Source organism: Lysinibacillus sp. GW823-FHT06C08, from assembly GCF_058795135.1.
In genome coordinates, this window is record NZ_JBXAHN010000003.1 from 230,686 (window position 1) to 288,356 (window position 57,671).

Genomic DNA, 57,671 nt, shown 5'->3' on the forward strand with positions numbered 1-57,671 from the left:
ACCACTTACTCGTTCTATTAGAATTTCAGCTAACGTAAAACCATCGTTACAGTAAACCGAAAATGCTCCCGGATCAGCCTTTAAGTTTTGAGTGGCTAAATGCTCTAGCAAAGAATCATATGCATATGAATCGTTATCGTCATATAAAAAGGTATTTAGCGACGAAGTTCCTAGCAGGCCAGAGGAATGATTCAGGAGCATACGAGGTGTAATTTGTTTGTAACGGTCGTCTTTCATCTTAAAATCAGGTATATAGTTCACTACGGGCAAATCCAACTCTACCTTACCTTCGTCGACAAGCTTCATAACAGCCGCTGTGAGCATCATTTTGCTCGTAGAACCTATACCGTACATTGTATTAGCAGTAAACGGTCTATTGCCATTTAAATCGTTTTTGCCAGCATGCCCTGAAATGACAATTTCTCCATCATCGATGAGTGCGTATTGCAAACTTGTAGCGCCGTACGTTTCAGTTAGGAGCTTAGCTTTTTCTATGCCTACTTCTTTGGTCGCCTCAAATGTAAGACTACCACTGTTATTGACGGCAGTTGTGGCCATTGTAGACGTGGGGGCTAGTATAGTTAGCATGAGGATTACAAGGATTGATGTTTTAGTGCCCATCCTCATTTTAATTGCCTTTCTCATTATCATTTAAATCTTCTCCTTTCATTAGCTGTTAATGGGACCTCTTAACGGGTCCTAAGGAAAGCTTATACAACGGAGATGTACTGCCAGTGACGATAGTATGAACAGAGTATGAACAAGTGAAAAAATGTTACAGTCGACAATGTGAATTTCGGAAGAGGTGCTTTTATATCAGCTTAGATGCAAAGTGGAGGAGGTTTTTTCAATACATTTAATTTATTCGTTTAAAATACGACCTGTTTTTACGATACCTTTTTATTTTGTATGATGTTACTCCAATGAAGCAATGATAGTCATTTGAACTATTATGGAGAACCAAAAAATACTACTTCTCCTCAGCAAGAATCCTTGCATGAGAGCCGTAGTATAAAGAATATTGGCTTGGACAATTTGAAGTGTTCAACAACCGGCCGTAAAGGCTTTTGATAATTGATTTTAGAACTTCCAGAGGAATACGAATAGTGTTAATAGCATGATTGATGATGCTCGTTTATAAGCGATTCAACAAGTCGTGTAGCCTTCATGACAAAAATACAAATTAAAGAAATTACCCTTAATCTAAAATCCTCTACACATATCCGCCATAACTTAATACAGATTACTGCTATTATATGCAGTATGTTGTATAATTGAAATACTGCTTTAATTATGCAAAGCATTATTATAACACCTTTTGTATAGAATTAGTGTAATACTTTGCATACCTATCATTCTATAGTATATAATAATTGAGCATAAGTATAACACTATTAGATTTGAGGCGGTGAGTCCAATCGAACTCAATAAACGTCAGGAAAACATTTTACAAATTGTGAAAGAAAACGGCCCTATTACTGGGGAACATATTGCAGAACGTCTCAATCTGACTAGAGCGACTTTAAGACCAGATTTAGCGATCCTTACGATGGCGGGATTTTTAGATGCAAGACCACGAGTTGGTTATTTCTATTCAGGGAAAAAGGCATCCGTTACATTGATGGATAGTATTCACAATTTAAAAGTAAAGGATTTTCATTCAGGCCCTGTAGTTGTCCCAGAAACAATGACGGTTTATGATGCAATTTGCTTTATGTTTTCAGAAGATGTTGGTACACTCTTTGTCGTAGATAAGAATGAGTTTTTGACAGGCGTACTATCTCGCAAAGATTTACTGCGTACAAGTATTGGCACGCAGGATTTAAATAAAATTCCTGTACATATAATTATGACACGTATGCCTAATATTTCGTACTGTGAAAGATCAGATTCTTTGGTTGTTGCCGCGAACAAGCTCATTGAACGAGAAGTTGATTCGCTACCAGTAGTTGAACCACAAGAGGGTGGTTTGACGATTATAGGCCGTCTTACAAAAACAACGATTACACGAGCTTTCTTATCTCTTGCGCAAAATGACTAAATTTGAAGGAGAGCTGCATGAAAAGACTACGCGTATTTGTTGTATCTGACTCTGTTGGTGAAACTGGCGACCAAGTTGCAAAAGCAGTAATTAGCCAGTTTCGACCCGGTCTAGAGAATACTGTTATCCGACGATTTCCACATATTCAATCGGAGGAGCTTATTCGTAAGATTGTTTTCCTTGCAGCACAACAACAAGCATTTATTGTTTACACACTTGTTCGTCAAGAAATGCGAAAGCTATTACGTGATTTATGTGAACAGGAAAAGATACATGCAGTCGATATAATAGGTCCTGCATTACAATCAATGGCAACCTTTATGGAAGAAAATCCATTGGAGACACCTGGAATTGTTCATATGCTTGACGATGATTATTTTAAAAAAATTGAAGCCATTGAATTTGCAGTAAAATATGATGATGGTCGTGATCCCCGTGGATTATTACAAGCTGATATCGTGTTGGTAGGCGTATCCCGAACATCTAAAACGCCCCTTTCACAATATTTAGCACATAAAAAGTATAAGGTGGCGAATGTTCCTTTAGTTCCTGAAGTAGAACCACCTGAAGAGCTATTACAGTTGGACCCTAAAAAATGTTTTGGGTTAATCATCTCTCCTGAGAAGTTAAATTCTATAAGGAAAGAAAGATTAATGTCTCTTGGATTAAATGATGATGCCATCTATGCGCAACATAATCGTATTTTAGAAGAGATTCAACATTTTGAAAAGATTGTCGGCAAAATAGGCTGTCGAGTAATAGATGTGACTAATAAAGCTGTGGAAGAGACAGCAAATACTATCATAGAACATATTTTGACTTGCAAATAAATTGTACGAAAATAAACCACCTCGGTGATAGAGGCGGTTTTTTTGAGTGGATTTTGAAATTAGTATAGATAAAAACTAATTTTTGTTTTATAATAATAAAATTGTGGTAAAAATATTTATAAGAGAAAAATCCTAATTTTTTGTCGAGAAATAAAGGAATTTTAAAACGAATAGCGAATTGTGTTTCTAGAACGTAATTATTAAAGATGGTGATGATGGATTTGGCAGGGAAGATTCCAGAGGAAGTAATTGAACAGATTCGTACACAATCGGATATCGTTGATGTTATTAGTGAATACATGCAGCTGACCAAGCGTGGGCGAAATTGGTTTGGCCTCTGTCCATTCCATGGAGAACAAACACCGTCTTTCTCTGTATCAACGGACAAGCAAATATTCCATTGCTTTGGATGTGGTGCAGGGGGAAATGCCATTACTTTTGTAATGGACATTGAAGGCATATCTTTTCCTGATGCAGTTGTGAAACTTGGAGAACGAGCTGGCATACATTTAGATGTTGAGCCAAGTTTTCCCGGGGGAACAAAAAAGATTTCTAAAGCGGAAGAAAGGATGAAAGAAGCACACGCTTTTACAGCAGATTTTTTCCACCATCTACTGTTAAATACAGAGGATGGCGAAGAACCTTTAAATTATTTGCTAGAAAGAGGATTTACAAGGGAGCTTATAGAATCTAATAACATCGGTTGGTCTCTCCCAAGCTTTGACGCCCTAACCATATTGCTTGAAAGAAAAGGTTATAACTTACAAGAAATGGCGGAAAGTGGGCTAATTATTAAGCGAGAGGGAGAAGAACGTTATTTTGATCGTTTTAGAGGAAGGATCATGTTCCCTATTCGAGATGAGAATGGTAAAATTATTGCCTTCTCAGGACGAATACTTTCATCAACGGGTGAGGAAGCGAAATATTTAAATAGTCCAGAATCACCAATATTTCAGAAAAGTGAAGTGCTCTATAACCTAGATAAAGCACGAACTTCTATCAGAAAAAATCGTCAAGTAGTATTGATGGAAGGTTTTATGGATGTGTTAGCAGCTAACTCTGTAGGTGTTATGAATGCCGTAGCAACAATGGGTACCTCGCTAACAAATCAGCATATCACAAAGCTTAAGCGCTTAGTTGAGCAAATTACGATTTGCTATGATGGTGATAATGCTGGATTTGATGCAGCGAAAAGAGCGGCGCAGCTTTTGCATACGGAGCGCATGAAAGTTGATATTGCTGTTTTACCAGAAAAATTGGACCCTGATGAATATATTCGCACGTTAGGCGGACAAGCATTTAAGGAACAAATTTTGGAAAACCCTCATGCGTATATTGCTTTTATGATGATGCATGCTAGACGAAATAAGAACTTTCAATTTGAAAATGATACGCTTCAATATATACAAGAAGTCCTTGAACAGCTCATAGGTAGATCGTCGCCAGTTGAACGAGATTTGTATATACGACAGCTATCAAATGAAACAAATATTTCGGAAGAAGCCATTTATGCCCAATTCCGAAAGCTGGAGGCGAATCAGGTACGTTCTGCAAAACCAGAAATGCCGACACAAACGCCTTCAATGCCAGTCACGCAACAACAAAAGCCTATGGATGCTGCTGAACGTGCCGAACGTTTATTACTGGCTCATATGCTTCATAATATAGATGTAGTGGACAGGGTATTACGGAGTGAGCAAAAAGAGCCATTTGTTCGAGATGCTTATATGGCTGTTTTTGTTCGCTTAGTAGGATTTTATGAGGAATATGGTCATCCTGATTATCAACGCTTTATGGAGATTTTGGATGACGCTGAATTACGGAAAATTGTTATGGAAGCGGCTTTAGTCGAGCGAGATCCTGATCAAGCAGAGGCAGAGGTTGTGGACTCAATCCGTCAGCTTCAAAAATATAGAATTGAGCAAGAAATTTATCAAAAGATGCATGAGTCAAAGGAAGCGGAGAAGATGCATGAGTATGCACGTGCACTTGAAATCGCCCAACAGATTATTCATTTAAGAAAATCGTTATCGGCGATTTAACCCGATTCGGTTGTTTAGAAGGAGGAAGGTTTATGGCGGACAAGTCAGAACGTTCAAAAGAGATAGAAGTAGAAATTACATTAGATGATGCAAAAAAATTCCTACAAGAAAAAGCAAAAACAGAGGGTGAAATTTCTATGAAAGAAATTTCAGAGAAACTAACACCTTATGAATTGGAAAATGAAGAAATTTTCCATTTTGCTGAGGATCTTGAAAAGCATAAAGACATTCAAATCATTGGAAAAGAAGAATTTGAAGAAGAAAGTCTAATGAAAGAAGAAGCGAACGAAGAGACTTTCGACTTAAATGATTTGAGTGTACCACCAGGTGTTAAAATCAATGACCCTGTGCGTATGTATTTAAAGGAAATCGGTCGAGTTGATTTACTATCTGCAGAGCAAGAAATCGCACTTGCTGAGCGTATTGAGCAAGGTGATGAAGAAGCACGTAAACGTCTTGCAGAAGCAAACTTACGTCTGGTAGTATCTATCGCTAAACGTTATGTAGGTCGTGGAATGCTATTCCTTGATTTAATTCAAGAGGGGAATATGGGTCTTATTAAGGCCGTTGAGAAATTTGATTACCGTAAAGGGTTTAAATTCTCTACGTACGCTACATGGTGGATTCGTCAGGCTATTACGCGTGCCATTGCAGATCAAGCACGTACAATTCGTATTCCGGTTCATATGGTCGAAACCATTAATAAATTAATACGTGTACAACGTCAACTTTTACAAGATCTTGGCCGAGAACCTTCTCCAGAAGAAATTGGCGAAGAAATGGATTTAACGCCAGAAAAAGTACGCGAAATTTTAAAAATTGCACAAGAACCAGTATCTCTTGAAACACCGATAGGAGAAGAAGATGATTCCCATTTAGGAGACTTTATCGAGGATTCTGAAGCACAATCTCCATCTGACCATGCAGCTTATGAATTGTTAAAAGAACAGCTAGAAGATGTCCTTGATACATTAACAGACCGTGAAGAAAACGTACTTCGTTTACGTTTTGGTTTAGATGATGGTCGTACAAGAACTTTAGAAGAGGTAGGTAAGGTTTTTGGCGTAACACGTGAACGTATTCGTCAAATTGAAGCGAAGGCTCTAAGAAAATTACGCCACCCTTCTCGTAGTAAACGTCTAAAAGACTTCTTAGAATAATTTAAATAGATGGAGCGATCCTACTAGTGTGAAAATACCTAGTTGGATCGCTCCTTTTTTATACCATTGAAAAGGTAAATAGCCCCGTTATTCCCCAATCTTGTTTCCGCTAATAATAGATAATTAGAATGAAGGGAATGAGAGATTTGCGACTTTATACAGATGTATTTCCGAAGGCTGTGAGATAAAATTGTAATGCAACCATTATTAAGCAATGTTTGGAGTTAACATGATGACGAATCCCCGGAAAAAAATTATTCTAAATGAAATTTTGTTTTGGAAGCAAAATAAGCTATTACCAGAGCACTATTGTGACTTTTTAGCAGCTCTTTATACAGAGGGGGCTGATATAGAGGAGTTAGAACCGGTTCAAGATCCTAAACAAGCAATCTTGCCATCTGAAAAAAGAAAGATGCTTCTTTTGGTAGCAAGTCTATGTATCGCTATAATAGCTGTTTTAGCTATCTATTTTACAATAAAAGCATTAACACTGATTTTAACCGTTGTCGTAGGTATAGGTGCATGCATATTATTTATCGCTGCGTTCCAAATGGCGCAAAAAAAACATCTATTAGCTCCTATATTTCATTTACTTGCCGCCATCCTATTATTTAGTATATCTATCCGTGTGTGCACTACATATTTTAGTGGAGATAATATCGTTTTATTTTGCTTGATTGCATCCAATTGTCTTATTTGGCTTTGGTCAGGTATTAAAATGAAGCTACTCTATTTCACAGTCTCCGGTGTTTTAGGATTACTAGCACTGATTGGCTATTATATCATAAACTTATTGTAATTTTTTGACCCTTATAAATGATCTGCACACTTTATATCATGTGTGCGGATTTTTTATTTTTTTGGTATATGAATGTATGTAAAGGGTATGATAACAGTATGAAAAAAAGTTGTGAAATTGCCCAAAATTTGGTTTGGCAAGACATATTTTATCCAATAGATACAGAAATGTCGAATTTGTTACAAACAAAGGACAACTTAGCGAATAGGGCTTTTCGTTTCTTTGTTAATGAAGTACAATATTAGATGTTGACTGATTCTATATTATAATAGAAGTAGACTTAAAATGAGGAGGGGAAACTTATGAAAAACAATCCAGTCGTTCCTTACATCTTAATTCTGGCATTTGGTATTGGTCTTATTTTCTTCATGTCTTTACAAGGTGCAGATAACAAGAAAGAAATTGCTGCTGAACATGAGGGCGGTGGCGAAACTACTGAAACTACAGACGCAAATGATGATGGTGCAGCTCTAGTACAATCTTGTATTGGTTGTCACGGTGGTGATTTAACTGGTAGTATGGGTCCAAACCTACATGGCTTAGATGAAGCCCATATCGTTGAAGTTTTAACAAAGGGTATCGAAGGTACTCCAATGCAACCAAACATGAAAACTGAAGCAGAAGCAAAAGCTATTGCTGAATACATTTCTACTTTAGAATAGTATGACTGACAAGTAGCTGTACTGAAATAGTACAGCTACTTTTTAAATGTAAAGAATCATGAAATGGGGTTGTCCACATGAATACTGTGAGACAACTCCATTTGTTTTTTTTCACGACATCATCCATACTAGTAATGGACTCTATTTAAGGTAGGCGGTATAAAATGAACGCACAAAAACTTTCGAAACGATTAGAAATGGTAGCAAAATTTGTTCCCACAGGAGCGGTAGTAGCGGATATAGGTAGTGACCATGCCTATCTGCCTTGCTATTTAATTCATCAAGGAATAGCTTCTTCAGCGATAGCAGGGGAAGTAGTAGCAGGACCCTATGAATCAGCAGTGGGACAAGTACAAAAAGAAGGATTAAACAAAGAAATTACGGTACGTCTAGCAGATGGATTAGCAGCAATAGAATTAACCGACCATGTCGATACAGTAACGATCGCTGGAATGGGCGGTCCCTTAATTGTATCTATTTTAGAGAAGCATCCTGAAAAACTGCAAGGTGTCACACGTCTCATTTTACAACCGAATATTCATGCCAAGGTAATCCGTGAGTGGGCTTTAGCACATAATTGGGCTATTCTCGATGAAGAAATTTTAGAGGAAGATGATAAAATCTATGAAATTCTTGTGTTGCAAAGAGCACAAATGGAGCTTTCGCCAACAGAGATTTTATTTGGTCCTAAATTAAGTACCCGTAAAGCACCGGCATTTATAAAAAAATGGACGCGGGAAAAAGAAAATTGGCAACGTGTGTTACAATCCATAAAAGATGCAGAACAAACACCTGAAATTGAAGAAAAACGTGCAGAGTTATTGGCTCTTATTCAATTAGTAGAAGGAGTTTTGTAAAATGAAGTCGGTAAATGGTCAAGAAATTATTCAAGTATTTGAATCATGGTCGCCTAAAAAACTAGCTTGCATGGAGAATGATCCAATCGGTTTAGCGATTGGTACACTCAATAAACCTGTTAGCAAAGTATTAGTCACTTTAGATGTCAATGAAGCTGTTGCGAATGAGGCCATTGAAAAAGGATGTGAGCTGATCATTGCACATCATCCTCCAATTTTTAGACGTCTAGCGAATATTCGTACAGACGATCCAGCAGGGCGCTTATATGAAAAGCTCATTAAACATGATATCGCTGTTTATGCGGCGCATACAAATTTAGATGTAGCTGAAGGTGGAGTTAATGATTTATTAGCAGATGCGCTTCAACTACAGGACCGTACAATACTAGAAGAAACGTACTCAGAACATCTTTTAAAGCTTGCTGTTTTTATCCCGTCTGCAAATGCTGAGGATTTACGCGAGACGCTAGCAAAGGCTGGAGCAGGGCGCATTGGAGAATATGAAGCATGTAGTTATACAACTGCTGGTGAAGGACGTTTCCGTGCGTTAGCAGGTGCCAAGCCATTTGTTGGGTCAGTTGGTGAATTACATGTTGAAGAGGAAGTAAAGGTAGAAGTCGTATTTCCTGAATCAATGAAAAACCGTGTTTTAAAGGCAATGCTTACTAGTCATCCGTATGAAGAGCCAGCCTATGATGTCATTCGTCTTGAACAGCAAACGAATAAAATGGGATTAGGGCGTGTAGGTCACTTAGCTAAGGAAATGACCTTGCAACAATTCGCAGAGTTCGTGAAGCAGCAGTTAAAGGTTCCAGCGGTTCGTGTCGTAGGTGATTTACAGTCGAAGATTAAGAAGGTTGCGCTTGTTGGTGGAGATGGTAATAAGTATATTTATGCAGCGAAACGTGCAGGAGCAGATGTTTTTTTAACGGGTGATATGTACTTCCATACAGCACAGGATGCTCAAGCGATGGATCTGCAAATTGTAGACCCTGGTCATCATGTAGAAAAAGTGATGATTGCAGGAGTAGCGGAGAAAATGACGAAGCTATGTGCGGATAAAAAATATGTGGTTGAATTTGTACAATCGACCATCCATACAGAACCATTTTTATTTGTTTAAGCGAGGGGAATAGATGTGGCTAATGAAAGACCTGCTGGTAATAAGGCTGGTAAACTGTGGATTATAATCGGTTTATTCATCGCTGTTTTTGGTATAGGGATGACGGTTATGACGAATATGATGAATGAAAAGAAAATTGATGCCATGACCGTACAATGTGAAGACGATGGCGGTCAAGCAATTATATCAAAGGAAAAAAACTTCCTTTCCACGAGTTATTCATTTGAATGTAAACAATAATATAAGGATGAACATTACTAGGTAGTGTTCATCCTTTTTGTATGCCAAGAATAGAGGGATAATGATAAAATGAGCATGAAATCAATTAGCAGAAATGGAGAGATATATCTTGTTTATTCGTTTAACTAAAGATCAGCAAGAAATGATAGTGGCTGATATTCAGCGATTTTTCTACACGCATCGTGATGAAGACATTAGTGAATTTGAAGCAGAGCGTGTGTTAGATTTTATCAAGGAAAATATCGCCCCCTATATTTATAACGCAGCAGTATCTGACGCAAAATATGTAGTGGAAAGACAATTTACCTCCATGGAAGAAGAATTAGAGGCACTGGAGCAGCCCATTAAATTAAAGTAAGCTAGTTAAAAAAGCTACAAATTTAAATAATTGACAGAAAATAAAAAAATATGGTAATTTAATCTTGAATTAAAGATTGTTTAATTCAAAATATTCATAGCGACTACATAGAGGCCATGAATAAAGCTGTATGTATCTGACTAAAATGGTTACGAGTGTTATTCGCGTACATGGAATGACGATGATTTCACAAAATGAATGGGAAAACGAGGAGGGTCATATGTTAAAAATCGGTATTATTTTAGGAAGTACGCGAGAAGGTCGTGTTAGTCCACAAGTGGGAGCGTGGGTAAAGGAAGTCGCAGAAAAACGCCGTGATGCGGAGTATGAAATAATTGATATCGCTGATTTTAAATTACCGTTTCTTGGAGAGCCAGGGGGAGATACTTCTGGAGTAGCGACATGGTCCGAGAAAGTAGCTGCATGTGACGGCTTTGTCTTTATTGTAGCAGAGTATAACCATTCAATTACAGGTGCACTAAAAAATGCATTAGACTTTTTACGAGTAGAATGGAACAATAAAGCTGCGGGTATCGTTTCGTATGGTTCAGTTGGAGGAGCACGTGCTGCGGAGCATTTACGAGGGATTCTTGGAGAATTACTAGTTGCCGATGTGCGAGTTCATCCAGCTTTATCATTATTTACTGATTTTGAAAACGGCTCAGTCTTTAAGCCAAAAGAGGTGCAGGCAGATTCCGTTCATCAAATGTTAGATCAGATTATTCCTTGGTCAACAGCTTTGAAAACAATTCGATCATAATTTTATGACACTAGGCATATTAAAGTGCTTATTGTCTTCTTAAAAGCAAACATATAGACAGCCGCTTTCAGCTATATTAACAGCATGGAAGCGGTTGTTTTTGTTGGAATCATTCCCATTAATGTTCGATTTCTTCAATAACCTTTTCTTTTAAATCAGCATCCATAGAGGATAGTTTGACCGTATTTGAGAGTCGTTCCTTTAATTCCTTATCTGTTAAAATGCCACGCTCTTTTAGAATTTGTACGAGTAGATTCAAGGTCATAATATTTTTAATTTCCGCTGCTTTTGCATCCATTTAAAACCCTCCAAAAATATAGAATTACTACCCCTTAAGTGTACTCCTTTTTAAAAATCATGACACAAAAAGGACAAAACATAGCAAATTTATTTCGTGTTCCGGAATATGTGAGGGAAATTAAGCAATGTCAGAAATGGTCTATTTCATAGTAACGATAAAACAGTGATAGAAAACGGTGAATATTGTATTTGCAGAGCTCATACCTTCCTAACAGGGGGGATTTCATTGTGAAACGGATAGGAGTCGTTACAGGATTAATGCTGGTCATTATCGCGATCATCATCCTGTTTAATAAATATGTAGATGGTAAGCCTTTAGAAGCCAATATCGAGAAAGGACCAATAATTACGAAAGAAGAGTTGAGTTTATCACTATTAAAAGATAAGCTCCTTGAAAAATACGTCGGTATAGATGTTAAAACAACTGCGGAAAAGGAATTGGTCATCCAAATTGTAGGGGGAGAAGAGTATGTTCAGTCGGTTAAAACAGATATGGAAGCTATTGCAAAAAGCGCTATAAAAACTTCTGCCTTAAAGGATTACCCGATTGTCTTTGAAAGATGGGAATTTACGTCATTGCTGGATGGAAATAAAGCGATGGGGAATGATATTAATCTATTAATTGAAGATTTAATTAAAGGGCTACAATCATTTGATGTATACGAATATTTAATACTAGAGAATCGAACAACCATTACGATTCAAACAACTATAAAAGGTGACAATGCGGAGGCACTTCTACTAGCAACTAAGATGGAAGGTGCAGTAAAAAAAATTGTCCAAACAAATGTGAGTCAAAGCGATTCCTATGTCATTCATATATTAAATGGGGAGCGAGAAAAAATTAATTGAAAAGGCATCGAGACTTTAAATCTGGATGCCTTCTTTTTTGCTATGTAAGTTCTTAATGTGAAACTAAATTCATGCCTCATTTACTTACTCATGGCAAATAAAGCTTGATAGAGTGTTGCGAGGAGTGCCACAAAGTGCATGTCGTCAGCTTGGAAAAGTTTAAACATTAGCCCCGCCCGTATGAGCTCAGTCTCTATTGGGCTTGCACTGGCAATTTTCTCATCATTACAATATAAATAGGCGGTAGCAGTAAAATCCTTTTCAAAACGGAATGCCAAATTGTCCATAGTAAAGGTGTACGAGGATTCTAATAATTGAACTGTTTTTCGGACAATTGGTATGGTGCTACCATCAGGCATAACAAGCTGATGACTGACCCCTTTTGTTAACAGAGTAGATTGTACTTGAAAAAGGGGGGCACCTAAAGTTGTTCGTGTTTCATAACGATAGGGTAAAGTTTGCTGTGCTGCAACTAATAATACGGCATTTAAAACTTTACCAGTAGAAGAACGCTCTACTTTCTGAAGCACACACACTGTTTCGTTGTTTTCATTTATAATAGGAATATCAGAAAAGCTTTTAAAGGCCTTTGGATAGTGAAGTGTAAATGTTGCCATAAAGAAACCTCCATTCATTATGTATACGAGTATGTCATTCCAGAGGTTTCACAAAATTACAGGAGGATAAAGTTTTGAGCTATTGTTTTCGACCCATTACACAAGAACAAGCTGAGGATATAGCTTATAACTGGCATTATGAGGGTGACTATTCTTTCTATGATATGGAGGCTGACCAGGAGGATTTACAAGCATTTCTCAATCCGTATACAAGAGGAAATATTTTTGCAGTCTTAAAAAAACAAGAACTAGCTGCTTATTTTAGTATTATGACGGTTGCTGACTAAACGATGGAGATTGGCTTAGGCATGAAACCTAGTCTTACAGGAAAAGGCCTAGGCTATGATTTTTTAAAAAATGCTATTGATTTTGTCTTGGCAAACTATCCATGCGAAATGATTACCTTATCGGTTGCCACATTTAATCTACGTGCAATCAAGCTATATCGCAAGGTAGGATTTAAAGACGCTCATACTTATATGCAAGCAACAAATGGTGGTGTCTATGAATTTCTAAAAATGGACTATATAAAAGGCTACTAAGGAGAGACAAGTATCTCGCTTTTAGTAGCCTTTTTAACTATTTAAGGTTGTGCGATTTGACCTGAGAGAGCACGTTTTTCCTGCTCTGTATCAAATTCCTTCTCCATTTTTGAAACAACTACCGTCGCCACACCATTACCAATAAGATTTGTAACAGCTCGAGCTTCGGACATAAAGCGGTCAACCCCGATTAGTAATGCAATTCCTTCTACGGGAATCATCGGGAATGCTGCTAATGTGGCAGCAAGTGTAATAAACCCAGAGCCTGTGACACCCGCAGCCCCCTTAGATGTAAGCATTAGAATGGCTAGTAATGTGATTTGATGCCAAATATCTAAATCAACACCGTAAGCTTGGGCAATAAATATAGCTGCCATCGATAAGTATATGGATGTTCCATCTAAGTTAAAGGAATAACCTGTTGGTATAACTAGCCCCACAACTTGCTTAGAACAGCCGTAGTTTTCTAATTTACGCATCATGGAAGGCAATGCTGATTCAGATGAAGATGTACCAATAACGATGAAAATTTCATCTTTAATGTATTTAATAAATTTAAAAATACTAAAACCGAAGTAATGTGAAATGAATCCGATGATGACAACGATAAAAATAAACATTGTAATATAGACGGAGAGCATTAAAAATCCTAAGTTGCCTAGAGATTTAAGTCCAAAGTTGCCGATTGTATAACTCATGGCACCAAATGCGCCAATAGGAGAAATTTTCATTACCATATTAACGATTTTAAAGAAGATATCCGCAACTTGTTCAAAAAATTTAATAACTGGCTTAGCTGGTTCCCCAATCGCCGCCGCTGCTAATCCAAATAATACAGCTGAGAATAAGACAGGTAGTAATTCACCATTTGCGAGAGCACCCACAACATTATCAGGGATAATTTGCATAATAAATGCACCCAAACCGTGTTCTGCCGCCGCTGCATTTGTATATTGAGAGACATCTGCTCCTTTCGCGGCTTCTGTATTAAAGCCTTTACCTGGTTGTACAATATTGACAACGATAAGACCTATCGCCAAGGCAAATGTTGAAACAATTTCAAAATAGATTAAAGCTTTTCCACCGATTTTCCCAACCTTTTTGACATCACCCATACTACCAATACCAATTACAACCGTTAAAAAGATAATGGGTGCTATTAACATTTTAATTAGTTTAATAAATATATCCGCTAATATTTTTAGCTTTGCTCCGAACTCTGGGAACGTTGCACCTACTATAATCCCTAGTACAATAGCAATCAATACTTGTACTGTTAAGTTTTTAAAATTTATACGCATATAGTTCTCCCCCTACAACATCTATGAAGATTGTGTGAACGTTTTCATGTCGTTATCATAGCTGAAATTTTCCGACAATAGTTTTTATGACCGTAATGTTTCTATTGTTCATTTTGTTCATTTTTCAATGAAAGGGTTGGTAAATGCAGTAATAGCAATGGTTTCAGGCTGTTTTATAGTAGTTTTGAATTTTGGTAATCTATTATAATACAAAAGAAAAGATCCTTACGATATGTAAGGATCTATCATTAATGACCAAAAGTATTATGGTGCAACAATTTTTTGAATCTCAGTTAGAATCTCATCATTTTGTGTTTGGGTTTTATAAAAATCATAGACAGGGGAGAGCTGCTCCTTAAAGCGCTGTCTTTCCTTAAGACTCATTGTAGTAACATCAAAATCATCTTGCTGTTTAAGCTTTAACATATCTTGTTCATTCATACGGGCAGCCTGTTCAAACTGCCAATCTGTTGTTTCCTTCATAGCCTCCGCCAATTGATGTTGAATTTTCGCTGGTAAGGAATCCCAAAAGCTTTCATTCATTAATACCGCATAGCCTAAAATACCATGCTGTGTGATGGTCATATGTTTTTGAACTTTGTAGAAACCTTTTGAGTAAATATTAGAGGCTGTATTTTCCTGTGCATCAATGGCGTGTTTCTCTAGATCTGTATAAACCTCACTAAATGAAATCGGAATTGGCGTTGCTTTCAAAACTTCAAATTGTTTTTCCAATGTTTTACTAGGCATTGTGCGAATGCGTAAACCCTGTAAATCTTCAAATGTATGAATAGGGTGATCAACAGAGGTTAGATGCTTAAAGCCGTTGTACCAAAAGCCCAGTCCTTTAATATGAATAGGTTCTAGCTCGTTTAATAATTGATCACCGATCGTTCCTGTCAGAACTTCTTGTACCTCTTTATTTGTATTAAATAGGAAAGGTAAATCAAGAACTTGCCAATTCGGCACATATGTTGTCATCTTAGAAAAGGTCGGGATAATCATTTCGACTTCTCCCTTTTGCAAAGCCTGAAACTCATTTTCATCATTAAATAAAGAGGAATTGGAGTATACATGCACTTTGACTTTGCCTTTCGTCTTTTCTTCTACTAATTCAGCAAATTTATTGGCAGCCTGTCCTTTTGGTGTATTTTCAGCTACTACATGACTTAGATGGATGGTAATTTGTGTGTCTAACCCCTTTTGCTCATCATCGTATGGAAGCGGCTTTGCGAAAAGCAAACCTTGCTGAACACTAATGGTGATCACTAAAAAGAAGACAGTTACAATCGTTCCAATAATAAATTTTTTCATTGAATACACCCAATTTATTCGTATTTTCTATTGTTTTTGTTATTCTAACATATGGAGTAAGCTAAAATATAGTAGGGGGGAGGCGATTATCTTGAAATTTCAGAAGTTATCGATGCAAAGAAAAATTATGTCGCTGACTTTTTTTATACTCATGCTTTCCTTTAGTATTGGTGGTACTTTTTTGTTGGGGTATGTGATGAATGAACAAAAGAGCAAGCTTAGTGACCAAGCATTACTAGTAGCCAAAACAGTCGCGCAGCTTCCTGAAATCAAAACCTATATTGCCCACGAAAACATTGAAATGGCCATACAACATATTAACCCTGTAGTGGAAGAAATCCGAGATATAAATGGTGCTCAATATATAGTGGTTTTGGATATGAAAAGACAGAAGTATTCTCACCCCAATAAAGCGGAACTGGGTAGCATTTCGCAATCTGCCGATTTAAATGCTGCTTTTTCCGAACATTACTATACGTCAATCGCGCATGGGGAGCATGGCAACATGGTTCGAGCGTTTGTACCAATCATGAACAATCAAGGACAACAAATAGGTGTTACGGTCGTTGGATATAGTGTTTTGACGGTGGCGGAATTACTGCAATCGATGCAAACGGAGCTGATCATTACTTTACTATTATCTTTAATCTTTAGCGTATGGGGTGCGCGAACATTAGGGCTTCATATGAAAAAGCAAATGTTTGGATTAGAGCCCCATGAAATTGCCAAAATGTATGTAGAACGAACGGAAACCTTTAATGCGATGCATGAGGGGATTATTGCGATCGATAATGATTTGACCATTACCATTTTTAATGAGAAGGCCTGCGAAATACTTGGGGTTGACGAAAAACCACCTAATTTGATTGGTCAGAAAATTTTTCACGTCTTACCGGATACAAGACTACCTGAAATTTTGGAACTTGATCAGCCTCTATTTAACCGAGAGTTGTATATAAATGATCATAGTATAATGAGTAATCGCATTCCCATACAGGTTAATGGAGAAACTGTTGGAGCAGTGGCCATGTTTAAAGATCGTACAGAAGTGAAAAAGCTTGCTGAAGAACTGACTGGGGTACGAGCATTTGTCCAGGCGCTTCGTGTTCAAACACATGAGCATAAAAATAAACTGCATACGATAGCTGGACTTTTACAACTTGGACATCATGATCAGGCTTTATCCTACTTAACGCAAGTAAAGGAAGAACACGATGAAATTACTAACTTTTTAAATGAACGTATTAAAAATGAAAATATATCAGGGCTATTACTTAGTAAAATTTCCTATGCTAAAGAACAAGGAATCCGACTGGAAATTGACCGTGAAAGTCGCTTAACATCTTTTCCACCAAATTTAGATCATCATGATTTCGTCATTCTATTTGGGAATTTAATAGAAAATGCTTTTGATGCATTAAGGGATACACAGGAGGAGGAAAAGGTTATTCATGTTTCTGTCGATGAAGACGAGGATGTCTTAGCCATTCTTGTCACGGATAACGGTGTTGGCATGACAGATGAGATCAAGAGCCATATTTTTGACAATGGCTATTCTACAAAAGAGAAAAAATACAGAGGAATAGGACTATTTTTAATAAAAGAGATTGTTGAAAAAGGACAAGGTGATATTGAAGTCATCAGTGAACCAAATAAAGGGACTAGTTTTTTACTAACATTTTACTATGCATAAGCATTAATTTTGGAATGGAGGGCTGATATTGGTACAAATCAAAGTATTATTAATTGAGGATGATCCAATGGTGCGTGAGGTGAATCGTCAATTTATTGAAAAGGTAGATCACTTTCAGGTGATTGGACAAGCATCTAATGGTTTAGATGGAGTGACGCAAATTCGTCAACATCAGCCTGACTTAGTATTTATGGATATTTTTATGCCGGAGCAAGATGGCATCACTAGTTTACATAAAATTCGCGAGCTGGACTTACCAGTAGATGTTATCACTGTCACGGCAGCGAATGATATGGACACGGTGAAACAAGTATTGCATCTAGGTGTTTTTGATTATATTATGAAGCCTTTTTCGTTTGAACGTGTCAAAGGGACACTTGAAAATTATTTACGCTTTAAAAAACAAACGCAAACGGAACGCGAGCTGACACAAGGTGAATTGGATCAGCTATTCCATTATCGTGATGGACAAAGCCCTTTGGAACAGTCTGCCTTATTACAAACAGAAAAAAACCTTCCGAAAGGCTTTAACCGTACAACGCTGGAAAAAGTGGTGCACTTTTTGCAATCGGTAGATGGTGCATCGGCAGAAGAAGTTGCAAGTGGCGTTGGTATTGCTCGTGTGACAGCTAGAAGATATTTAGATTATTTAGAGAAACAAGAGAAAATTACGATGGATGTCCATTATGGTGGAATTGGTCGTCCGATAAACTATTATTTTAGTAAATAAAGAAAAAAATCCTGTTTGTCATCATGACAAGCAGGATTTTTTTTAGTAATCAATGGGGCATAATTTTATCGACAGGTGTAGGTGTTTTAATCTTCGGTAGAATTTTATCTAATGTTACTGTACGTTTGATAACGTGTGTGGATGGATCATTTTCATCAAATTGATCCAAGAAGGCAATGACCTCTTTGACAATAGGTGTTGGTGTTGAAGCACCCGCTGTCACAGCAACTTTATCAATACCTTTTAACCAATCTATTTTAAGCTCTGAAACATCCGCGATACGATAGGAAGGAGTCCCAGCGATCTCAACAGAAACTTGCGTTAAACGATTGGAGTTATTCGATTTAGGGTCACCTACTACAATCAATAGTTCCGCTTCTCCTGCCTGCTTAGCAACAGCTTCTTGACGGACTTGAGTAGCTAAACAAATCTCTTTGTGTACCTCAATATGAGGGAATTTTTCTTTTAAACTATCCATTAAATGGGCGACATCCCATTGGCTCATTGTCGTTTGATTTGTGACAAGCAATTTATCATTCGTTAAGTTTAACGCATCAATATCATTTGAAGATTGAACTAAATGGACATGATCAGGTGCAACGCCAATGGCACCCTCAGGTTCCGGATGTCCTTTTTTCCCAATATAAATAATATCATAGCCTTCTGCAGATTTTTCACGAATTAAATCGTGAGTAACAGTTACATCAGGACATGTAGCATCAATGGACACTAGGCCTTTACGCTTCGCAATTTCACGAATTTCAGGTGAGACACCATGTGCTGTGAAAATCACAGTACCAGATTCAACTTGTTCGATAATTTCTAAGCGATTATCGCCGTCTAAAGTGATGATACCATCTTCTTCGAACGCGTCTGTGACATGTTTATTATGGACAATCATTCCTAGAATGTAGATAGGTCTTGGTAATGTTTTATCAAGTGCGGCGTTTCGTGCGATGACCATCGCATCAACAACACCGTAGCAATAGCCACGTGGATTAATTTTTAATACTTGCATGGTTGTGACTCCTTTCAAGCTTTACCTATCTACATTATAACGGACAGGGGCGGCGAATACAAAGAAACGTTCATTTACATTGGTGGCTGGAAAATACGTGGTTTAGATGGAATTGGTTCAGGAGGCGAAAATGATGCGGATGTACTTTGCCTTGCCGATCGCTTAGTTCCTGTAGCAGCCTTGCTTTCACTGCCTGCACGATCAGCGCCAGCCGCTCCGCCTCCCGTCGAAGGTAGTCCTTGGAATCCTTTATATAATTTTAATAAGGACGGTATATTTTTAACCATTGGCATCGCCTGTTGAATATAAGGGGTATAAGTTTTAGCGGAATTAAATAAACTATTTGCTTGTTGTAAGAATGAACCGATTTTAGATGCTTCTTGCACAGGTGGCATCGGCATTTGTCCTCCAAAGGAACCTATTCCATTTGCCATTGGAAAGCCGCCTGGAATTCGTGGTTGAGCAGGGAAGCCTCCAGGCGGGAAAAAGGACTGCGGTGACATCTGTGGTGGTGTTGGCATGGGCATTCTCATGCCACCGGGATACATAGGGTATGGATAAGGTGGTCGAAATACCATAATGATCTCCTTTCTACTTGTTTTTCATTGATGACATACCTGATTATAGCTATGATATGCAGAGGCTAATGGGAGGGTGCGATAATTTATAAGGCGAATTCATCAATGAAAGAGCAGAAGTGCAACTATGCCTTCTGCTACGATCCTCTTATCTTATTCATCTTCATGATAGCGAAGCATACGATAACCGACCCGCACATGTGTCTGTATCAGTTTAGGCTGTGCTGGATCAGCTTCTATTTTTTTTCGAAGTGTCGCCATAAACACCCGTAAACTTGGAATATCTGATTGTAGAGCATTGTGCCAGATTTCCTTTAAAATAAAATTATGCGTTAGAACTTTCCCAACATGCTTGGATAAAACAACTAAAAGTTTATATTCAATAGGCGTGACATGTATTTCTTTGCCATTTACTAATACTGTTTGATCTACATAATTAATTTGAAGATAACCATTGGTAAAAGTTGAATTTTCCTGTTCTGGTGGATGTTCATAGGCTGCTCTCCTTAAAGCAACACGAATTCTTGCTAATAATTCTTCCACACTGAATGGCTTCGTGACATAATCATCTGCACCTGCATCCAGGGCGTTAATCTTATCATATTCTTCCCCGCGGGCACTGACGACAATAATGGGCGTTTGAGTCCAGCTTCTAATTTTTGTAATAAGCTCTACACCATCTATGTCCGGTAGTCCTAAATCCAAAATATAAACATCTGGTTTCATGGTAATAGCCTTTTGAAGTGCACGATTCCCATCTTGGGCAATGTCGAATTCATACTGCTGGGTAGCTAATGTCATTTTTATTAAATTAGCAATGGCCACATCATCTTCTACTACTAGAATTCGTTTATTCATCAAATTTTTTACTCCTTTTTCAGTGAAAAGTTAAAAATTGTTCCTTGAGGTTTATTATCTGCAACAGTGATGTGACTACCATGTAATTTTAAAATTGTTTGACACAGGGCTAAGCCTAAACCGAGCCCACGTCTACTATCACTGCGTTGTACCTTGCCAGTCGTAAACGGCTCAAACAAGCTACTCTTTAAGGAATCATCAATTCCTGGTCCATTATCTGAAATACTGAAATTTACTAAACCATCACATTCCTTCACCAAAATAGTAATGTCACTACCTGGGGGTGTGTAGGTCAATGCATTATCGATGATATTGATGAAAACCTGTATGATCAATCTAGCATCCATTAGGCTTAATAAAAATTCTGGTTCTATTTGATAGGATATTGTATGCGAGCTATTTTGGTGAACAACATGGGAAAGAGCCTCTTGAATAATATCTTCTACTAATTCTAATTGCATTTCTAAAGCAAATTGTCCATCCTCTAGCTTAGAAACCGCTAGTAGGTTTTCAACCATTTGTACAAGCCATTTCGAATTATTATAAATATCCTCATACAATTTATTTTTTTCACTATCGGGTATTAGAGGTGCGTTGTTTAGTAAGATATCCGCATTTCCAGAAATAGCAGTGAGCGGTGTTCGAAGGTCATGAGACACTGCCCGTAAAAGGTTAGCTCGCATCTGTTCCATTTCAGCTTCTCGCGCAACTTCTTCGTGGAGCTTCTGTAAATACCATTTATCCATTGCGAATGAAAAATCATTAATGATGGCATGCAAAATATTGCGTTCAAATGCAGGAAGTGGCAATAGTTTAGACAGTGCAATACCTATAACCCCTTTCACATTTCCATTAGAAATAACGGGTATATAGTAAGCATTCACTTCAGGAAATATATCTGTGGATACACCAGCTACATGCTTATTATTCGTCACCCAGCTCACAACGCCATGCTCATTTGGGTTATTAAAAAGCGTAGCTATTTTTTGATTTTCAATTGTAGAAATTTTCTCCGTACGAAAAAAAGTAGATTTCCCAATTACCTGATTGTCTATTTCAAAAAATTGCACTGGTTTTTCTACTAATTTGACAATTTGAGTCATGCCTTCCGTAATAATTTCCTCAATAGACTTTGCGTGTTGCAGTCTACGATTTGTTTCAAGTAGTACTTCCATTCGATAAGATTTTCGTATAGCTATAATCGTTTGCGCCTTGATCTTTTTCGTTAAGCTACTAGTAATTACGCCAGAGAGAAACATGATAAAAAAAGTCATAGGATAGTCACGATGATACGCATCAAATGAAAACCGTGGCTCTGTAAAAAAATAATTAAAAAGTAAAACAGCAACGATGGAACTAATAATGCTCATTATCCATCCTGATGACCAAATAGCAAGAATGAGAACACCTAGAATATAAATGGTTATGATATTAGGCTCGCTAATATCAATTGAATACAAATATAGGCCGACTATGGATATTACGCTAAATACGATAAACATTTTAAATAGATCCAGCCATTCAAATGCTAGTTTATTTTTGATATTAGGAAAGTAGAATTGTTCATTTTCTTGATCGGGCACTATGTGTATAGATAAATTCGGCACATATTCGTTCAGGCGATCACTAATTTTCGTGTTTGGCTGCCACCATTTTTTTCTCATACTTGATCGACCGATGACAAGTTTAGTAACACCACTAATTTGAGCATAGTTGGCAAGGGCGGCAGCTACGTCATCTTCTTGAACAATGACAACATGGCCGCCAAGCTGTTCTACTAGTTTGATATGTTGTTGTAGGCGTTCAGAATCAGCATGATTTCTTTCATGCGCCTGCATGTTTTGAACATAAAGAGCTGTAAATTTGCCATGCAATGCTTGAGCAAGTCTTGCAGTAGTCCGAATCACCTTTGCATTTGTAGGAGAACTACTGATACCTACGAGTAAGTGTTCTTCGATTTGTACATAGTTTCTGACAGATTCATTACTGTTTAATTGTTGATAGTTGATGGTATCGGCTGTTCGCCGTAATGCGATTTCACGTAGCGATACTAAATTTTGCTTACGGAAAAATGAATGCAAAGCTTTCTCTGCCTGTTGTTTACCATATACCTTCCCATTTTGCAGACGTTGAATTAATTCGTCTGGTTCAATGTCGACAACCTTTATTTGCGCGGCTTGATCGATTATATAATCAGGGATACGCTCCCGCACTTTAATCTCAGTGATTTCTTCCACTAAATCATGAAGACTTTCAATATGTTGAATATTTACAGTTGTAAAAACATGAATCCCTTTAGCAAGTAGTTCTTCTACATCTCCAAAACGTTTCTTATGCCGCATGGTTGGCACATTAGAATGGGCCAATTCATCGATCAGAACAATTTCTGGTTGGCGCTGCAACACGGCATCTATATCTAATTCCTGAAATGTTTTTCCCTTATAGGTTATTTTCTTTGTAGGAATTTGCTCAAGTCCTTCTAGTAATGCTAACGTCTCTGGACGAGGATGCGGTTCCACATAGCCAACCACTACATCTTTACCAAGTTTTTGTGCCTGATGTGCCGCATCTAACATGGCATAAGTTTTACCTACCCCTGCAGCATAGCCGAGAAAGATTTTTAATTTCCCCATAGATTGTTCCTCCTGTTGAAGCCTCGCAAGTAACATCTCTGGAGTGGGACGTATATTTTCCATCCTCTTTCACCTCATTTGTATTATAGCGTTAACTTACATTAAGAAAGTGTAAAGATTTTGCTTCTTTATCCTTTCTTAATAGAAAAAAGGATTTCCTAACACTACATTAATTTCAAAGTCAGTATGATGAGAGCATCCTTAAGGAGAAGGGGTGTTACGATTGATGGATTTTTTTATGATGGGCTTACTGATCATAAGCTTTGCATGTGTTTTGGCGTTAACAGTATGGTGCTACAAACTAGTAGAAAAGTAACGAGGAGGAAATCAATTTGTGGATTTTTATGGGAGTAGTACTAGTATTTCTTTTTGGTTATTTAGGGCATGCATTACTGTACCCAGAAAATTATTAAAGGCAGGGAGGACACACTATGTGGCAAATAGCCATCGTATTGATGATTTATTTACCGCTCGTTATCTTAACGGGACATTATTTATATCGGGTTACATTACAACAAAAAACATGGCTTGATCCTCTATTAGATAAAGTAGACGCAGCAATTTATAAAGTTTGCGGCATTAAACGAGCTAATATGACGGGCAAAGAATATGTACTTTCATTAATTATTTCAAATGCCATGATGGTGTTTGTGGGATATATCATACTACGCATTCAAGCATTACTATTTTTAAATCCAAATAATATCAACAATATGGAAGCTACCCTTTCGTTTAACACGATTATTTCATTTATAACGAATACAAATCTTCAGCATTATAGTGGTGAATCTGGACTCAGCTATTTATCACAGATGCTAGTCATTACTTTTATGATGTTTACATCAGCAGCTACCGGCTATGCAGCTTGTATGGCTTTCTGTCGTAGGTTAGTGGCTAAAACAGATACAATAGGGAATTTTTTTGTCGATTTTGTTCGTGTTATTACTCGTATTTTAATGCCTTTTTCCATTGTTGTGGCTCTTATTTTAGTTTCTCAAGGATCACCACAAACCTTAAATGGCAATCAAACCGTACAAACAATTGAGGGCAAATTACAAGATATTGCACTTGGACCGATTGCTTCTCTTGAATCTATTAAACATATAGGGACAAATGGTGGCGGTTTTAACGGAGCGAATTCAACAACACCTTTTGAAAATCCAACCGTTCTTTCCAATATAGTAGAGATGTTATCTATGATGCTATTGCCAGGGGCATGTGTTGTCGCGTTTAGTCTGATGGTTGTCTCTAGAAAAAAGAACACTATTTTTGGCAAACAAGGGCTGGCTATTTTTACAGCGATGAGTATATTGTTCCTCGTAGGATTAGTGACTGTGTACATAGCAGAGAAGGCTGGTAATCCATTCATTAGTGAACTCGGCATTACACAGGAGCTTGGAAGTATGGAAGGAAAAGAAATGCGCTTTGGGGTAGCACAATCAGCATTATTTACGACTGTTACGACTGCATTTACTACTGGGTCCGTTAACAATATGCATGATACATTAACGCCACTTGGTGGCCTCGTACCTATGTTTAATATGATGCTCAATGTTGTGTTCGGAGGTAAAGGCGTTGGGCTGATGAACATGATGATGTATGTTTTGCTGACCATTTTCATTGCCTGTTTAATGATTGGTCGATCTCCACAGTTTTTAGGTAAAAAAATTGAAGAAAAAGAAATGAAATTAATTGCTCTTTGTATTCTAATTCATCCTGCTATTATTTTGCTATTTTCAGCGCTTGCGGTTGCAACACCATCTGGGATAGCTGGAATAACGAATCCTGGGGCACATGGATTATCACAAGTTCTCTATGAATTCGCCTCTGCCTCAGCTAACAATGGCTCTGGCTTCGAAGGGTTAGCGGATAATTCAACTTTTTGGAATGTCACAACAGGACTGGCTATGTTCTTTGGTCGTTATGTAACCATCATCATGCAATTAGCTATTGCCTCTTTACTTGCTAATAAAGTAAGGCATAACGATTCACTAGGAACATTAAAAACAGATACGACTACCTTTACTTTTTTACTCGTTGCTATCGTGTTGATGATTGGTGCGCTGACATTTTTACCAGCTTTAGCACTTGGTCCGATTACAGAGCATTTACAACTTTATTCTTAATGAGGAGAGACACATATGGAAACAGCAAGAAATAGTTTGATGACTGGTGTCATACTAAAAAGAGCGTTAATAGATGCTTTTAAGAAATTCAGCCCCATATATATGCTGAAAAATCCTGTTATGTTTGTCGTAGAGGTAGGATTTTTGTTTGTGTTACTATTAGTTCTTTTTCCAAATATGTTTGGTAACGATGGTGGAGAACATGCACGATTATATAATGGGATTGTAGCGATTATACTCTTTGTTACGATTCTATTTGCAAATTTTGCAGAGTCGATTGCAGAAGGAAGAGGGAAAGCACAGGTTCAAACTTTAAAAAAAACAAAGACAGTGACAGAGGCACGTGTTTTGCTTAATGATGGCTCTGAAATTTTTAAACTGGCACATGAATTAAAAAAAGGCGACATCGTGTTAGTTCAAGCGGGAGAGATCATTCCTAATGATGGTGAAGTTATTGACGGAATTGCTACTGTAGATGAATCCGCAATTACAGGTGAATCTGCTCCTGTAGTGAAGGAACGTGGGGGAGATTTTTCGTCAGTTACCGGAGGGACGACAGTTACAAGTGATTGGCTGATAATTGAAATTACGTCCATGCCAGGTGAATCATTTCTAGATAAAATGATAACGCTTATTGAAGGAGCTAGCCGAAAGAAAACACCAAATGAAATAGCACTCAATACGCTTCTCGTAAGTTTAACGATTATCTTTCTATTAGTTGTAGTGTCACTCTATCCAATGACAATATATTTACATGTGCCGATTTCTATCGCAACATTAATTGCCCTGACAGTTTGTTTAATACCAACGACGATTGGTGGTTTATTGTCAGCGATCGGTATTGCAGGAATGGATAGAGTAACGCAATTTAATGTTATAGCGATGTCTGGTAGAGCGGTAGAGGCATGTGGAGATGTGGATACATTAATCTTAGATAAAACTGGAACGATCACGTATGGAAATCGCATGGCGGCTGAGTTTTTACCAGTAAAAGGGGTGGAAAGTAAGGATTTAATTCGAGCTGCATGGCTTAGTTCTCTAACCGATGATACACCAGAGGGGAAGTCTATTTTATCATTGGCCTGCGAATTAGGGGTAAATACGGACGGTGAAGAAACAATTATTAAGTCAAGTGAGCATATTCCATTTACCGCACAGACACGAATGAGTGGTTTAGATTCAGTGGATGGCACTAAAGTTCGAAAGGGAGCTTCTGATACGATAAAAAAAGAATGTATGAAAGCAGGACATAGTATTCCTAGCAATTTGGATCAATTGGTTCAACAAGTGTCTTCTGTTGGAGGGACACCACTGTTAGTAGCGTTAAACGATAAAATTTTAGGGGTCATTTATTTAAAGGATGTCGTCAAGGCTGGATTGAAGGAACGCTTTGATCAACTTCGTGCAATGGGCATTAAAACGATTATGTGTACGGGTGATAATCCACTTACTGCAGCAGCAATCGCAAAGGAAGCGGGAGTAGATAGCTTTATTGCAGAAAGTAAGCCAGAAGATAAAATTCAAGTGATTAAAGACGAGCAGGCACAAGGTAAAGTTGTAGCGATGACTGGTGATGGTACGAATGATGCGCCAGCACTGGCACAGGCGAATGTAGGGCTTGCCATGAATTCAGGTACAAATGCAGCAAAGGAAGCTGCGAATATGGTTGATTTAGATTCAAATCCAACTAAAATTATTGAAGTTGTCGAAATTGGCAAGCAGTTGCTAATGACTCGCGGTGCTTTAACTACATTTAGTATTGCAAACGATATAGCAAAATATTTTGCTATTATTCCAGCTATGCTAATGGTTGCTGTACCTGAGATGAAAGCATTAAATATTATGAATCTCAATTCACCTACTAGTGCCATTATTTCTGCCTTAATTTTTAATGCGGTCATTATTCCATTGCTTATTCCAATCGCCATGAGAGGCGTTAAGTATAAGCCAATGAGTGCCGCAAAATTATTAAATAAAAACTTACTTGTGTATGGTGTCGGTGGAATAATAGCCCCGTTTATTGGCATTAAAATCATTGATCTACTAGTAGGACCATTATTTCGTATAGTTGGATTATAGGGAGGAAGCTATATGCGGAAAATTTTTGAGAGCTCTAAGCAGGCATTACTTATGACAATAGCCATGTTCATTGTATGTGGTTTAATATACCCGTTCGCCGTGACAGCCTTAGCCCAAGGGGTATTTCATCAACAAGCAAATGGTAGTTTACTAGAATTGGACGGTCAAGCGGTTGGTTCTGAATTAATCGGTCAAAATTTTACTGCGTCAGAATATTTCTGGGGGCGTGTTTCATCTGTAAACTATAATGTTTATACGAAAGAGGATACGCTACCAGATGACAATGGCCAAGTGAACTACAGTGGTGTTAGCTCAGGTACATTTAACTATGCACCAACCAATCCAGAATTGAGAAAACGGATAGAGGCGGATATCGAGAAGTTTCTACTTGCAAATCCATCCGTACATCGACAAGATATACCTTCTGATTTAATGACTGCCTCAGGCTCAGGATTGGACCCACATATTAGTGTGAAGGCGGCACAAATACAAGTGGATCGAATTGCCCAAGCAAGTGGGCTTTCAAAGGAAGAAATTAATAAAATTATAGAGGCCAATATAGAAAAACGGACATTAGGCGTATTTGGAGAAGATAAGGTGAACTTCCTTATGGCGAATCTAGAAATTAGGGGAGAAATGGATAAAGCTAAAGATTAAAAAAACAGGTAGAGGGCTTCTCTACCTGTCACTCTATATATTAAGCTTGTGAATTTACAAGGATTTTAATATGGTTTTTCTCTTTCATTAATGCCTCGAAGCCCTCTGTTACGACTTCCTCAAGAGCAATACGTTTCGTCACAAGTTTATCAGCAGGGAAGTAGCCTTGCTTCATTAATTCCATCACCGCTGGGAAAATATCGCGATAAGCAATAATTCCTTTAACAGAACGCTCTGTTAGTACGATATTGTTTGGCAGAATAGAGGCGTCAGTTTCCCAAATAGAAACAATAATTGTTTCACCTTCAAATGTTGTAGAATCTATCGCTTGCTGTAATACGACTGGAACACCTGTTACTTCAAATGCTACATCAACGCCACCATTCGTTAATTCATGTAGACGAGCTACTGCATCTTCATCTTTAGGATTAATAACAGCTGTAGCACCAAGTTCTAATGCTTTAGCGGCACGCTCTGCTGAAAGCTCTACTGCATATATTTCGGACGCGCCTGCTGCACGTAACGCTTCAATAACAAGGAGCCCGATTGGACCTGTTCCAAAGACCGCTGCCTTATCGCCTGCTTTTAATTTGCTTTGGCGTACTGCATGAAGGGCTACCGCCGCTGGTTCGACCAATGCGCCTTGCTCGTAGGAAAGTCCTTCTGGCATTTTGTGAACCAATTTTTCGTCTACCATTGTATATTCAGAGAATCCTCCTCCACCGCCTGAAAGACCGTGGAAACCTAAATGCTTACAAATATTGTACTTACCTTTTTTACAGGCAGCACATCCGCCACAAGATAGAATCGGTTCAACTACGACAGGATCTCCCACTTTTACGGATGTTACAGCATCACCAATTTCAACTACTTCGCCTGAGAATTCATGTCCCATTACAATTGGTGCGATATCTTTACTTACATAGTGAGGTTGCTCTACAGGAATAAAGATTGGACCAGCTGCGTATTCATGTAAATCACTTCCACAAATTCCTGTCCAATGTACTTTAATTTTTACTTTTCCAGGTGCAATGACTGGTTCTTCAATAGTTTCTACACGGATGTCTTTTGCTTTATACCATCTTGCTGCTTTCATAATCTATCAACCTCCTATAATATGTTACAGCCTCATCATAACATGTGGGAATAATGCTAATCATTAGCTCCCTATAAATTGACATAAAATTTACATATACCCAGCTTTTTCGAGTCTTGATACAGCGCTTTTTTGATTGCATATTCTTCGTATTTCAAGTACCTTTGATAAGGGCTTTGTTACGGTGATCATAAAACGATAAAATTATGTTTATGCTTGTAAGAATAGGATGTAAATATACCTTAAAGTTCGAATCATGGTACAATGAAAAAAGATGTTAGGAGGAACGAATGATGTCAAAATATACTGATTATAATTTTCAGCCATTTTTGCAGGACGCCATTGCAGAACTTGGCTTTACAGAACCGACACCAATTCAAAAAGAAATTATTCCATTATTACTAAAAGGGAAGAGTGCCATTGGACAGGCACATACAGGAACAGGGAAAACACATAGTTTTTTAATTCCGATTGTTCAACGTATCGATGTAGAGAAACAGGAAGTACAGGCCGTTATTACTTCTCCTACACGTGAGCTTGCACAGCAAATTTATGATGCATTAAGTCAATTAATAGAAGGAACTGCCATACAGGCAAAACTTTTTATTGGGGGTACGGACAAACAACGCTCTATTGATAAGTTGAAAACGCAACCTCAAATTGTTGTTGGAACACCTGGCCGTATTCGTGACCTTGTTTCAGCACAAGCGTTATTTGTGCATACGGCACCAATTCTAGTTGTTGATGAAGCAGATTTAGCTTTCGATATGGGCTTTATTGAGGAAATTGATGGATTTGCTTCCCAAATGCCAGAGAAACTTGAAATGTTCGTATTTTCAGCAACAATCCCAGAAAAGCTACAGCCTTTTTTGAAAAAATATATGGACGCACCTGTCCATGTTCACATGAATGATAAACGACCTGTGGCAGAGGGCATTGATTTTATGCTTGTACCAGTTCGTTCTAAATCACGAAATAAACGTTTATTAGAAGTCATCGAAGGCATCAATCCATTTTTGGCTGTTATTTTTACTAACACACGTAAAACGGCTGAGCATGTTGCTGGTTATTTAAATGAACATGGTATCCGTTGTGGACAAATCCATGGTGATTTAAGCCCACGTGACCGTAAGAAAATGATGAAGCAAGTTCGTGATCTCGAATATCAATATATTGTTGCTACAGATTTGGCGGCACGTGGAATTGATATTCAAGGAGTTTCTCATGTCATTAACTATGAAATTCCTGAGGACTTAGAATTCTTTATTCACCGTGTTGGACGTACAGCTCGTGCAGGTAATAAAGGAACAGCGATTACATTATTTGAGCCATCTGAAGAGGATGCAGTAGTGCGTGTGGAAAAAATGGGTATTCCATTTGTACAAATGGACGTTAAAGATGGAGAATGGTCCGAGTTAAAAGAGCGTCATGCCCGTAAAAATCGTGTTAAACAAGAGAATGAAATAGATGTAAAAGCGAAGGCATTGGTCCGTAAACCTAAAAAGGTGAAACCAGGCTATAAGCGTAATATGAAATGGGAAATGGAAAAAATTAAAAAACGTGAACGTCGTTTAAAAGCGAGAGGAAAAAAATAAGGGGGCTTTTTACATGCTACTTGGCTCACACGTTTCGATGAGTGGGAAAGAAATGTTACTTGGCTCTAGTAAAGAGGCATTATCGTACGGAGCTAATACATTTATGATCTATACAGGAGCGCCGCAAAACACACGTCGGAAAGCGATTGCCGATTTGAACATTATGAATGGACTGCTTCATATGAAAGAGCATGGCATGACTAATATTGTCGTTCATGCTCCCTATATCATCAATATTGGCAATACGGAAAAACCAGAAACTTTTCGTCTTGGGGTAGATTTTTTACAGTCGGAAATTGAACGAACAGCAGCATTAGAGGCAACACAAATTGTCTTGCATCCTGGTGCACATGTGGGTGCTGGGGCAGATGCAGGGATTGCCAAAATTATTGAAGGCTTAAATGAAGTATTGTCGCAAGAATATCCCGTCCAAATTGCATTAGAAACAATGGCAGGGAAAGGAACAGAATGTGGCCGTTCCTTCGAAGAGTTAGCAAAAATCATAGACGGTGTCACTCATAACGAACGTCTTTCTGTATGTTTTGATACTTGTCATACACATGATGCTGGTTATAACATTGTCGAGGATTTCGATGGTGTTCTCAACGAATTTGATAAATTAATAGGTGTTGATCGTATCAAAGTTCTGCACATTAATGATTCAAAAAATGTGCGAGGCGCTGCTAAAGACCGTCACGAAAATATCGGTTTTGGTCACATTGGTTTTGATGCCTTGAACTACGTGGTCCACCATCCACAATTAATGGCGATTCCTAAAATTTTAGAAACACCATTCGTACCACTTGCTAGTGATGCCAAATCAAAATCAGCTCCATACCAAGCTGAAATTGATATGTTGCGAAGCAGTACATTTAAGCCTGAGCTTATCGAGGCTTTAAAAGGCTAACAAAGAAGCCCAACATCTAGCCACAGTGCTGATGTTGGGCCTTATTACGTTATTTTGTAAAAAGTGCGATTAGCTGACGAGAGCGCTTTCTTCCTAAAACAGCCTCCACTTCAACTAAAATATCTTTAGGAATGCCTAAGAAAAGCCAGGAGAATGAGAATTGCTCCAAATAAGGCCGAAGTTTTTTTACTTCAGAAGTTGTAATATCAAAGCCCTCTTCACGAGCAATCGCGACAATTTCCTTATCCGTGCTTTGTGCCAATTGCTGTAAAAATTGAATACTCAAAGTCAATCCTCCTTTATAATATGGTTGATCAAATGATTTAAATAGTCGCCATTTTCTCATTCAAAAAGTAGCTATCTTCTTTTCTTTACAAAAACTGCACTTTCCTATATACTTACAACTTGTAAATCGTAATGATTTTGAATTAGAAAGAAGCGATCATGCATGAAAACAACATTAATTGACATTGAAAATGTGTCATTTCAATATGACTATACACAAGTTTTAAAAAATATTTCCTTTCGTGTAGAAGAGGGCGATTTTTTAGCGCTACTCGGCCCAAACGGTTCGGGTAAATCAACATTATTAAAAATCCTTTTAGGTTTATTAAAGCCTCTTTCAGGAGAAATAAAGCTTTTTGGTGAACCAAGTGCAACTTTTAAACATCGAGAATGGATCGGTTATGTTTCGCAAAAATCCAATGCCTTTAATTCAGGGTTTCCAGCAACCGTGCAAGAGGTCGTGAAAAGTGGATTAACGAAAAAATTAGGGCTTTTTAAAAGACCAGGACGAGAAGCTAAAGGAAAAGTTCGAGAAGCATTAAAGGCAGTTGGTATGGATGCATTTGAACATCGTAATATTGGTGAACTATCAGGTGGACAACAACAACGAGTTTTTATTGCGAGAGCTTTAGTCAGTGATCCCAAATTACTTATTTTAGATGAACCGACTGTTGGTATTGATCACGAGAACGTGCAGTCATTTTATGATATGCTGGCGAAATTAAATCGGGAACAGGGAATTACAATGATTCTTGTCACACATGATGTCGATACCGTATCTAATCGCATTAGCCATGTGGCTTGTTTAAATCAAACCATTCACTTCCATGGCTACAAAAATGAATTTGATAATATTTCTCAGGGTGCGCTAGATGCTTGGTATGGCCATTCTGTAAGAAAGATTCATTAGAAGGAGAAGGCACAATGATTGAAGCAATTTTACATTATGAATTTTTACAAAATGCCTTTTTCTCTGGATTATTAATAGGCATACTTGCCCCTCTATTAGGCGTGTTTATTGTAGTAAGAAGGTTATCGCTAATTGCGGATGCTTTGTCACATGTCACACTTGCTGGAATAGCAGGGAGCTTATATATTAGCCAATCTGTGACCGCCTTCGCTTTGCTCAACCCTATTTATCTAGGAATTTTAGCATCTGTTAGTGGTTCTATATTAATTGAGCGTCTAAGACGTTTATATAAGCACTATGAGGAGCTAGCTATACCGATCATTATGTCAGGCGGCATAGGCATAAGCGCTATCTTTATATCGCTTGCCAGCGGCTTTAGCACAGATTTAATGAGTTATCTGTTTGGCTCAGTATCTGCCGTATCACGCCAGGATCTATGGGTGGTGATTGGAATTGCTGGGGTAGTTATCCTCTTTTTGTTTTTATTTTTTAAGGAATTATTCGTTCTATCCTTTGATGAAGAATATGCAAAAGCAAGCGGCCTTCCAGCACGTTGGGTGCATTTATTGTTTATGATTGTGACGGCTCTTGTCATTGCTGCAAGTATGCGCATTGTAGGAATTTTACTTGTATCATCATTAATGACGTTACCTGTTGCAGCTGCAATGCGATTGGCAAAGGGCTTTAAGCAAACTATCTTTTATGCTATTGTTTTTGGAGAAACGGCAGTATTAATCGGCCTGATTAGTGCGTTTTATTTAGATTTAGCGCCAGGAGGTACGATTGTTGTCACTTCGATTTTAATATTGCTACTTGTGATCCTTGGAAAGAAAGTAGCATTTAAAATGGCTGCGAAGCAAGGGGAGGTAGCACAATGAATGTTTCAAGAGCGTGGGAAATTTTAAAAGAAAATGGTTATAAAAAAACGGATAAGCGGGAGTTAATATTAGATATGTTTGCTGCAACAGATAAATATCTAACAGCCCGTGATTTATTGGATGTTTTAAAAAAAGATTTTCCGGGGATGAGCTTTGATACCATTTATCGTAACCTTGCTACATTTGTGAAGCTAGGGATTTTAGAGGAAACAGAGCTATCTGGAGAACGTAATTTCCGAATGCACTGTGAATCTGCACATCATCACCATCATTTTATTTGTATGGATTGTGGCAATGTTAAAGAGCTCAACCTTTGTCCGATGGAAATGCTAGGAGAAAAGCTTCCCGACTATGAAATTGAAAATCATAAGTTTGAAATATATGGGAAATGCCCGGATTGTAAGCATGAAACTCTGTCACATTAAAAAATGGACAGAGTTTTTTTTATGTAAGGCTCTGTTAAAGAATAATGTTGAAAATTAATAACTTTTAAAAGCTTGGCGGTAAATCTAAGCATAGAGGGATAAGTAATGAACAAGTCTGTGTTCTTGTCGCTAGAGACCGAACTAAAGCGACCGTTTCAAAAGTAGCGTGTTTGGGGCGTGTGGTGAAAACAAAGGTTGATGGTATGATAGGCTCTAAATTATCGCCTAATAATGTACTTATTACAGATGCTTGGAGAGCCTATAAAACTTATGCAAATGAAAAAAGAATAGAGCATTATCGCATTAAATTAGACGATGAAAATTACGTTATTAAAGGTTTGTACCATATTCAAAAGTTAACGGACTTCATTCGCGTGTAAAGCATTGGATAAATCGTTTTAAAGGCGTAGCTACTAAATACCTTGATAATTACCTTGCTTGGTTCTTATATATAGATAGTCATAGTAACGAAAGTACAAAACACAATATCAAAGAATTTCTATTGACATCATTTATTTTTGAAATGACTGAAACCTATCGAAGCTTGCAGATATCGAAATTCAATGTGTAATATTTAATTAATTCTTAGGCAATTTACTTGAACAACTAAACAGCAGGGAGTTTATGAAAATGAGTATGGCAACTTATATTGGATTAAATTTTACAGTAAAACTAAATGAATATTATACAGAGGATGAGGTTGAAATAGATTATGTTTTCTCTAAAGAAAAAAATCGTAATGTAGTTAAGCAGAAGCATTTTACTAAGCCCTATATTTATGAAGTATCTGAAAAAGGTCATCCTATTTGGGAGATGAATGAATATCAAAAGACTTATTCACCACACAACTACGAAAAATCCAAAATAACTTTTCTTTATTTATGTCACTTACTAAAAGGATTGCTTCCACAAGGCGATTTTTGTGAAGTTTTTATTTGTTGGTTAGGTGAAGAAGATGAAAAACGTGAGGATGAGTTGAAAATTAATTTAAATGACCTACAAATTGAAGCAATTGATATATATGAAAAATGCTTTATTCGAATAGAAAACTAAAGGCTCAACTCAAAATGAGCATAGCACTTTTTCTTATTAAACTTATTAAAGTAAGTAGTGTTAGTTGAATAAGAATGAGAAACCTCAACAAATCAGGTTCCCATAATAATTTTTAAAAAATCAACAATTAAATTTAACAGAGCCTTATGTAAAAGAAAGGGTAGTTCCAAATAGGATGTACCCTCTCTATTTTTATTAAGCTACTGCTACTTTACGAATCGCAACAATTTGATTGCAGTCTACAATTAAAGGAGAAGTAGCAGCCGCACCTGCTTCAAGGAAGTAAGCACAGCAATTGCGTGGATCGAAAGAAATGAAAGTCACACCTAAGAAGCTAATACCTCCAGATAAAAAGATATCTAGTCTAGTCGCAAGCTCTAATTTCCGTAATTGCTGACAAATACAGCCTCTACAGTTACTGCTCATTCTTGGTGTACATTTTTCTTCTTTTTGACAAGGGCATTTTTCTTCTTTACGTGGACAACATTTCTCTTCTTTTTTTGGACATTTACAGCCTTGCCAGTTCATCTGTGTTGTATATCGTCTATCTTCCATCGTCCAGACCTCCCTTCCTCTATTTTCGTAAGGGTATCCTTACAGTAATAATCTATGTTTGGTAAATAGATTGAGGCTGGTAATCTGTCCGATAGTCCGCTTAAAAATCTATATTTTTCTCAAAAGAATAGGCTATGTGCAAAGCCCTAAAAGAAAAATTTGCTATAAAAATTTTATAATGATAGTTGTATGGGGATAGATTATCATCGACAAACAAAAAAAGACGAGTCATTACAGAAACGTAAATCATCGTCATTTTTTATAAGATTATTGATGTTTTTGTTGGAAATCGACCATAAAGTCTCTTAAAGCTTCACAAGCCTCTAATGGCACAGCATTATATGTTGAAGCACGACAGCCGCCTACAGAACGATGGCCATTTAGCCCTACAAAGCCAGCTGCTTTTGCTTCCGCTAGGAATAGTTTTTCAAGTTCCTCATCGGCAACGCGGAATGTAATGTTCATAAGTGAACGGCTTTCTGGAGTTGCATGCCCCTTATAGAATCCATTGCTATTGTCAATAGCATCATAAATAATTTTAGCCTTTAATTCATTGTGCTTCTCAACTGCAGCGACTCCACCATTAGATTCTACCCATTTCAACACTTCACCTAGCATATAGATACCAAATGTAGGTGGTGTATTATATAAAGAATTACTATCAGCATGTGTTGTATATTTAAGCATTGTAGGGATATTTTTATTCGCTTTTTCAAGAAGATCTTTGCGAATAATGACAACTGTTACACCTGAAGGACCTAGGTTTTTTTGAGCACCTGCATAGATGAGTCCAAATTTTTGAATATCAATTGGTTTTGAAAGAATATCACTAGACATATCGGCCACTAAAGGTACATTTCCTGTATTTGGATAATCCTTCCACTGTGTACCGTAAATAGTATTATTAGAAGTGATGTGCACATAGGCATCATCCTCATTAAATTGAATGTCTGCTAGGGCAGGAATATGGCGGTATTGGTTCTCTTTTGTACTAGCAGCTTCCACAGGTGTACCGAAAAACTTTGCTTCCTTGAATGCCTTCTCAGACCAAGAGCCTGATAATACATAACTTGCTTTTTGATCAGTAGATAGGAAGTTCATTGGCACCATTGTAAATTGCAGGCTAGCCCCCCCTTGTAAAAATAAGACCTCGTAATTTTCTGGTATCGCATATAGCTTTTTCAATAAGGCGATAGCTTCGTTATGTACTTCGTCAAAAATGGCACTACGATGGCTCATTTCCATAATCGACATACCTGAGTCACGGAAGTCTACTAATTGTTGTTGAGCTTTTTCTAATACTTCTTGGGGCAGTGCAGATGGACCTGCGTTGAAATTGTATGCACGTTGTGTCAAAGTGGGTACACTCCTTGTTTGATTAATAAGTGAAATTTTTATCCAGTGGCTATAAACTGCTGAATATACATTGTCCTGATCGAGCTTTAATCGTCTAAGAGACATCATTAGCTATAGGACCATTAAAGCGGGATAACAGAACTTTACTGGATTATAACTTAATTTTCAAGAGAAAAAATAAAATTCTTAATATTTGAGCAGAATAGCGACAACCTCGCAACAAAATGTACACAATTAGCAGGAGTTTTTAATTCAAATACGAACGAAAAGTACAGTTTTATCAGGAATAAAGTTGGAATTTTCGTAATTGAAATAAATTTCATCCGTTACAATCCATTTAATGTTCGGATTTTAGTAGCTGCGGAAAAGGGCATGCTCGTGGAGATATGGAACGGCTAGAATATAAAATATAACGTTTATTTATGCAGACGATGAATCAATATGTACGATAGGATTTTAAATAAACCCATTTTAAAGTGAGCTTTTGTATAATAAATAAAGAATAGAAAAGGGGTGTTCACGATGTTTACAGTAGAAGAAGCTTGTTTAGTAGTCGTTGACGTGCAAGGAAAGCTAGCAACAATTGTTGATGAGAGTGAAGCAACGATTGCAAACATTGCTAAGCTGATACAAGCAATGCAAGCACTGGAAGTACCTATTTTATGGCTAGAACAAAATCCGAGTCGTTTAGGCGGTACAGCACTTGATATAGCACAACATCTTCAAGGACAAGCAATTGCTAAAATGGCTTTTAGTGCATGTGAGGAAGAGGAATTTGTGAAAGCGATGAAGGAAAGTGGACGTTCTCAATTTATTGTCACTGGTATTGAAACGCATATTTGTGTTTACCAAACAGCTATACAACTAAAGGAACAAGGATTTGAAGTTGAGGTAGTGGTAGATGCTGTTTCATCTCGAACAAAAGCAAATAAGGAAGTCGGATTAGCTAAGATGAGTGCCCTTGGTATTTATCCAACTAGTATGGAGATGATTTTATATGAGCTTTTGCAACGAGCAGACCATGAACATTTTAAAACAATTTTACAGCTTGTGAAGTAATAGACATAAATGACCCCATTGGTCCGTGTTCAAAAAAATAGTAATAACAATTTTTGCTTTAAATAGGAAATTACCAAAAAATATAGCTTTTATAGAATAAATCCGGGATGCCTGATGGGTCTATAGACCTTTTTTGGGCATCTTTTTTTATAAAGAATATTTAAAGTATGACTCTACTCATATAAAAGCTTAGCCTTTCTAATTATTGTATACTATAATATAAAATCGGGATTTCATAATAGAAAAATAACTATTAATGAGGAAGATGACGATGATAAAAAATTTTAAATGGTTTTTGTTAATAGTTAGTGTTGTTTTTCTTTTAATATGCTGTACAGAAAAAGAGGTAGCGTTACAAAAAGTGCCTGCTACTTCACCGACGGAACAATTTGTCATCGAAGATTTAATGAATGGAAAAGGTTTATTACGCACAGATATAGATACCCAAAAGGATGTGTTTTTATCTGAATCGGTTGGTTTATGGCTTGCCTATCTAGTAGAAAAAGATGATCAGGCACGTTTTGATGAACAAGTCGATGTCTTGAAATCGTATTTTTTGTCAAACGACTTTATTGTTTGGCGATTAGATGGTACTAAAAAAGCTTCTGTCAATGCACTGATTGATGATTTACGTATCATCCGTGTTTTACTGGATGCCAGTGAGAAATGGCATGATTCAGATTATGAACAATTGGGTAAACAAATTGGAGATAATTTGATTCAGTATGGGATGAATCAAGAACTGTTTGTCGATTATGTCGATGTTAATAGCCATGATAAAGCAACAGCTTTAACCATGAGCTATATTATGCCATCTGCTTTTTATGAAATGGAGCAGCATGGTCTATTATCCCAGCAACAAGTTCAACATCAGTTAGACATTTTACAAAATGCCCCAATAGCTGAGGCAGGATTTTTCCCAAAATATTTTGACCTTGCCACTAAAAGCTATGTGTTCGACGAGGAATTGCACATGATCGATCAATTATATACGGCCTATCATCTTGCTTCGATGGATGGGGACACAATGCCATTTAAAAACTGGCTATTAAACCTTTTGAAGAGAGACGGTAAACTCTATGGTCGTTACAGTGCCCAAACGAATCAACCGACCGTTAACTTTGAATCGCCAGCTGTTTATGCCATGGCAGCAAGATATATGCTGGCATTAAACGAACAGCAATTAGCTCAGCAATTCATGGAAAAGATGACAGCTCTAAAAGATCCTTCATCAGGCTATGTCGATAAACATACAAAGTCAACGCATAGTTTTGATAATTTACTACCACTATTAGCAGAAAGGGAGGTAGAAAATGCGTACCACAATAAATAGAAATAAAGCTATTTTAGGTTATGGAATATTACTTATTTTATTGTTACAATTACCAGCTTATTTTTTACTCCGTCAGGATGCTGAAGGCTTATTATTGTACTCCTTTTTAATGATTCTCATCGTACTTACACTTTGGAGAGGGACAGTATTTGGTCTTGTGAGTAGCCTCGTCTTTATTTTTATTACAGGCTCGACATTACTATATACAGGAATAGCAGGAGCTGTAATTTTTCTAAATCCTACTTTTTCCATGCAAATGTTTTTCGCCTACGGGATTCTACTATTGATCCTCATTCTTTGTGCTGGAAAGGTGCATGAATTAATGAGTGAACAGGGAAACTATTTAAAAAAACTGCAAGAGGATGTTAGAAATTATGTAGCCATTGATGTGGAAACAGGATTTGATAATGAAACGAGAATGCGTATAAGCGTCAATGAAGAAATGCGTAGGGCAGACCGACATAAACATACTTTTGTTTTTATGGTTTTAAAGCTTGAAAATTATGATAAATTCCAAAAGCTGTATGGTGCAAAAGAGGTACAGCATTTATGGCAACAGCTTTCCCAACGAATTCAACAAACGGTCAGACAAACGGATAAAAAGTTTCGGTTTCGTGAAAATCATATAGGGTTGTTGCTAATCGATACAACAGACCAGCATATGGAAGTCATTTATGACAAACTAGATCAAGCATTAAAAAATCATCAATTGGTCAATGGCAAATGGGTCACACTCAATTATAAAACAAGCTTTATGACCTATCGACCATTGATGGAAACAACATTTGATGAGCTTTTAACAGAATTGGAAAGAGAGATGAAAACAAGTGCGCTCTAAATACAACTTATGGTTCGCCATTGGAATGCTTTGTTTTTATACTTTCATATCAAGTGAGACAGCATTTGCTGCACAAGATGACAAAGACATAGCATTAATCTTTGTCACAAGTACTCAGCAACCAAATCGTGATGTTATAGCATTGCAAGAGATGCTTCAAGTATATACGTCCGTGGATGTTTTAGCGATTGAAGAAATAGAAGAGCAGATGCTGCAACGTTATAAACGGATTGTTATTTTTAACGCGTATCCAACAGTTATTCCTGAGAAGGCTTTAGCTGCTGTGAATCATTTTCAAGGTTCTGCGATTTTGATTGGTGAAAATGCTCTTCAATTCAGCCCATTTGCTAAATGGCAGCAAGGTCAAATAATTGAGCTCCGAACAATTGGGGAAGAAAGTTTAGACAACCCTGTAAGATGGAAAAGTGTATTACCATCTGCTGATTTCGAAGTCTTGAAAAGAGCCTCCTCAATGAATGAATCCTATCCTTTTGTTGTTAAAAAGAACAATTGGTCGTATATCGGAGATTTTGTGAATAGAGGAACCTTACAATATCAATGGCCTACCCTCATGGGCGATTTATTGCAATTACCCAAGCCTCAGTCACATCCAGCTTTTATTGTTGTATCAGATATTAATATGAAAACAGATGTGGGAAAGTTAGAAAAGGTAGTGAAGGCATTCACTAAAAATAGGGTGCCGATTGCACTTGAAGTAACACCTATATTAATGGATGAATATGAAAAAAATATATATTACTTACATGATAATAAAAAATTATTAAGTTATTTGCAAAAGCTACAAAATGAAGGTTATCCATTTATCCTTTCTTCCACTACTTCACCTGAAAATAATCTTGATTATTTAGCATTACGGAATATTTATCCATCTATAAGCCGTGATGAGAATAGCTTATTTAAAGGGAGTATCCCGGAAGATAGTCCATCATTATATATCACAAAAATGGACAACCGCACCATCTATCCAATGACAGTAGGGATCATTCCTGATACAGACAGCAATCCTTTATATACTGTCAAACGAAAAATAGACTTACTATTACAGGTTCCTAGTTCCATTATCGGTATTCAATATCCTGCTTATGTAAATTCTTCTTATGCTCAAGAACTTGTTGATGTGCTAAAAAGACATCCGCAAATAGAACTCATGAATTTCCGACAAACAAACCAACAAGTAAAGTCAGAGAATGTTTCCATCGTCCAACATAAAGATGGTGAACAGACCATTGACTTATCTTTTTCTAAAAAAGAGCGTTTAAAAATTTCATTTGATGAACGGCCATTCGAATTAATTTTATGGATCCTTGTCTTTGTTGTATCCTTGTTTGTTACATTATTTTTTATAAGTACCTTACGATTACGAATTACATTGCGTAAGAGATTATTTGAGGAGAGGAAGACAAATGGCTAATCTATTATTTTTTATTTCACTTTTCCTCATTTGGATTATGCTGCTCTACCACATGTTTTTAATGGAGGGGGGCTATTTACATTTCCGTTCATTTGAAAAACCAATCGATGAGTGGTCTAAAAAAATGACTCATGTACCCTCTGTCAGTGTTTTTATACCAGCTCATAATGAAGCACTCGTAATTGAGCAGACTTTACGGGCTATGTCTCGTTTGTATTATCCTAAAGATAAATTAGAGGTGATTGTCATTAATGATAATTCCTCTGATGAAACTGGTGATATTGCCAAGCAGTATGCTGAAAAATTTCCATTTATTCGAGTGATTGAAACCGTGGAGCCTAACAAAGGGAAGGGCAAATCTTCGGCATTAAACTCTGCGTTAGCTGATTCTACAGGGGACATTGTAGTGGTCTATGATGCAGATAATACACCTGAAAAAATGGCAGTTTGGTACTTAGTAATGGGTCTCATAAATGACCCAAAAGCTGCGGCCACTGTAGGGAAGTTTCGCGTCATTAATGCGACTGAAACTTGGTTGACAAGGTTTATTAATATAGAAACGATTTGCTTCCAGTGGATGGCTCAGGGTGGTCGTTGGAAATGGTTTAAGGTAGCAACCATTCCTGGTACTAATTTTGCCATTCGCCGTACAGTTTTAGAGCAGTTAGGTGGATGGGATGTAAAAGCATTAGCAGAGGACACAGAGCTGACTATCCGTGTTTATAACTTAGGCTATCATATTCGATTTTTCCCAAAGGCTATTACTTGGGAGCAGGAGCCCGAGACATTAAAAGTTTGGTGGAAACAACGAACAAGATGGGCAAGGGGCAATCAATATGTAGTTCTGAAGTTTTTAAGTCAATTTTTCACCTTAAAAAGAAAAAGTATTATATTTGATTTATTTTACTTCTTCTTTACGTATTTCTTATTTTTCTTTGGCGTTATTTTATCCAATGCTTTATTTATTATTAATTTATTTTATGACATTGGTTTGACCGTTGGCGATATTGCCCTTGTTTTATGGGTTTTAGCCTTTTTACTATTCTTAGGAGAAGTAATGATTACCTTAAGTATTGAAAAAACTGAAATGAATAGAAAGAATTTCTTATATGTCATTCTTATGTATTTTACGTATTCCCAAATGTGGATTGTACTAGTCGTATGGTCATTATTTTTAGAAATAAAGCGCATGTTTACTGGGCAAGAAGTGCAATGGTATAAAACAGAACGATTTTCAAAGCAAACAGATAAAGGAGCGGAATAATGAGAGCCAAATTTTTCTCTATACTTTTATTTTTTATAGGCTTTTTATGTATTACAAATGACGCTGTTGCGGCTACCATTACCGTAGATGATAAAACAATGGCGATAGAAGGCAATCAAAAGCAAAACAAGCCTTTATTATCACAGCCAATTGAATTACAGGGTCCATCCTCATCAAGAGATTTTTATTATAATCTAGTAGATGATGTGAAACAAAATGGCCAGCAGGCTACTTTTCAAATTCAACATTCAGAGCTACTTATAGCACCATCCTCGTTTACCGTGAAAGTGGATGATGTAGCGGTCAAAACGGTGCCATTGAAAGCAGATTTACTTAAGCAAACGATTGTCGTTAATCTTCCAAAAGAGGCTTTATTAAAAGGGACTCACAAGATTACTGCAAGTTTTTATGGAATTCTAAAAGAAGGTATTTGTGTGCCACCTGGTAATGCCGGTAATTGGTTACGTATCGATATACTATCTTCCATGTCAGCTTTTAGCGAGGAGAGCCAAGCATGGGCATTAACTAGTTATCCAACTGCATTTTTGAGTTATGAGGGATATGCAACAACAGTTATTTTACCAAAGCAAGCTTCTGAAGCAACTTTAAACAGTGGATACCAGCTCTCTGCTTATTTATCAGAGCATGGTGATACAAATGTTCAGATTAAACGTGAAGATGCGGTCAATCAAGTGTCTGGGCCTATTGTTATCTTAGGCGCACAAAAGGAATTTAGTACAAGCTTATTCAAAAATGTATTAGATAAAATCAATGTTAGTGACGACACCATGACATTATCTATGCAGGAATTACTTAATACAGATTCAAATGAACGGGTACCTATTTTGGCTGTGACTTCAACGAATGGGAAAGCGATTGAGGAACGATTATCCTTTTTAACAGAATCTAGATTATCCGGGCAATTAATAGGAAATACATTAGCCATTAAAGATTTACCGAAAATAGACAGTACTTCAGATTCAACCATTTCCTTTCAGCAGTTTGGCTTTGAAAACCAAACCTTGTCTAGCCAATTAACTATGACCCCACATTATTATGTGTCCTTGCCACAATTAGAGGCCAATAAGGAAGCGGTCATGCGATTAGTGTTAAAGAAATCAGCTAGTATACCAGACAATCATGATGATGATCGAAAACTTGAATTGATTGCCTATATCAATAATGTCCCACATTCGGTAGATTTACGAAAGCTAAAGCAAACTACTACAGATATGTATGAGGCTTTACTACCTATTCAAACTAATGTTCTTAATCAACAATCTATGACAGATATTCAATTTGAAGTAACAGGCTTTCAATTAGAGGACCCATGTGAAACAACGAATGAACGTTATTGGTTATATATAGATAGTGCTAGTTCTTTATCGATCACTAAAGATGCCACTGAACCAACCTTTACTTTACGTGATTTTCCGAATTCCTTTCATGATCATACATTAATGGTGATTCCTAATAATGAAAGCATGGATGATGTAAAGATGCTATCTATGTATAAGGCATTAATGATGAATGGCAAAATGGCCAATATCACACTTATGCAGGACAAAGATGTCACCGAAGAAGCTTTACAAAAGCATGCGGTCATTTTTATGGGAGACATGAAGCAGCTGAAATGGCTATCCAAAAATGCTAGCCAAATTCCAAATTCTTCTGAACAACTAATTCAACAAGGCTTTTTACCTGAGGCAATTGGTCAATATGCTTATATGACTAAAAACTTTTGGCAGAACACTCAGCCATTATTATGGATACAATCGTTTGAGAATGCCTCTATTAAAGGAGACTTTTATGCACACTTGAAAGAGACTGATTCACAAGCAGGTGCAGCAATTGAAACAAAAGAGGGGCAATTTGTCGTAGCAGTAGATCAAAACGTTAATAATACTGATGTGAAAACAGATAAAAAAGGTGAAATTTCATTGGTCCTAATTGCCGAATTTATAGGATTAATAATTGTCATTGCAGTGATCCTATATGTCATCCTTCGCAAAAGAAAGAAAAATCAAGTGCAACAATAAAAGCAAAGTCGCGTTAAGCGTAGGCAAGCTCATTGAATGTTGAGTTTGCCGTTTGCCTACAGTCTTTTTTTACAATGTGGTAACTTATATTGAGATTGACAGTGGTTTACCGAATATTGGAAATGAAAGAGAAGAAAAAATGACAAAATCCATCGAGAATGAACTTCTCGATGGATTTTGCTTTTTTATGCCGGCATATCAGTTGGTGTTGGTTTTGCATAGCCTTCTTTATAAGTTTCATCAATGATTTGGCGAATTTCTTTTAGACTCTTGCCATCCTGATGCATTTTAGCCGATTGTACAGCAATTTCTAAGCAGACTAAACAACGAGTACCGTGATCATCCCAGACGATGGATCCATCCTCACGTTTTTCCTGAATAAAGCAGTTTAAATTACTTTTATGACCAGAAGATTCGCCACATCCACAATAACATGGCATCCATTCAAGAATTTCTGTAGATTGTCCAGCAACTTGATAAACCAAGCGAATATTTTCTTGTTTACCCTCTAAAAACGTTGGAAGAACATTTGCTGAAGCTGTTTCTTCCTGAATATCGCCTGAAGCATGACTATCCCCTTCATGGGAAGTTTCACCTTCTGTAGCTACATGATCATTTTCAACATTTTTCTTATTTTCTCCACACGCACTTAATAACATTAACGCTAAAACAATAAAAATAGAAACCGTTTTCTTCAACAATAGCGCCTCCTACATGTTTACAATACTTCCATTATAACATCGCTCTCATAAACATTTACATGGAGCCTAGTTGAAAATCAATGAAATATATCTAAACCGCGTGTTTTGTTCATAAAATGTTCTATTTTCTCGCTCAGTAACTTTTTTAAGAAAAAGCCAAAGAGGATAAAGACGAACCAGCAACCAATTAAGAAGATGAGATCTACCCATACAGTTGACCAGATAATGCCTCCAACCGCCTCACGCATCATTTCAATGGCATACGTAAAAGGCAAAAATGGGTTAATGATTTGGAAGAACTTTGGCAATAATTCCACAGGATATGTCCCACCAGAGCCCGCAATTTGTAAAACAAGCATCACAATCGCTAAAGCTTTTCCAACATTTCCAAAGACCGAGACTAACGTATACACAACGGTTACAAATACTAAGCTAATCAAAAGTCCAAACAAGATAAAGTAAGCGGGCGCCTGAATAGAACCGTCAACTAAAAAGGTATCACCGATCGTAATGATGAGGGTTTGTATAATAGAAAAAGTTGCAAACGTTAGTAAGCGGCCAAAATAGATTTCACGGATACTATAAGGTGAATTTTCATGAAGATTTACGGATAATAGTGAAATTAATAATAAACAACCGACCCAAATGGATAGCACTGTGTAAAATGGTGTCATCGCTGTTCCGTAGTTGGCGATAGGGAAAATTCGATGTTCCTTTAGTTTAATGGGCTCTTCAAAGAAATCACGCTCGGCATTGACATCATTCTTTAATAATTGCACAATCTCTGAAATATCCGCTTCATTTTCTAAAGTTCGAAGTTTATTCGCTAGGTCCTTGATTTTTGTACTTAAAGTAGGGAACTCGCTTTGGATTTTCTGGAGAGCATTATTAGCCGTACCTAACGTATTTTTTGCCTGTGTCAATTTATCTGTTGCCTGAGGTATGAATTGTTTTACATCCGTCAACATGGCAGAAGCACTTGTTAATGTACTTTTAGCACTAGACAATGTTGAGCGAATTTGTGGCTCCAATTTATCGTTATAGTAGACCAAGAATTTTTGTAAATTAGCGGTAGCATTTTGTGCGATGTTTTGAATCGCTGTAATATCTTGTTGAATGACGTTTTTATCAATGGGCTGTAATTGTTCAATTTTTGTAAGGATATCTGCATGTAATGTATTTAATTGTTGCAAGTCTTTTAGGGCGTTTAAAGTTGAATCGGTAAAGGTCGGATTATTTTGCAGGGCATCACGTATAGCTGTAAGCTGTTCAATAATTTGTTCATTATCTTGGGCATTACTTTGCTGTAAAGATGCTATGATACGATCTAAGGAATCCTGCAACTGATTTCGGGTTAAAGTATCTGCTTGAATCAACTTCTGTAGCGCCTCAAGTGTTTGAATACTATGCGTTATGTTTTCTTTGGACGTCGACAATTGATTTTTTAATGCTTCTTTTGTTTGGGTGATAGAGGCTGAATCAAGATCAATGCTGTTGAGTTTATTCATAATATCTGTGAAGTGCTGCGCAATATTTTGGACAGTTTGTACATCCTTTTTAATAAGGGGAGATAGCTCATTAAACAGAGCATCTGCTTCATTCACAAGAGTTAGACCTTTTTGAATAGTAGTCAAACCATTTGTTGTTAATTGTTCTACTTGTGGAATTTGTGTGATCGCACGATTGAGTAATTGATCGGCATCCTTCCCTTGGCTAGAAGCCTGTGCTAAAAATGAATTGATATCAGGTAAATGCTGCTCTATAGTAAAGACATAGTTTTCAAATTTTCGAAAATCAGGAATTTCACGTTCCATTTCAAGCCCAATAGTATTAAAAATGGAGAATAGCGTCCCGTTGACCGTTGATACAAATTCACTAGAAACCTGCTGGGTAAGGACACTTGCTCCTTTACTTGTTATTTTAGGGGCAATCGGATTCTTTTTTTCATTTACATAATAATCAATATGCGCTTTAGTTGGTTGCTCTGTCAGAATGGAGGTGAGCTTTTGCGAAAAGTCATTGGGAATAACGATCATGGCAAAATAATCTCCATTTTTCAAATGCTCCATGGCTTGCTGTTCGTTTTCAAGCTCCCACGTAAAGCTTTCATTCGTTTTTAAATTCTCGATTACTTCATTTCCAACATTAATTGCTTCATTTCGAACGGTGGTTCCAGTATCCTCGTTGACAATAGCGATTTTCATATTGGATGTGTGGGCGTATGGGTCCATAGAGGCATAGATATTAAGCCAGGCGTAAAGTGAAGGAAGAAAAATCAATCCGCCCACAATGATAGCTACTACCCAGTTTGTGACAATGTTCCGGATATCCTTCGTATAAATTTGAAATACATGCTGAAACGAGTTTTTCATATAATCACTCCACGTTCAAATTTTGCATGAACTCTCAATATGTATGTTCCCAAATATACTTAAAATTATGTTATAAATGTGAAATATCTTTTTTTAAAGGCGAATTAGTTTACTAGGTTTTCAAAACAATTTATAATCAATCCGGATACACTAAAATTAGGATTTTAGTGTAAAAAAGGAGGTCACTATTCTAGTGAAAAAATTATTAATTATTGGTTCCGTTATTGTTGTATTATTTGCAGCAATTATTGTGCTTACCAATGTCTCAAACAAAAGTAAACTAGAGAGCGCAAACAACCCTTATGGCGATAAAAAGCTGAAACAAGAAACAATTGATCAATTAGATGACAAAAGCTATCAAAACATTATGTTACCAGATGAATTAGAGGCAAAGATTAAAGCAGGTGAACCTGTGAATGCGTATTTCTTCAGCCCGATTTGTGTACACTGTCAAGCATTTACACCTGAATTAATGCCAATTGCAGTTGAACTAGGTGTCGACATTGCTCAATTGAATGTCTATGAATATGAAGATTTATGGGAGAAATATCATATTGAAGCAACACCAACGTTTATCCGTTTTGAAGATGGAAAAGAAGTGAACCGTTTTGTAGGGGCACTAAAAGAAGAGGACTTACGCAACTTCTTAAATACGGTAGTGTTAAAAAAATAATACTAAGGAGACTGTATCAACATTTTGATCAGTCTCTTTTTATGTTGTAGTGTATACTAAAAAGACTGAATAGCTATACACTGGAGGGATTTTTAAATGTCAATGGATGATTTTTTTTACAATGGCGAGCTAATGAAATGCTATGAAGCTGCAAAAATGGTGACAAATGAAGAGGAACTAGCCCTTGCGCAAAAATATATAATATTATTAGAAGAGTATGATTTCTCTCATTATCCAAAGCCGACTCTTTATGGAGAAATACAACATGCAGAACGTGCGGACGAAAGCTATCCAGAATCCGATGCGGTTGTAGGAATACGTGCGATCAAAGATGAAGAAGCATTTGCAATGAATATAAAGCAATTAGAAGAGGTAGCAAAGACAGGAACAGGTAATGAAAAAGCCCAATCCTTCTTTACTCAAGGAGAGCTGTTTTTATTCGCCCATCAATACAATGAAAGTGTCCATTGCTTTCAACAAGCCGTTAAGGAAAATCCAAATAAGGCCGTCTACTGGGGAATGACGGGCCAGACAATGCATCGCTTTGGCTGGATGCCTTTTGATGCGCTTGGTTATTTGGAGCAGGCGATCAATTTAGATCCAACTAACCCTCGTTGGAAATGGAATAAGGCATTAGTTCTTATTCAATTAGCCAAGGATTTGCAAATGGCACCGTTTATGGCGAATGCTGCAATCGCTTTGGAAGAGGCAGTAGTTTCCTGTGGTGAACATCAACGATCATTGAAAGATGCTATTCAAAATACGTTGGATACTATGGATAGCTATGTTTTCTCGTAATTCATTCAGGATGTCTTCCTTTACAAAGGGAGACATCCTTTTGTGAAATGTCTATAGAGAGGGCTTCGTTGCCATATTTCACAATCATGGTATGATAAGATAGAAAAAAATGATTTGTAGATATAAAGGACGGATTTTTTATGGCACAAGAAGTGGCAAATAAGTTTATTGAAAACGTATGTAATCATTTAGTTCGCAATATGAATATTACTAAGGTAGAAGAACATTTTAAAGAAACTATAGCAATGCAACGAAATTCAGCAACTTCGGCTGTTGATTTCTGGGATATGCTAATGATTAATATGCTCTACTTTACTGAGAATGAACAGGCATGGGAACAAGAATTCCTGTTCATGCTAAACGCTAAAAAATGGGTAAAGCCCTCAACTTTAGAAGAGGAATTATTGATGCATCAGATGCGTATCCGACAACAAGTAGCAGAGCAAATGGATACTGTAAAGGAATTGTTCCATCAACAATATGAGACAGAAGGCATGACAGAGGAAGCGATCATCTACGACTATGCATATAGCTCTGCGGGGCATTCTATGCGTATGGATTTATTAACGGTTCTGGTGTCCACACCTGAGCAATCACAAATACTTTTTGACGCAGATCCACTAGAGACCATTCGTGTTGTCAATGGGTATATTGCTTACCATACAGATGGATTAATCAATAAAACAAAATTACTATAGCTTTGTTACAAAGATTGACTGTGAAAGGAATTTGAAGACATGAATACACCATTTACTTTTAAACATACACCACCTACTAATATGGACACTACAAAAAAATACCCTGCTATTTTTTTATTGCATGGTATGGGAAGTAATGAAGACGACTTACCACAATTAGTACAGGACTTTCAAGAACAATGTCATATATTTAGTTTGCGTGGACCCATTACACAAAAACCAGGTTATGCTTTCTTCACTATTCAAGAGGTAGGGCAACCGGATCGTGCTATCTTCGATAAAGTATTAGTGGCTTTACAACGATTTATATTAGAGGCAATTGACGAATATCAAGTTGATCCCCATAAAGTATTTTTATTAGGCTTTAGCCAGGGAGCCGTACTAGCACAATCACTGGCCTTTGTAATGGGGAATTTAGTGACGGGCATTGTCGCATTAAGCGGCTATACACCTAAATTTGTAACAGAGGAATATTCTATTCGCTCTGTTGAACATTTACAAGCCTTTATTTCTCATGGTGATTATGATTATGTTATTCCATCACAATGGGGAATGGAAAGCAAAGAGGTTTTTGAACAATTTGGGGCTACTGTGACATTTAAGCAATATCCAGATGGACATGGGGTAACACCAGATAATATGCGTGATTTAGTGGCATTTTTGGCCCAGCAACTTCAGGGAGATCTTTAATAATAGAAGCCGAGGCAAAATTCGCCTCGGCTTTTTACTTTTCTTGAATAGTAATGATAAGAATCGAGCAAGAAGGTTCAAATTCATGTCAGTCGGTGGTATCATAGAAGATGTTGTGAATGAGCGTACTTTACTAGATAAAAACATGTACTTTATGTGAACTTAGAGACAGAACAGAACTAAAAGGGGTAAAATAATAATTTGATGTGCTAGATGCAAATTTTGTCGCTTTCTATCGATTGTGGCGTGCAGAAATTATGGAGAAAAGGAATTAAGATGAATGGAACAAAATCTGAACTCGGAGCATAAACCGCAATCCTCCGGAACAACACGAGGGAAATCGTCTCGCTCTACTATTTTAGCGCAAACAGTCAAAACAGGAATTATCAAATCTAATTTAATACCAATGTGGGCTGGTTTAACGCTAGGGATGTACAAAAATAAAATGACGTTCATAGACAATATACCAGAAATGATTTTTTCAACAGTTGGTTCTGCCCTTGTCATTGGAGCAGCAGGGGCCTTTAATAATGTGTATGACCGTGATATCGATGCGATTATGCCTCGTACACAAAGCAGACCGACCGTCACTGGGGAAATGTCAGCAAAATCGACTCTATCATTAGCGATAGCTATGTTAATTATCGGATTAGCCGTCTTGGCGCTTGCGTCACCATTAGCAGCGGCATTTGGTTTACTAGGAGTATTTTTATATGTAGTCCCTTACACAATGTGGACAAAACGTCGTACGATTTATAATACAGAAATTGGTAGTATAAGTGGTGCAGTACCGCCATTAATTGGCTGGTCTGCCGTATCGACAGATATTACACATCCTGCAATACTTGGTTTATTTTTTGTGATGGTTATTTGGCAAATGCCGCATTTTTATGCCATTGCAATCCGCAAACGTGTAGATTATGAAGCGGCAAGTGTGCCAATGCTTCCTGTTGTTAAAGGTATGCGCCGTACGTATTATCAAACAAATTTCTATTTAATTTTATTAATTCTATCAAGCTTTTTATTTGGTTCCTTAAGTGTGGGAATTATGCTTGTCGCATTACTATTAAGTATTGCATGGCTAGTAATGAGTATATATGGCTATCATAGTAATAAAGATCAAGTGAAGTGGGCTACTAAAATGTTTGTTTTCTCACTATTCCATATGACCATATTATTCACAACAGTTATTGTGTACTCTTTAGTAGGTGTTATCTTCAAGTTATATTAATAGAAAAACCAACAAGTTAATCGTTACTTGTTGGTTTTTTATGTTCGACTGAGAATATTTGACGACTTGGCCATTCGAATGCGTGTAATTGTCCACCAAATACAGCACCACCATCAATACCGATAATATTGTTTTCACCAAAGTAGACACTGTAATCAGTTGGGTTATGGTGAAGTCTATACGTAGGTGTATGTCCAAAGATAACGGTTTTATCTCCTTGATAGCCTGCATGAAATTCTTCTCGGATCCATAGTAATTGCATGGGGTCTGTTTCTGACATCGCAACGCCTGGTATAACTCCACCATGTACAAATATAGCATCCTCTAATTCAATGTATGTTTCGAAGTTTTCAATTAATTGTAAATGCTCTTCTAGCTTTGGCAACGTTTTAATAAAGCTAGGCAATGTATGGCTAGCAATAGCATCCTCGAAATCGTTCAGCTGGTAGCCGTAGCTTGCTAATGTTGCATCCCCCCCACAAAGTCCTACCCAATGGTTCCATGGTTTAGCAAGGCCAGAACGGCATGCATTGAGCATGATGGCTTCATGGTTGCCGAGGAGAACTCGTGCTCCTTTTCCTTGTAATTCGCTCACTAAATTTAACACACCGCTTGAAGCTGGACCTCTGTCGATGTAATCACCGAGTAAAAAAAGTTGATCTTCATCTGGATTATAGTTTGCTTTTAGTAATAGTTCTTCAAAAAGCGCTAATTCTCCGTGTATATCACTTATTGCTAGAATTCGATTCATTTATGCGCATCCTTTCCAATATCACAGCGGTTACTATTAAGTATAGAAAATATTTCTGCAAATTTCGACTTTCCTAACTTCAACTATCTATCCTTTATAGAAATTTCACAGAATCCATTCTCTTTATCATATGACAAGTAATTTCTTTTCTTTATATATTTGTCTAGAGTGTGTTGATGTAAGTGGGGGAGGAGGGCAAACAACTAACAACAGTAGAAGCAGGAATACTGCTTCTACCATTAGGAGGAGGTCTAGTAGATGGCGGAGGGTTACATCTGTAGCTTTTTCCATGCTTGTTTAGCTACTTGTTCATCAAATGTTGAGATTAGACGAAAATTGTTGTCGTCTAAAATACGGAAATGAAGGCTAATGATATTTTGCTGAAGTCGGAACCCTCCATGCTCATGTATATTTTTCCACCATATGTATCCACCCATTGTTTTATCTTTAGGCTGCAATGTTCCATTATTCGCAATCAAATCCACCACCTCTAATGGTTCACCGCCTAGCTCGTGTTGCAAAATAGTACTGTCACGACACAAAGTACAGACGGCAACAGTAGTTGTCCATCCCGCTAGAATACGCCCCTTTTCAATTTGGACAAGTGTTTTTTTAGATAATCCAAGTAAATCACTCATTTGATCCTGGGTAAAAGCTTTTTCAGTACGGATTAATTTCAGTTTTTCTGAAATGAGTGTGATTAATTGTTCACGATTCATTCTAAACACCCCTTTTTTTCAGATCATTAAGTCCCATTATACATGAAAGTTAAGAAGCATGTTTTTGTTTTAGCTGGGAAGGGAGGTGAAAAGAAAACAGACTGTCCAAAATGAACAGTCTGTGAGAGGTTAAATTTCATATTTTTTCGTATCAGAAATGACACGGAAATGGATGCCTTTTATTTGGGCACTTACTTTATGACGGAGTGTGTCAATATCGACTAGCTCATCTTTACTTTGAACGCACTCAGCGATTTGTTGTAATAACTTTGTAAAAGCTTCTTTAAATAAAGCGCGCATATTATCGAAATCTAGGCTACGGAAACTGCCATCTATATCAAATGCTTCTACAGAATTTAACTGCTTAGAGGCACCTGCAAAACGATCGTCGTACACTGTGTAGTTTTCATCTGTTACGACGATAATATATAATACTTCGCCTGTAATTGTTTTTAATTCAATATTTGTTTTATGTTTTTTTACGTCGGAAATAATGTGTATACCATCTGAATGATATAGTTTAAATAATGTCATGTGTATAGCCCCCTGAAACTAGAATCATATTCCTACTCTCATTATAGCTTGAAATGGCTAATAATGGAATAACGAAAATGGTTTCAAAATAATAAGGTTAGGGCTGTACCTTTGTAATGAGGGACGCCGGTGCACTAATTCGTAGAGGTCGAACCTCGATATAATGTATCTGATGTCCTTGTTGTTCATAAATACTGAAGACATAGGAGCCAAGCTCAATATTTGCGGATGCTTTTATCCCATTATTCACGGATAAGAACCAACCACCTAATGTTTCCACTTCCTCGGCTTCTAATGTTATATTTAGTAAATTTTCTACATCTTCAACAAGCATCTTTGCATTTAATATATAATGGTTTTCTGTGATTTTTCGAATATCTGCAATTTCATCATCGTCAAATTCATCACGAATTTCACCAACAATTTCTTCTAAAATATCTTCAACGGTTACGAGACCTGATGTCCCACCATATTCATCCATTAAAATGGCCATATGAATACGTTCTTTTTGCATTCGTACAAGTAATTCTTGAACAGGGATAGTTTCAATAACACGAATAACTGGATTAATGAAATCTTCGATGACTAATGTCTCGTCTGTAAGCTTCTCAAGTAAACCGTGTGTAAACAATTCCTTTGCATTGATAAACCCTAAAATATTATCGCGGTCGCCATCATAAATAGGGTAACGCGTATATTTTTCAGCGGCAAAATGATGGATGATAGTTGTAAACGAGTCATTTCGTTCAATCCCTACAATTTCTGTTCGAGGAACCATGATTTCACGAGCAATACGTTCGTCAAACTCAAAGACGTTATTTACATATTTAAGCTCTGTTTTATTGATTTCACCACTTTTAAAGCTTTCAGACAGTAATAGTCGCAGTTCTTCCTCCGTATGAGAAAGCTCATGCTCACTTGCAGGCTTCATACCGAAAAAACCAATCAAAACGCGTGCAGAGCCGTTCAAGAACCAAATAAATGGGTACATGATTTTGTAGAAGAACATAATCGGCTTTGCGAAAAGTAGAGTAATCGTTTCCGCTTTTTGAATAGCTGCTGTTTTTGGGGCTAATTCGCCGACAACAACATGTAAGAATGTAGCGATAGCAAAGGCTGTACCAATGGTAAAGATCGTCATATATTTATCTGAAATTCCGATCATTTCGAATAGTGGGTGTAGCATAAATTCAAAAGTTTTTTCACCAACCATACCGATACCAAGAGCTGTTACTGTAATCCCTAATTGACAGGCAGATAAATATTCATCTAAATGACTGACCACTTGCTTAGCAGCAATGGCTTTTGTATTTCCCTCTGCAATAAGTTGATCAAGTCTTGAGGAACGAACCTTTACAATCGCAAACTCTGTTGCCACGAAAAAACCTGTTAAAGCTAATAAAATGGTAAAAATCGATAAGTTTATTATGGTATCCAAATAGTCGTTCTGTAAAAACAGAACGTCACCTCCTAATTATGAATAAGTAAAAGTAAGGATTGCATTAATGCAATACTTTCAGGCGAAACATTCTTTTTAATAGTTTCAATTTTTTTATCATCTTGCTGGTTCATTTGTTCTAGTAGAGAAGCTACATCATGCTCTAAATCTTGCATTTTTAAACGAAGCATTTGTACATCAATTTCTTCATAGGGAGTGATGTTTAATTCATGTTGGATTTCAACGAGTGAAAGCCCTTGTTGTTTGCGCTGTTCAATGAATTGAAGTCGTTCAATCATGAAGGGATCATAGTAGCGATAATTTGTTGCAGAACGTTCTGCTACCAACAAGCCTATGTTTGTATAATAATCGATTGTTCGTTTTGTAATGCCAGTTTTTTCAGCAAGCTCGCCAATTTTTAATTTCTCTGTCCCAATGCAAACACCTCCAAACCATCACGTTGTACTTTGATTATAACGTGATGGTTTTATTTTATTCAAATAAAAGCACCTAATATTTCAAAATTGTAAGACTTATTATAAAAAAACGATTCTGCCAGTTATCATGGCAGAATCGTTTTTAATGCGTTGACAGTAAATAGGTATCATATAGGTGATGGAGTGCTTCTTCACCATTTTTTTGTAAGAGATTTTCATTATTAAAAATAACGATCGTTGTAGTTTGAGAGCTATCAATTTTATCATCAATTATTTTGCATGTAACGTCTACAATGCCTGACTCAGCAAGCTTTTCTTTCAACTCATCATCCCATGGCTGATCAGAAAATAGTGGGGGTTGCCAAGTGCCTCTCACATGTAGCTCATTTTTTTCCGGGTCATAATCCCAGCGTATGTCACGTAAAATAGTTTTAAATAGGTCATTAACCGTGAAAGATGTATCTTTATAGTTAATGTCTATAGCGCGTATAGCATGTACATCTCGACTTACTGCACTAGCCGCGGAGTTTGCCGCTGTGTTGATGCCAGAAGCTGCATCTTTAATTTCTGATAATCGATCACCACAGCCGGTCAGTAGTGCGCAGATGCAAGTCATACAAGCTAATTTTGTCATCCATTTCACAAGTAGTCCCTCCAGTCTAGCATGTTGTTACTACTATCTTATCGAAAAGAAAAATATGAAGAAAGGGCATGAAAGCGGTAGATTGTGACGGTTTTGCAACGATGCGACCTCCACTCGATTGTTCGTCATTTGGGAGTATAGAAGTATGAAAATTTGGTGAAAAACAAGTAGAAAGGGAGCGGTTTGTGATGAAAATTAATGATGAAATTCTTGATCGTTTAGGAACTTATTTTGTTTATCATGCCGTCTACGATAATTATGGCATTACCTTTGAAAACTTTGTGGAGCGTTGGATACGAGGAATTCTGGAAGTATAGTGAAAATAAGCAGGTCTATCGTCAAACGAACTTGTTTGAACGGCTTCTGCTCCAAGCCTTACCATCCGCTGGTGGCAAATAAAAGAGTCGTGTTCTTTATCTGAACACGACTCTCCTGTATATTATTTGAAATGATTGGTGATAAATTGATTGGCTTCTTGCCAGTTATATACCCTTACAACATTGTCAGGGACAGCAAGACGGTTATAAGGCGTATCAAATAACACGACAGGTATTTTTAGCTCCTCTGCCAGCATAACCGCATTATCGTGCTTATCCTCAAAGAAAGCCTCTACATGATGCTTTTTAGCAACTGCTAATTTATCATGGCTACCTAAAAGTTCGATATGATCATAGGGGATAGCCTGAGTTTTAAACCAATTCATTGTAATGTCTGCTACATTTTCGCCTCGTGCCGAAATATAGTAGAGCTCATAAGAATTTTGCCAAGCAGTTAGAATGCTTTTTGCATCT

Annotated in this window: 57 protein-coding genes and 2 pseudogenes (2 of these 59 only partly in view); 37 read left to right on the top strand and 22 right to left on the bottom strand. The window is 37.1% G+C overall.

The window, feature by feature from the left end:
• Window positions 1–588: the beginning of a serine hydrolase domain-containing protein gene (locus tag AC1Q6O_RS11205; RefSeq protein WP_492401210.1), read on the bottom strand. 1,464 nt of this gene lie to the left of the window's left edge; the window shows 588 of its 2,052 coding nt (coding positions 1–588); its start codon is at window positions 586–588; its stop codon lies off the left edge, out of view.
• Between the two features lie 820 nt (window positions 589–1,408).
• Between AC1Q6O_RS11205 and ccpN the strand changes: the two genes are divergently transcribed.
• The 11 genes from ccpN (at window position 1,409) to AC1Q6O_RS11260 (ending at window position 10,872) form a co-directional block, all read left to right on the top strand.
• Complete coding sequence (gene ccpN / locus AC1Q6O_RS11210; RefSeq protein WP_008178461.1) at window positions 1,409–2,041, top strand: transcriptional regulator CcpN; 633 nt, start codon at window positions 1,409–1,411, stop codon at window positions 2,039–2,041.
• A 17-nt stretch (window positions 2,042–2,058) separates the two neighbouring features.
• Window positions 2,059–2,871 carry a pyruvate, water dikinase regulatory protein gene (locus AC1Q6O_RS11215; protein WP_008178459.1) on the top strand — a complete coding sequence of 271 codons (813 nt, stop codon included), beginning with the start codon at window positions 2,059–2,061 and terminating at the stop codon, window positions 2,869–2,871.
• 206 nt (window positions 2,872–3,077) lie between these two features.
• The gene (gene dnaG, locus AC1Q6O_RS11220; protein WP_170844115.1) at window positions 3,078–4,913 is read left to right on the top strand and encodes a DNA primase; all 1,836 of its coding nucleotides are present in this window, start codon (window positions 3,078–3,080) and stop codon (window positions 4,911–4,913) included.
• Between the two features lie 32 nt (window positions 4,914–4,945).
• The gene (gene rpoD, locus AC1Q6O_RS11225; protein WP_004227165.1) at window positions 4,946–6,073 is read left to right on the top strand and encodes an RNA polymerase sigma factor RpoD; all 1,128 of its coding nucleotides are present in this window, start codon (window positions 4,946–4,948) and stop codon (window positions 6,071–6,073) included.
• A 271-nt stretch (window positions 6,074–6,344) separates the two neighbouring features.
• Entirely contained in the window at window positions 6,345–6,872 is a 528-nt protein-coding gene (locus tag AC1Q6O_RS11230; RefSeq protein ID WP_492401214.1) for a hypothetical protein, read from the top strand.
• A 302-nt stretch (window positions 6,873–7,174) separates the two neighbouring features.
• Window positions 7,175–7,534 carry a cytochrome c550 gene (cccA, locus tag AC1Q6O_RS11235; protein WP_008178451.1) on the top strand — a complete coding sequence of 120 codons (360 nt, stop codon included), beginning with the start codon at window positions 7,175–7,177 and terminating at the stop codon, window positions 7,532–7,534.
• A gap of 164 nt (window positions 7,535–7,698) precedes the next feature.
• The gene (locus AC1Q6O_RS11240; RefSeq protein ID WP_090002539.1) at window positions 7,699–8,391 is read left to right on the top strand and encodes a tRNA (adenine(22)-N(1))-methyltransferase; all 693 of its coding nucleotides are present in this window, start codon (window positions 7,699–7,701) and stop codon (window positions 8,389–8,391) included.
• 1 nt (window position 8,392) lies between these two features.
• The gene (locus tag AC1Q6O_RS11245) at window positions 8,393–9,514 is read left to right on the top strand and encodes a Nif3-like dinuclear metal center hexameric protein (RefSeq protein WP_239354963.1); all 1,122 of its coding nucleotides are present in this window, start codon (window positions 8,393–8,395) and stop codon (window positions 9,512–9,514) included.
• Window positions 9,515–9,529: 15 nt separating this feature from the next.
• Complete coding sequence (locus AC1Q6O_RS11250; RefSeq protein WP_008178444.1) at window positions 9,530–9,754, top strand: hypothetical protein; 225 nt, start codon at window positions 9,530–9,532, stop codon at window positions 9,752–9,754.
• A 109-nt stretch (window positions 9,755–9,863) separates the two neighbouring features.
• A complete protein-coding gene (locus tag AC1Q6O_RS11255; protein ID WP_090002538.1) occupies window positions 9,864–10,112 on the top strand; it encodes a DUF2164 domain-containing protein in 249 nt (82 codons plus the stop codon).
• Between the two features lie 220 nt (window positions 10,113–10,332).
• Entirely contained in the window at window positions 10,333–10,872 is a 540-nt protein-coding gene (locus tag AC1Q6O_RS11260) for an NADPH-dependent FMN reductase (RefSeq protein WP_239354962.1), read from the top strand.
• A 118-nt stretch (window positions 10,873–10,990) separates the two neighbouring features.
• On the opposite strand, the gene AC1Q6O_RS11265 is transcribed toward AC1Q6O_RS11260, so the two are convergent.
• Window positions 10,991–11,170: a hypothetical protein gene (locus AC1Q6O_RS11265; RefSeq protein WP_008178439.1), complete on the bottom strand. Its 180-nt coding sequence runs from the start codon at window positions 11,168–11,170 to the stop codon at window positions 10,991–10,993.
• A gap of 230 nt (window positions 11,171–11,400) precedes the next feature.
• On the opposite strand from AC1Q6O_RS11265, the gene AC1Q6O_RS11270 reads away from it, so the two are divergent.
• Window positions 11,401–12,024 carry a hypothetical protein gene (locus tag AC1Q6O_RS11270; RefSeq protein WP_239354961.1) on the top strand — a complete coding sequence of 208 codons (624 nt, stop codon included), beginning with the start codon at window positions 11,401–11,403 and terminating at the stop codon, window positions 12,022–12,024.
• A gap of 80 nt (window positions 12,025–12,104) precedes the next feature.
• Here the strand turns inward: AC1Q6O_RS11270 and AC1Q6O_RS11275 are convergent, their stop codons facing one another.
• Window positions 12,105–12,641: a tubby C-terminal domain-like protein gene (locus tag AC1Q6O_RS11275; RefSeq protein ID WP_043990482.1), complete on the bottom strand. Its 537-nt coding sequence runs from the start codon at window positions 12,639–12,641 to the stop codon at window positions 12,105–12,107.
• A gap of 74 nt (window positions 12,642–12,715) precedes the next feature.
• On the opposite strand from AC1Q6O_RS11275, the pseudogene AC1Q6O_RS11280 reads away from it, so the two are divergent.
• Window positions 12,716–13,183 (top strand): annotated as a pseudogene (locus tag AC1Q6O_RS11280) (GNAT family N-acetyltransferase).
• A gap of 41 nt (window positions 13,184–13,224) precedes the next feature.
• Here AC1Q6O_RS11280 and AC1Q6O_RS11285 read toward each other — a convergent pair.
• Together AC1Q6O_RS11285 and AC1Q6O_RS11290 are read right to left on the bottom strand one after the other, a co-directional pair.
• Window positions 13,225–14,484 carry a dicarboxylate/amino acid:cation symporter gene (locus AC1Q6O_RS11285; RefSeq protein WP_492401217.1) on the bottom strand — a complete coding sequence of 420 codons (1,260 nt, stop codon included), beginning with the start codon at window positions 14,482–14,484 and terminating at the stop codon, window positions 13,225–13,227.
• 264 nt (window positions 14,485–14,748) lie between these two features.
• Window positions 14,749–15,798: a TRAP transporter substrate-binding protein gene (locus AC1Q6O_RS11290; RefSeq protein ID WP_089986140.1), complete on the bottom strand. Its 1,050-nt coding sequence runs from the start codon at window positions 15,796–15,798 to the stop codon at window positions 14,749–14,751.
• 112 nt (window positions 15,799–15,910) lie between these two features.
• On the opposite strand from AC1Q6O_RS11290, the gene AC1Q6O_RS11295 reads away from it, so the two are divergent.
• Both AC1Q6O_RS11295 and AC1Q6O_RS11300 read left to right on the top strand, forming a co-directional pair.
• The gene (locus AC1Q6O_RS11295) at window positions 15,911–17,491 is read left to right on the top strand and encodes an ATP-binding protein (protein WP_427422511.1); all 1,581 of its coding nucleotides are present in this window, start codon (window positions 15,911–15,913) and stop codon (window positions 17,489–17,491) included.
• Between the two features lie 28 nt (window positions 17,492–17,519).
• Window positions 17,520–18,221, top strand: coding sequence for a response regulator (locus tag AC1Q6O_RS11300; RefSeq protein WP_008178426.1), 702 nt, complete (start codon window positions 17,520–17,522; stop codon window positions 18,219–18,221).
• 49 nt (window positions 18,222–18,270) lie between these two features.
• Here AC1Q6O_RS11300 and AC1Q6O_RS11305 read toward each other — a convergent pair whose 3' ends face one another.
• The 4 genes from AC1Q6O_RS11305 to AC1Q6O_RS11320 form a co-directional block, all read right to left on the bottom strand.
• Entirely contained in the window at window positions 18,271–19,239 is a 969-nt protein-coding gene (locus AC1Q6O_RS11305; protein ID WP_008178424.1) for a 4-hydroxy-3-methylbut-2-enyl diphosphate reductase, read from the bottom strand.
• A 74-nt stretch (window positions 19,240–19,313) separates the two neighbouring features.
• Window positions 19,314–19,817: a VrrA/YqfQ family protein gene (gene vrrA, locus AC1Q6O_RS11310; protein ID WP_089986138.1), complete on the bottom strand. Its 504-nt coding sequence runs from the start codon at window positions 19,815–19,817 to the stop codon at window positions 19,314–19,316.
• Between the two features lie 153 nt (window positions 19,818–19,970).
• Complete coding sequence (locus AC1Q6O_RS11315; RefSeq protein ID WP_008178419.1) at window positions 19,971–20,675, bottom strand: response regulator; 705 nt, start codon at window positions 20,673–20,675, stop codon at window positions 19,971–19,973.
• Window positions 20,676–20,683: 8 nt separating this feature from the next.
• A complete protein-coding gene (locus AC1Q6O_RS11320) occupies window positions 20,684–23,371 on the bottom strand; it encodes a sensor histidine kinase (RefSeq protein WP_171365652.1) in 2,688 nt (895 codons plus the stop codon).
• Between the two features lie 368 nt (window positions 23,372–23,739).
• On the opposite strand from AC1Q6O_RS11320, the gene kdpA reads away from it, so the two are divergent.
• From kdpA to kdpC, 3 genes are read left to right on the top strand one after another with little or no spacing between them, the layout of a single operon-like run.
• Window positions 23,740–25,434 carry a potassium-transporting ATPase subunit KdpA gene (gene kdpA, locus AC1Q6O_RS11325; protein WP_089986136.1) on the top strand — a complete coding sequence of 565 codons (1,695 nt, stop codon included), beginning with the start codon at window positions 23,740–23,742 and terminating at the stop codon, window positions 25,432–25,434.
• A gap of 15 nt (window positions 25,435–25,449) precedes the next feature.
• Window positions 25,450–27,513: a potassium-transporting ATPase subunit KdpB gene (gene kdpB / locus AC1Q6O_RS11330; RefSeq protein ID WP_107922105.1), complete on the top strand. Its 2,064-nt coding sequence runs from the start codon at window positions 25,450–25,452 to the stop codon at window positions 27,511–27,513.
• Between the two features lie 12 nt (window positions 27,514–27,525).
• On the top strand, window positions 27,526–28,170 hold the full coding sequence (kdpC, locus tag AC1Q6O_RS11335) for a potassium-transporting ATPase subunit KdpC (RefSeq protein ID WP_089986135.1): 645 nt from the start codon (window positions 27,526–27,528) through the stop codon (window positions 28,168–28,170).
• A 40-nt stretch (window positions 28,171–28,210) separates the two neighbouring features.
• Here the strand turns inward: kdpC and AC1Q6O_RS11340 are convergent, their stop codons facing one another.
• Entirely contained in the window at window positions 28,211–29,266 is a 1,056-nt protein-coding gene (locus tag AC1Q6O_RS11340) for a 2,3-butanediol dehydrogenase (protein WP_492401222.1), read from the bottom strand.
• 293 nt (window positions 29,267–29,559) lie between these two features.
• Here AC1Q6O_RS11340 and AC1Q6O_RS11345 point away from each other — a divergent pair, with 293 nt between their 5' ends.
• Both AC1Q6O_RS11345 and AC1Q6O_RS11350 read left to right on the top strand, forming a co-directional pair.
• Window positions 29,560–30,861, top strand: a complete 1,302-nt coding sequence (locus tag AC1Q6O_RS11345; RefSeq protein WP_089986133.1) for a DEAD/DEAH box helicase — start codon at window positions 29,560–29,562, stop codon at window positions 30,859–30,861.
• A 13-nt stretch (window positions 30,862–30,874) separates the two neighbouring features.
• Window positions 30,875–31,768, top strand: coding sequence for a deoxyribonuclease IV (locus AC1Q6O_RS11350; protein WP_492401224.1), 894 nt, complete (start codon window positions 30,875–30,877; stop codon window positions 31,766–31,768).
• Between the two features lie 49 nt (window positions 31,769–31,817).
• On the opposite strand, the gene AC1Q6O_RS11355 is transcribed toward AC1Q6O_RS11350, so the two are convergent.
• Window positions 31,818–32,054, bottom strand: a complete 237-nt coding sequence (locus AC1Q6O_RS11355) for a Nif11 family protein (protein ID WP_012295215.1) — start codon at window positions 32,052–32,054, stop codon at window positions 31,818–31,820.
• A gap of 162 nt (window positions 32,055–32,216) precedes the next feature.
• On the opposite strand from AC1Q6O_RS11355, the gene AC1Q6O_RS11360 reads away from it, so the two are divergent.
• The 5 genes and pseudogenes from AC1Q6O_RS11360 (at window position 32,217) to AC1Q6O_RS11380 (ending at window position 35,319) form a co-directional block, all read left to right on the top strand.
• The gene (locus AC1Q6O_RS11360) at window positions 32,217–32,963 is read left to right on the top strand and encodes a metal ABC transporter ATP-binding protein (RefSeq protein ID WP_089986131.1); all 747 of its coding nucleotides are present in this window, start codon (window positions 32,217–32,219) and stop codon (window positions 32,961–32,963) included.
• Between the two features lie 14 nt (window positions 32,964–32,977).
• Window positions 32,978–33,841 carry a metal ABC transporter permease gene (locus tag AC1Q6O_RS11365; protein ID WP_043990478.1) on the top strand — a complete coding sequence of 288 codons (864 nt, stop codon included), beginning with the start codon at window positions 32,978–32,980 and terminating at the stop codon, window positions 33,839–33,841.
• Complete coding sequence (locus AC1Q6O_RS11370) at window positions 33,838–34,266, top strand: Fur family transcriptional regulator (RefSeq protein ID WP_008178397.1); 429 nt, start codon at window positions 33,838–33,840, stop codon at window positions 34,264–34,266. The genes AC1Q6O_RS11365 and AC1Q6O_RS11370 overlap by 4 nt, the downstream gene beginning before the upstream one ends.
• Before the next feature lie 68 nt (window positions 34,267–34,334).
• Window positions 34,335–34,837, top strand: a pseudogene (locus AC1Q6O_RS11375) (IS1595 family transposase); the annotation flags it as partial.
• 59 nt (window positions 34,838–34,896) lie between these two features.
• A complete protein-coding gene (locus AC1Q6O_RS11380) occupies window positions 34,897–35,319 on the top strand; it encodes a hypothetical protein (protein ID WP_492401227.1) in 423 nt (140 codons plus the stop codon).
• A gap of 195 nt (window positions 35,320–35,514) precedes the next feature.
• Here AC1Q6O_RS11380 and AC1Q6O_RS11385 read toward each other — a convergent pair whose 3' ends face one another.
• Both AC1Q6O_RS11385 and serC read right to left on the bottom strand, forming a co-directional pair.
• On the bottom strand, window positions 35,515–35,874 hold the full coding sequence (locus tag AC1Q6O_RS11385; RefSeq protein WP_008178390.1) for a hypothetical protein: 360 nt from the start codon (window positions 35,872–35,874) through the stop codon (window positions 35,515–35,517).
• Between the two features lie 267 nt (window positions 35,875–36,141).
• Window positions 36,142–37,230: a 3-phosphoserine/phosphohydroxythreonine transaminase gene (gene serC / locus AC1Q6O_RS11390; protein ID WP_089986129.1), complete on the bottom strand. Its 1,089-nt coding sequence runs from the start codon at window positions 37,228–37,230 to the stop codon at window positions 36,142–36,144.
• Between the two features lie 522 nt (window positions 37,231–37,752).
• Here serC and AC1Q6O_RS11395 point away from each other — a divergent pair.
• From AC1Q6O_RS11395 to AC1Q6O_RS11420, 6 genes are all read left to right on the top strand, one after another.
• Entirely contained in the window at window positions 37,753–38,289 is a 537-nt protein-coding gene (locus tag AC1Q6O_RS11395; RefSeq protein ID WP_090002531.1) for a hydrolase, read from the top strand.
• A 271-nt stretch (window positions 38,290–38,560) separates the two neighbouring features.
• Window positions 38,561–39,622, top strand: a complete 1,062-nt coding sequence (locus AC1Q6O_RS11400) for a glycosyl hydrolase family 8 (RefSeq protein WP_239355465.1) — start codon at window positions 38,561–38,563, stop codon at window positions 39,620–39,622.
• Complete coding sequence (locus AC1Q6O_RS11405; RefSeq protein ID WP_008178382.1) at window positions 39,603–40,460, top strand: diguanylate cyclase domain-containing protein; 858 nt, start codon at window positions 39,603–39,605, stop codon at window positions 40,458–40,460. Before AC1Q6O_RS11400 ends, AC1Q6O_RS11405 begins: the two co-directional genes overlap by 20 nt.
• The gene (locus AC1Q6O_RS11410) at window positions 40,450–41,892 is read left to right on the top strand and encodes a DUF2334 domain-containing protein (protein WP_342530009.1); all 1,443 of its coding nucleotides are present in this window, start codon (window positions 40,450–40,452) and stop codon (window positions 41,890–41,892) included. The genes AC1Q6O_RS11405 and AC1Q6O_RS11410 overlap by 11 nt, the downstream gene beginning before the upstream one ends.
• A complete protein-coding gene (locus AC1Q6O_RS11415) occupies window positions 41,885–43,156 on the top strand; it encodes a glycosyltransferase family 2 protein (protein ID WP_008178379.1) in 1,272 nt (423 codons plus the stop codon). The genes AC1Q6O_RS11410 and AC1Q6O_RS11415 overlap by 8 nt, the downstream gene beginning before the upstream one ends.
• Window positions 43,156–45,195: a cellulose biosynthesis cyclic di-GMP-binding regulatory protein BcsB gene (locus tag AC1Q6O_RS11420; protein ID WP_089986126.1), complete on the top strand. Its 2,040-nt coding sequence runs from the start codon at window positions 43,156–43,158 to the stop codon at window positions 45,193–45,195. Before AC1Q6O_RS11415 ends, AC1Q6O_RS11420 begins: the two co-directional genes overlap by 1 nt.
• A 185-nt stretch (window positions 45,196–45,380) precedes the next feature.
• Here AC1Q6O_RS11420 and AC1Q6O_RS11425 read toward each other — a convergent pair whose 3' ends face one another.
• Together AC1Q6O_RS11425 and AC1Q6O_RS11430 are read right to left on the bottom strand one after the other, a co-directional pair.
• Window positions 45,381–45,893: a PCYCGC motif-containing (lipo)protein gene (locus AC1Q6O_RS11425; protein ID WP_008178374.1), complete on the bottom strand. Its 513-nt coding sequence runs from the start codon at window positions 45,891–45,893 to the stop codon at window positions 45,381–45,383.
• An 80-nt stretch (window positions 45,894–45,973) separates the two neighbouring features.
• The gene (locus AC1Q6O_RS11430) at window positions 45,974–48,268 is read right to left on the bottom strand and encodes a YhgE/Pip domain-containing protein (protein WP_492401230.1); all 2,295 of its coding nucleotides are present in this window, start codon (window positions 48,266–48,268) and stop codon (window positions 45,974–45,976) included.
• A 193-nt stretch (window positions 48,269–48,461) separates the two neighbouring features.
• On the opposite strand from AC1Q6O_RS11430, the gene AC1Q6O_RS11435 reads away from it, so the two are divergent.
• The 5 genes from AC1Q6O_RS11435 (at window position 48,462) to cyoE (ending at window position 52,358) form a co-directional block, all read left to right on the top strand.
• Entirely contained in the window at window positions 48,462–48,941 is a 480-nt protein-coding gene (locus tag AC1Q6O_RS11435) for a thioredoxin family protein (protein WP_492401232.1), read from the top strand.
• 96 nt (window positions 48,942–49,037) lie between these two features.
• A complete protein-coding gene (locus AC1Q6O_RS11440; RefSeq protein WP_008178368.1) occupies window positions 49,038–49,739 on the top strand; it encodes a tetratricopeptide repeat protein in 702 nt (233 codons plus the stop codon).
• Window positions 49,740–49,879: 140 nt separating this feature from the next.
• On the top strand, window positions 49,880–50,437 hold the full coding sequence (locus AC1Q6O_RS11445; protein WP_492401234.1) for a hypothetical protein: 558 nt from the start codon (window positions 49,880–49,882) through the stop codon (window positions 50,435–50,437).
• Between the two features lie 39 nt (window positions 50,438–50,476).
• On the top strand, window positions 50,477–51,127 hold the full coding sequence (locus AC1Q6O_RS11450; RefSeq protein ID WP_089986123.1) for an alpha/beta hydrolase: 651 nt from the start codon (window positions 50,477–50,479) through the stop codon (window positions 51,125–51,127).
• A gap of 280 nt (window positions 51,128–51,407) precedes the next feature.
• The gene (gene cyoE / locus AC1Q6O_RS11455; RefSeq protein WP_036127120.1) at window positions 51,408–52,358 is read left to right on the top strand and encodes a heme o synthase; all 951 of its coding nucleotides are present in this window, start codon (window positions 51,408–51,410) and stop codon (window positions 52,356–52,358) included.
• Window positions 52,359–52,374: 16 nt separating this feature from the next.
• Here cyoE and AC1Q6O_RS11460 read toward each other — a convergent pair whose 3' ends face one another.
• From AC1Q6O_RS11460 to AC1Q6O_RS11485, 6 genes are all read right to left on the bottom strand, one after another.
• Window positions 52,375–53,109, bottom strand: a complete 735-nt coding sequence (locus AC1Q6O_RS11460; RefSeq protein ID WP_008178362.1) for a metallophosphoesterase — start codon at window positions 53,107–53,109, stop codon at window positions 52,375–52,377.
• Between the two features lie 269 nt (window positions 53,110–53,378).
• Window positions 53,379–53,828, bottom strand: coding sequence for a helix-turn-helix transcriptional regulator (locus AC1Q6O_RS11465; protein ID WP_239355460.1), 450 nt, complete (start codon window positions 53,826–53,828; stop codon window positions 53,379–53,381).
• A 129-nt stretch (window positions 53,829–53,957) separates the two neighbouring features.
• Window positions 53,958–54,362 carry a hypothetical protein gene (locus AC1Q6O_RS11470; RefSeq protein WP_239355459.1) on the bottom strand — a complete coding sequence of 135 codons (405 nt, stop codon included), beginning with the start codon at window positions 54,360–54,362 and terminating at the stop codon, window positions 53,958–53,960.
• Window positions 54,363–54,459: 97 nt separating this feature from the next.
• Window positions 54,460–55,800 carry a hemolysin family protein gene (locus tag AC1Q6O_RS11475; RefSeq protein ID WP_008178355.1) on the bottom strand — a complete coding sequence of 447 codons (1,341 nt, stop codon included), beginning with the start codon at window positions 55,798–55,800 and terminating at the stop codon, window positions 54,460–54,462.
• A 32-nt stretch (window positions 55,801–55,832) separates the two neighbouring features.
• Window positions 55,833–56,237, bottom strand: a complete 405-nt coding sequence (locus AC1Q6O_RS11480; protein ID WP_307723792.1) for a MerR family transcriptional regulator — start codon at window positions 56,235–56,237, stop codon at window positions 55,833–55,835.
• 142 nt (window positions 56,238–56,379) lie between these two features.
• Complete coding sequence (locus tag AC1Q6O_RS11485; RefSeq protein ID WP_239355467.1) at window positions 56,380–56,871, bottom strand: hypothetical protein; 492 nt, start codon at window positions 56,869–56,871, stop codon at window positions 56,380–56,382.
• 197 nt (window positions 56,872–57,068) lie between these two features.
• Here AC1Q6O_RS11485 and AC1Q6O_RS11490 point away from each other — a divergent pair, with 197 nt between their 5' ends.
• Entirely contained in the window at window positions 57,069–57,197 is a 129-nt protein-coding gene (locus AC1Q6O_RS11490; protein ID WP_008178349.1) for a hypothetical protein, read from the top strand.
• Between the two features lie 122 nt (window positions 57,198–57,319).
• Here the strand turns inward: AC1Q6O_RS11490 and AC1Q6O_RS11495 are convergent, their stop codons facing one another.
• Window positions 57,320–57,671, bottom strand: the 3' portion of a protein-coding gene (locus AC1Q6O_RS11495) for a 5' nucleotidase, NT5C type (RefSeq protein WP_008178348.1). It continues 221 nt past the right edge of the window; 352 of the gene's 573 nt are visible here — the last part of the coding sequence; its start codon lies beyond the right edge, outside the window; it ends in the stop codon at window positions 57,320–57,322.

What these genes read in the sequence shown, in the direction of transcription:
- AC1Q6O_RS11215 (WP_008178459.1), top strand. Translation starts at nt 2,059, where the DNA reads ATGAAAAGACTACGCGTATTTGTTGTATCTGACTCTGTTGGTGAAACT.
- dnaG (WP_170844115.1), top strand. Translation starts at nt 3,078, where the DNA reads ATGGTGATGATGGATTTGGCAGGGAAGATTCCAGAGGAAGTAATTGAA.
- rpoD (WP_004227165.1), top strand. Translation starts at nt 4,946, where the DNA reads ATGGCGGACAAGTCAGAACGTTCAAAAGAGATAGAAGTAGAAATTACA.
- cccA (WP_008178451.1), top strand. Translation starts at nt 7,175, where the DNA reads ATGAAAAACAATCCAGTCGTTCCTTACATCTTAATTCTGGCATTTGGT.
- AC1Q6O_RS11240 (WP_090002539.1), top strand. Translation starts at nt 7,699, where the DNA reads ATGAACGCACAAAAACTTTCGAAACGATTAGAAATGGTAGCAAAATTT.
- AC1Q6O_RS11245 (WP_239354963.1), top strand. Translation starts at nt 8,393, where the DNA reads ATGAAGTCGGTAAATGGTCAAGAAATTATTCAAGTATTTGAATCATGG.
- AC1Q6O_RS11260 (WP_239354962.1), top strand. Translation starts at nt 10,333, where the DNA reads ATGTTAAAAATCGGTATTATTTTAGGAAGTACGCGAGAAGGTCGTGTT.
- AC1Q6O_RS11265 (WP_008178439.1), bottom strand. Translation starts at nt 11,170, where the DNA reads ATGGATGCAAAAGCAGCGGAAATTAAAAATATTATGACCTTGAATCTA.
- AC1Q6O_RS11275 (WP_043990482.1), bottom strand. Translation starts at nt 12,641, where the DNA reads ATGGCAACATTTACACTTCACTATCCAAAGGCCTTTAAAAGCTTTTCT.
- AC1Q6O_RS11285 (WP_492401217.1), bottom strand. Translation starts at nt 14,484, where the DNA reads ATGCGTATAAATTTTAAAAACTTAACAGTACAAGTATTGATTGCTATT.
- AC1Q6O_RS11290 (WP_089986140.1), bottom strand. Translation starts at nt 15,798, where the DNA reads ATGAAAAAATTTATTATTGGAACGATTGTAACTGTCTTCTTTTTAGTG.
- AC1Q6O_RS11295 (WP_427422511.1), top strand. Translation starts at nt 15,911, where the DNA reads ATGCAAAGAAAAATTATGTCGCTGACTTTTTTTATACTCATGCTTTCC.
- AC1Q6O_RS11305 (WP_008178424.1), bottom strand. Translation starts at nt 19,239, where the DNA reads ATGCAAGTATTAAAAATTAATCCACGTGGCTATTGCTACGGTGTTGTT.
- vrrA (WP_089986138.1), bottom strand. Translation starts at nt 19,817, where the DNA reads ATGGTATTTCGACCACCTTATCCATACCCTATGTATCCCGGTGGCATG.
- AC1Q6O_RS11315 (WP_008178419.1), bottom strand. Translation starts at nt 20,675, where the DNA reads ATGAATAAACGAATTCTAGTAGTAGAAGATGATGTGGCCATTGCTAAT.
- AC1Q6O_RS11320 (WP_171365652.1), bottom strand. Translation starts at nt 23,371, where the DNA reads ATGGAAAATATACGTCCCACTCCAGAGATGTTACTTGCGAGGCTTCAA.
- kdpA (WP_089986136.1), top strand. Translation starts at nt 23,740, where the DNA reads ATGTGGCAAATAGCCATCGTATTGATGATTTATTTACCGCTCGTTATC.
- kdpB (WP_107922105.1), top strand. Translation starts at nt 25,450, where the DNA reads ATGGAAACAGCAAGAAATAGTTTGATGACTGGTGTCATACTAAAAAGA.
- kdpC (WP_089986135.1), top strand. Translation starts at nt 27,526, where the DNA reads ATGCGGAAAATTTTTGAGAGCTCTAAGCAGGCATTACTTATGACAATA.
- AC1Q6O_RS11340 (WP_492401222.1), bottom strand. Translation starts at nt 29,266, where the DNA reads ATGAAAGCAGCAAGATGGTATAAAGCAAAAGACATCCGTGTAGAAACT.
- AC1Q6O_RS11345 (WP_089986133.1), top strand. Translation starts at nt 29,560, where the DNA reads ATGTCAAAATATACTGATTATAATTTTCAGCCATTTTTGCAGGACGCC.
- AC1Q6O_RS11350 (WP_492401224.1), top strand. Translation starts at nt 30,875, where the DNA reads ATGCTACTTGGCTCACACGTTTCGATGAGTGGGAAAGAAATGTTACTT.
- AC1Q6O_RS11360 (WP_089986131.1), top strand. Translation starts at nt 32,217, where the DNA reads ATGAAAACAACATTAATTGACATTGAAAATGTGTCATTTCAATATGAC.
- AC1Q6O_RS11365 (WP_043990478.1), top strand. Translation starts at nt 32,978, where the DNA reads ATGATTGAAGCAATTTTACATTATGAATTTTTACAAAATGCCTTTTTC.
- AC1Q6O_RS11370 (WP_008178397.1), top strand. Translation starts at nt 33,838, where the DNA reads ATGAATGTTTCAAGAGCGTGGGAAATTTTAAAAGAAAATGGTTATAAA.
- AC1Q6O_RS11380 (WP_492401227.1), top strand. Translation starts at nt 34,897, where the DNA reads ATGAGTATGGCAACTTATATTGGATTAAATTTTACAGTAAAACTAAAT.
- AC1Q6O_RS11385 (WP_008178390.1), bottom strand. Translation starts at nt 35,874, where the DNA reads ATGGAAGATAGACGATATACAACACAGATGAACTGGCAAGGCTGTAAA.
- AC1Q6O_RS11395 (WP_090002531.1), top strand. Translation starts at nt 37,753, where the DNA reads ATGTTTACAGTAGAAGAAGCTTGTTTAGTAGTCGTTGACGTGCAAGGA.
- AC1Q6O_RS11400 (WP_239355465.1), top strand. Translation starts at nt 38,561, where the DNA reads ATGATAAAAAATTTTAAATGGTTTTTGTTAATAGTTAGTGTTGTTTTT.
- AC1Q6O_RS11405 (WP_008178382.1), top strand. Translation starts at nt 39,603, where the DNA reads ATGCGTACCACAATAAATAGAAATAAAGCTATTTTAGGTTATGGAATA.
- AC1Q6O_RS11415 (WP_008178379.1), top strand. Translation starts at nt 41,885, where the DNA reads ATGGCTAATCTATTATTTTTTATTTCACTTTTCCTCATTTGGATTATG.
- AC1Q6O_RS11420 (WP_089986126.1), top strand. Translation starts at nt 43,156, where the DNA reads ATGAGAGCCAAATTTTTCTCTATACTTTTATTTTTTATAGGCTTTTTA.
- AC1Q6O_RS11430 (WP_492401230.1), bottom strand. Translation starts at nt 48,268, where the DNA reads ATGAAAAACTCGTTTCAGCATGTATTTCAAATTTATACGAAGGATATC.
- AC1Q6O_RS11440 (WP_008178368.1), top strand. Translation starts at nt 49,038, where the DNA reads ATGTCAATGGATGATTTTTTTTACAATGGCGAGCTAATGAAATGCTAT.
- AC1Q6O_RS11445 (WP_492401234.1), top strand. Translation starts at nt 49,880, where the DNA reads ATGGCACAAGAAGTGGCAAATAAGTTTATTGAAAACGTATGTAATCAT.
- AC1Q6O_RS11450 (WP_089986123.1), top strand. Translation starts at nt 50,477, where the DNA reads ATGAATACACCATTTACTTTTAAACATACACCACCTACTAATATGGAC.
- cyoE (WP_036127120.1), top strand. Translation starts at nt 51,408, where the DNA reads ATGGAACAAAATCTGAACTCGGAGCATAAACCGCAATCCTCCGGAACA.
- AC1Q6O_RS11460 (WP_008178362.1), bottom strand. Translation starts at nt 53,109, where the DNA reads ATGAATCGAATTCTAGCAATAAGTGATATACACGGAGAATTAGCGCTT.
- AC1Q6O_RS11465 (WP_239355460.1), bottom strand. Translation starts at nt 53,828, where the DNA reads ATGAATCGTGAACAATTAATCACACTCATTTCAGAAAAACTGAAATTA.
- AC1Q6O_RS11470 (WP_239355459.1), bottom strand. Translation starts at nt 54,362, where the DNA reads ATGACATTATTTAAACTATATCATTCAGATGGTATACACATTATTTCC.
- AC1Q6O_RS11485 (WP_239355467.1), bottom strand. Translation starts at nt 56,871, where the DNA reads ATGACAAAATTAGCTTGTATGACTTGCATCTGCGCACTACTGACCGGC.
- AC1Q6O_RS11490 (WP_008178349.1), top strand. Translation starts at nt 57,069, where the DNA reads ATGAAAATTAATGATGAAATTCTTGATCGTTTAGGAACTTATTTTGTT.